Annotated in this window: 59 protein-coding genes; 34 read left to right on the forward strand and 25 right to left on the reverse strand. The window is 66.6% G+C overall.

Annotated features, from left to right (window positions below; all coding sequences use genetic code 11):
* Positions 1-73: 73 nt before the first annotated feature.
* Entirely contained in the window at positions 74-1381 is a 1308-nt protein-coding gene (locus AU193_RS20795; protein WP_064424284.1) for an MFS transporter, read from the reverse strand.
* Between the two features lie 638 nt (positions 1382-2019).
* Here AU193_RS20795 and AU193_RS20800 point away from each other — a divergent pair.
* The gene (locus AU193_RS20800; RefSeq protein ID WP_064424285.1) at positions 2020-2397 is read left to right on the forward strand and encodes an Ltp family lipoprotein; all 378 of its coding nucleotides are present in this window, start codon (positions 2020-2022) and stop codon (positions 2395-2397) included.
* On the opposite strand, the gene AU193_RS20805 is transcribed toward AU193_RS20800, so the two are convergent.
* Positions 2394-3185 (reverse strand): HNH endonuclease signature motif containing protein, encoded by a 792-nt coding sequence (locus tag AU193_RS20805; protein WP_172798379.1) that lies wholly within the window; start codon positions 3183-3185, stop codon positions 2394-2396. The genes AU193_RS20800 and AU193_RS20805 overlap by 4 nt on opposite strands.
* A complete protein-coding gene (locus AU193_RS20810) occupies positions 3182-3754 on the reverse strand; it encodes a DUF222 domain-containing protein (RefSeq protein ID WP_064424287.1) in 573 nt (190 codons plus the stop codon). The genes AU193_RS20805 and AU193_RS20810 overlap by 4 nt, the downstream gene beginning before the upstream one ends.
* A gap of 103 nt (positions 3755-3857) precedes the next feature.
* Here AU193_RS20810 and AU193_RS20815 point away from each other — a divergent pair, with 103 nt between their 5' ends.
* Positions 3858-5090 (forward strand): DDE-type integrase/transposase/recombinase, encoded by a 1233-nt coding sequence (locus AU193_RS20815; protein ID WP_064424288.1) that lies wholly within the window; start codon positions 3858-3860, stop codon positions 5088-5090.
* Between the two features lie 22 nt (positions 5091-5112).
* Here AU193_RS20815 and AU193_RS20820 read toward each other — a convergent pair whose 3' ends face one another.
* From AU193_RS20820 to AU193_RS20860, 9 genes are all read right to left on the reverse strand, one after another.
* Entirely contained in the window at positions 5113-5991 is an 879-nt protein-coding gene (locus AU193_RS20820) for an SDR family NAD(P)-dependent oxidoreductase (protein WP_064424289.1), read from the reverse strand.
* Entirely contained in the window at positions 5981-6427 is a 447-nt protein-coding gene (locus AU193_RS20825) for a nuclear transport factor 2 family protein (protein ID WP_064424290.1), read from the reverse strand. Before AU193_RS20825 ends, AU193_RS20820 begins: the two co-directional genes overlap by 11 nt.
* Positions 6428-6437: 10 nt before the next feature.
* Positions 6438-7565: an NDMA-dependent alcohol dehydrogenase gene (locus tag AU193_RS20830; RefSeq protein ID WP_064424291.1), complete on the reverse strand. Its 1128-nt coding sequence runs from the start codon at positions 7563-7565 to the stop codon at positions 6438-6440.
* Between the two features lie 91 nt (positions 7566-7656).
* Positions 7657-8202 carry a nuclear transport factor 2 family protein gene (locus tag AU193_RS20835; RefSeq protein WP_064424292.1) on the reverse strand — a complete coding sequence of 182 codons (546 nt, stop codon included), beginning with the start codon at positions 8200-8202 and terminating at the stop codon, positions 7657-7659.
* Positions 8203-8204: 2 nt separating this feature from the next.
* Positions 8205-8414 (reverse strand): ferredoxin, encoded by a 210-nt coding sequence (locus AU193_RS20840; protein WP_064424293.1) that lies wholly within the window; start codon positions 8412-8414, stop codon positions 8205-8207.
* A 7-nt stretch (positions 8415-8421) separates the two neighbouring features.
* Positions 8422-9774 (reverse strand): cytochrome P450, encoded by a 1353-nt coding sequence (locus AU193_RS20845; protein ID WP_064424294.1) that lies wholly within the window; start codon positions 9772-9774, stop codon positions 8422-8424.
* The gene (locus AU193_RS20850) at positions 9771-10598 is read right to left on the reverse strand and encodes an SDR family oxidoreductase (protein WP_064424295.1); all 828 of its coding nucleotides are present in this window, start codon (positions 10596-10598) and stop codon (positions 9771-9773) included. The genes AU193_RS20845 and AU193_RS20850 overlap by 4 nt, the downstream gene beginning before the upstream one ends.
* Entirely contained in the window at positions 10598-11806 is a 1209-nt protein-coding gene (locus AU193_RS20855) for a cytochrome P450 (RefSeq protein ID WP_064424296.1), read from the reverse strand. The genes AU193_RS20850 and AU193_RS20855 overlap by 1 nt, the downstream gene beginning before the upstream one ends.
* Complete coding sequence (locus AU193_RS20860; protein WP_064424297.1) at positions 11803-12411, reverse strand: TetR/AcrR family transcriptional regulator; 609 nt, start codon at positions 12409-12411, stop codon at positions 11803-11805. Before AU193_RS20860 ends, AU193_RS20855 begins: the two co-directional genes overlap by 4 nt.
* A 139-nt stretch (positions 12412-12550) precedes the next feature.
* Here AU193_RS20860 and AU193_RS20865 point away from each other — a divergent pair, with 139 nt between their 5' ends.
* Genes AU193_RS20865 through AU193_RS20885 form a run of 5 tightly spaced genes read left to right on the forward strand, consistent with a single transcriptional unit; the run spans position 12551 to position 17347 of the window.
* On the forward strand, positions 12551-14017 hold the full coding sequence (locus AU193_RS20865) for an aldehyde dehydrogenase (protein WP_064424422.1): 1467 nt from the start codon (positions 12551-12553) through the stop codon (positions 14015-14017).
* 55 nt (positions 14018-14072) lie between these two features.
* Positions 14073-14837 (forward strand): SDR family oxidoreductase, encoded by a 765-nt coding sequence (locus AU193_RS20870; protein WP_064424298.1) that lies wholly within the window; start codon positions 14073-14075, stop codon positions 14835-14837.
* A complete protein-coding gene (locus AU193_RS20875) occupies positions 14834-15685 on the forward strand; it encodes an NAD(P)-dependent oxidoreductase (RefSeq protein ID WP_064424299.1) in 852 nt (283 codons plus the stop codon). The genes AU193_RS20870 and AU193_RS20875 overlap by 4 nt, the downstream gene beginning before the upstream one ends.
* Positions 15686-15687: 2 nt before the next feature.
* On the forward strand, positions 15688-16131 hold the full coding sequence (locus AU193_RS20880; RefSeq protein ID WP_064424300.1) for a carboxymuconolactone decarboxylase family protein: 444 nt from the start codon (positions 15688-15690) through the stop codon (positions 16129-16131).
* Positions 16121-17347, forward strand: coding sequence for a hypothetical protein (locus tag AU193_RS20885; RefSeq protein WP_064424301.1), 1227 nt, complete (start codon positions 16121-16123; stop codon positions 17345-17347). The genes AU193_RS20880 and AU193_RS20885 overlap by 11 nt, the downstream gene beginning before the upstream one ends.
* A gap of 6 nt (positions 17348-17353) precedes the next feature.
* On the opposite strand, the gene AU193_RS20890 is transcribed toward AU193_RS20885, so the two are convergent.
* Genes AU193_RS20890 through AU193_RS20900 form a run of 3 tightly spaced genes read right to left on the reverse strand, consistent with a single transcriptional unit; the run spans position 17354 to position 19819 of the window.
* Positions 17354-17854, reverse strand: coding sequence for an EspA/EspE family type VII secretion system effector (locus AU193_RS20890; protein ID WP_064424302.1), 501 nt, complete (start codon positions 17852-17854; stop codon positions 17354-17356).
* Positions 17855-17906: 52 nt separating this feature from the next.
* Entirely contained in the window at positions 17907-18515 is a 609-nt protein-coding gene (locus AU193_RS20895; RefSeq protein ID WP_064424303.1) for a TetR/AcrR family transcriptional regulator, read from the reverse strand.
* Between the two features lie 26 nt (positions 18516-18541).
* On the reverse strand, positions 18542-19819 hold the full coding sequence (locus tag AU193_RS20900; RefSeq protein ID WP_064424304.1) for a cytochrome P450: 1278 nt from the start codon (positions 19817-19819) through the stop codon (positions 18542-18544).
* Positions 19820-19906: 87 nt separating this feature from the next.
* On the opposite strand from AU193_RS20900, the gene purD reads away from it, so the two are divergent.
* Positions 19907-21175 (forward strand): phosphoribosylamine--glycine ligase, encoded by a 1269-nt coding sequence (purD, locus tag AU193_RS20905; protein WP_064424305.1) that lies wholly within the window; start codon positions 19907-19909, stop codon positions 21173-21175.
* Here purD and AU193_RS20910 read toward each other — a convergent pair.
* A complete protein-coding gene (locus AU193_RS20910) occupies positions 21172-21993 on the reverse strand; it encodes an alpha/beta hydrolase family protein (protein WP_064424306.1) in 822 nt (273 codons plus the stop codon). The genes purD and AU193_RS20910 overlap by 4 nt on opposite strands.
* A gap of 129 nt (positions 21994-22122) precedes the next feature.
* On the opposite strand from AU193_RS20910, the gene AU193_RS20915 reads away from it, so the two are divergent.
* Together AU193_RS20915 and AU193_RS20920 are read left to right on the forward strand one after the other, a co-directional pair.
* Positions 22123-22752, forward strand: coding sequence for a TetR/AcrR family transcriptional regulator (locus AU193_RS20915; protein ID WP_064424307.1), 630 nt, complete (start codon positions 22123-22125; stop codon positions 22750-22752).
* Positions 22753-22865: 113 nt separating this feature from the next.
* The gene (locus tag AU193_RS20920; protein ID WP_064424423.1) at positions 22866-24284 is read left to right on the forward strand and encodes an APC family permease; all 1419 of its coding nucleotides are present in this window, start codon (positions 22866-22868) and stop codon (positions 24282-24284) included.
* Here AU193_RS20920 and AU193_RS20925 read toward each other — a convergent pair.
* On the reverse strand, positions 24247-25041 hold the full coding sequence (locus AU193_RS20925) for a DUF429 domain-containing protein (protein WP_305728654.1): 795 nt from the start codon (positions 25039-25041) through the stop codon (positions 24247-24249). The two genes, AU193_RS20920 and AU193_RS20925, sit on opposite strands and share 38 nt — an antisense overlap.
* Before the next feature lie 25 nt (positions 25042-25066).
* Here AU193_RS20925 and purB point away from each other — a divergent pair, with 25 nt between their 5' ends.
* Positions 25067-26485: an adenylosuccinate lyase gene (gene purB, locus AU193_RS20930; protein ID WP_064424308.1), complete on the forward strand. Its 1419-nt coding sequence runs from the start codon at positions 25067-25069 to the stop codon at positions 26483-26485.
* A complete protein-coding gene (locus AU193_RS20935; RefSeq protein WP_064424309.1) occupies positions 26482-27711 on the forward strand; it encodes a cytochrome P450 in 1230 nt (409 codons plus the stop codon). The genes purB and AU193_RS20935 overlap by 4 nt, the downstream gene beginning before the upstream one ends.
* A gap of 5 nt (positions 27712-27716) precedes the next feature.
* Here AU193_RS20935 and AU193_RS20940 read toward each other — a convergent pair whose 3' ends face one another.
* Both AU193_RS20940 and AU193_RS20945 read right to left on the reverse strand, forming a co-directional pair.
* Positions 27717-28595: a type IV toxin-antitoxin system AbiEi family antitoxin domain-containing protein gene (locus AU193_RS20940; protein ID WP_064424310.1), complete on the reverse strand. Its 879-nt coding sequence runs from the start codon at positions 28593-28595 to the stop codon at positions 27717-27719.
* A gap of 99 nt (positions 28596-28694) precedes the next feature.
* A complete protein-coding gene (locus tag AU193_RS20945) occupies positions 28695-29312 on the reverse strand; it encodes a hypothetical protein (RefSeq protein WP_064424311.1) in 618 nt (205 codons plus the stop codon).
* 31 nt (positions 29313-29343) lie between these two features.
* Here AU193_RS20945 and AU193_RS20950 point away from each other — a divergent pair, with 31 nt between their 5' ends.
* From AU193_RS20950 to AU193_RS20975, 6 genes are all read left to right on the forward strand, one after another.
* Positions 29344-30243, forward strand: coding sequence for a phosphoribosylaminoimidazolesuccinocarboxamide synthase (locus tag AU193_RS20950; RefSeq protein WP_064424312.1), 900 nt, complete (start codon positions 29344-29346; stop codon positions 30241-30243).
* Entirely contained in the window at positions 30240-32345 is a 2106-nt protein-coding gene (locus AU193_RS20955; protein WP_064424313.1) for a S9 family peptidase, read from the forward strand. The genes AU193_RS20950 and AU193_RS20955 overlap by 4 nt, the downstream gene beginning before the upstream one ends.
* Before the next feature lie 44 nt (positions 32346-32389).
* The gene (locus AU193_RS20960) at positions 32390-32947 is read left to right on the forward strand and encodes a TetR/AcrR family transcriptional regulator (protein ID WP_064424314.1); all 558 of its coding nucleotides are present in this window, start codon (positions 32390-32392) and stop codon (positions 32945-32947) included.
* Positions 32948-32956: 9 nt separating this feature from the next.
* Complete coding sequence (locus AU193_RS20965; protein ID WP_064424315.1) at positions 32957-33454, forward strand: glutathione peroxidase; 498 nt, start codon at positions 32957-32959, stop codon at positions 33452-33454.
* A gap of 69 nt (positions 33455-33523) precedes the next feature.
* A complete protein-coding gene (locus AU193_RS20970) occupies positions 33524-34228 on the forward strand; it encodes a DUF2334 domain-containing protein (RefSeq protein WP_064424316.1) in 705 nt (234 codons plus the stop codon).
* A 24-nt stretch (positions 34229-34252) separates the two neighbouring features.
* Positions 34253-35890, forward strand: coding sequence for an FAD-binding dehydrogenase (locus tag AU193_RS20975; protein ID WP_064424317.1), 1638 nt, complete (start codon positions 34253-34255; stop codon positions 35888-35890).
* Between the two features lie 28 nt (positions 35891-35918).
* Here the strand turns inward: AU193_RS20975 and AU193_RS20980 are convergent, their stop codons facing one another.
* Entirely contained in the window at positions 35919-36572 is a 654-nt protein-coding gene (locus AU193_RS20980) for an MBL fold metallo-hydrolase (RefSeq protein WP_064424318.1), read from the reverse strand.
* 46 nt (positions 36573-36618) lie between these two features.
* On the opposite strand from AU193_RS20980, the gene AU193_RS20985 reads away from it, so the two are divergent.
* The 12 genes from AU193_RS20985 to AU193_RS21040 all read left to right on the forward strand — a co-directional run bounded on the left by AU193_RS20985 (position 36619) and on the right by AU193_RS21040 (position 47924).
* The gene (locus AU193_RS20985; protein ID WP_064424319.1) at positions 36619-37296 is read left to right on the forward strand and encodes a hypothetical protein; all 678 of its coding nucleotides are present in this window, start codon (positions 36619-36621) and stop codon (positions 37294-37296) included.
* 35 nt (positions 37297-37331) lie between these two features.
* Positions 37332-37571 (forward strand): phosphoribosylformylglycinamidine synthase subunit PurS, encoded by a 240-nt coding sequence (gene purS, locus AU193_RS20990; RefSeq protein WP_064424320.1) that lies wholly within the window; start codon positions 37332-37334, stop codon positions 37569-37571.
* A complete protein-coding gene (gene purQ / locus AU193_RS20995) occupies positions 37568-38242 on the forward strand; it encodes a phosphoribosylformylglycinamidine synthase subunit PurQ (RefSeq protein WP_064424321.1) in 675 nt (224 codons plus the stop codon). The genes purS and purQ overlap by 4 nt, the downstream gene beginning before the upstream one ends.
* Before the next feature lie 137 nt (positions 38243-38379).
* Positions 38380-38664 carry a type VII secretion target gene (locus AU193_RS21000; RefSeq protein ID WP_064424322.1) on the forward strand — a complete coding sequence of 95 codons (285 nt, stop codon included), beginning with the start codon at positions 38380-38382 and terminating at the stop codon, positions 38662-38664.
* Positions 38665-38666: 2 nt separating this feature from the next.
* A complete protein-coding gene (locus AU193_RS21005) occupies positions 38667-40007 on the forward strand; it encodes a hypothetical protein (RefSeq protein WP_064424323.1) in 1341 nt (446 codons plus the stop codon).
* On the forward strand, positions 40004-40741 hold the full coding sequence (locus tag AU193_RS21010; protein WP_156425317.1) for a hypothetical protein: 738 nt from the start codon (positions 40004-40006) through the stop codon (positions 40739-40741). Before AU193_RS21005 ends, AU193_RS21010 begins: the two co-directional genes overlap by 4 nt.
* A gap of 100 nt (positions 40742-40841) precedes the next feature.
* The gene (locus tag AU193_RS21015; protein ID WP_064424325.1) at positions 40842-42101 is read left to right on the forward strand and encodes a M18 family aminopeptidase; all 1260 of its coding nucleotides are present in this window, start codon (positions 40842-40844) and stop codon (positions 42099-42101) included.
* 15 nt (positions 42102-42116) lie between these two features.
* Positions 42117-42473, forward strand: coding sequence for a VOC family protein (locus AU193_RS21020; protein WP_064424425.1), 357 nt, complete (start codon positions 42117-42119; stop codon positions 42471-42473).
* A gap of 9 nt (positions 42474-42482) precedes the next feature.
* Positions 42483-44801 carry a phosphoribosylformylglycinamidine synthase subunit PurL gene (gene purL, locus AU193_RS21025; RefSeq protein ID WP_064424326.1) on the forward strand — a complete coding sequence of 773 codons (2319 nt, stop codon included), beginning with the start codon at positions 42483-42485 and terminating at the stop codon, positions 44799-44801.
* Entirely contained in the window at positions 44798-46522 is a 1725-nt protein-coding gene (locus AU193_RS21030) for an alpha/beta-hydrolase family protein (protein ID WP_156425318.1), read from the forward strand. Before purL ends, AU193_RS21030 begins: the two co-directional genes overlap by 4 nt.
* Positions 46522-47145, forward strand: a complete 624-nt coding sequence (locus AU193_RS21035; protein ID WP_064424327.1) for a CPBP family intramembrane glutamic endopeptidase — start codon at positions 46522-46524, stop codon at positions 47143-47145. Before AU193_RS21030 ends, AU193_RS21035 begins: the two co-directional genes overlap by 1 nt.
* Positions 47142-47924: an SDR family NAD(P)-dependent oxidoreductase gene (locus AU193_RS21040; protein ID WP_064424328.1), complete on the forward strand. Its 783-nt coding sequence runs from the start codon at positions 47142-47144 to the stop codon at positions 47922-47924. The genes AU193_RS21035 and AU193_RS21040 overlap by 4 nt, the downstream gene beginning before the upstream one ends.
* A gap of 3 nt (positions 47925-47927) precedes the next feature.
* Here AU193_RS21040 and AU193_RS21045 read toward each other — a convergent pair whose 3' ends face one another.
* Positions 47928-49136: an MCE family protein gene (locus AU193_RS21045; RefSeq protein WP_064424427.1), complete on the reverse strand. Its 1209-nt coding sequence runs from the start codon at positions 49134-49136 to the stop codon at positions 47928-47930.
* Between the two features lie 16 nt (positions 49137-49152).
* On the opposite strand from AU193_RS21045, the gene AU193_RS21050 reads away from it, so the two are divergent.
* Together AU193_RS21050 and purF are read left to right on the forward strand one after the other, a co-directional pair.
* Positions 49153-49554: a sterol carrier family protein gene (locus tag AU193_RS21050; protein ID WP_064424329.1), complete on the forward strand. Its 402-nt coding sequence runs from the start codon at positions 49153-49155 to the stop codon at positions 49552-49554.
* Positions 49555-49764: 210 nt separating this feature from the next.
* Positions 49765-51288 carry an amidophosphoribosyltransferase gene (gene purF, locus AU193_RS21055; protein WP_064424330.1) on the forward strand — a complete coding sequence of 508 codons (1524 nt, stop codon included), beginning with the start codon at positions 49765-49767 and terminating at the stop codon, positions 51286-51288.
* A 13-nt stretch (positions 51289-51301) separates the two neighbouring features.
* On the opposite strand, the gene AU193_RS21060 is transcribed toward purF, so the two are convergent.
* The gene (locus AU193_RS21060) at positions 51302-52258 is read right to left on the reverse strand and encodes an NAD(P)H-binding protein (protein WP_064424331.1); all 957 of its coding nucleotides are present in this window, start codon (positions 52256-52258) and stop codon (positions 51302-51304) included.
* Positions 52259-52283: 25 nt separating this feature from the next.
* Complete coding sequence (locus tag AU193_RS21065) at positions 52284-52727, reverse strand: hypothetical protein (protein ID WP_064424332.1); 444 nt, start codon at positions 52725-52727, stop codon at positions 52284-52286.
* A gap of 108 nt (positions 52728-52835) precedes the next feature.
* On the opposite strand from AU193_RS21065, the gene purM reads away from it, so the two are divergent.
* Positions 52836-53909: a phosphoribosylformylglycinamidine cyclo-ligase gene (gene purM, locus AU193_RS21070; protein ID WP_064424333.1), complete on the forward strand. Its 1074-nt coding sequence runs from the start codon at positions 52836-52838 to the stop codon at positions 53907-53909.
* A 2-nt stretch (positions 53910-53911) separates the two neighbouring features.
* On the opposite strand, the gene AU193_RS21075 is transcribed toward purM, so the two are convergent.
* Both AU193_RS21075 and AU193_RS21080 read right to left on the reverse strand, forming a co-directional pair.
* A complete protein-coding gene (locus tag AU193_RS21075) occupies positions 53912-54091 on the reverse strand; it encodes a DUF3073 domain-containing protein (RefSeq protein ID WP_064395225.1) in 180 nt (59 codons plus the stop codon).
* Positions 54092-54213: 122 nt separating this feature from the next.
* On the reverse strand, positions 54214-55293 hold the full coding sequence (locus tag AU193_RS21080; protein WP_064424334.1) for a folate-binding protein YgfZ: 1080 nt from the start codon (positions 55291-55293) through the stop codon (positions 54214-54216).
* A gap of 52 nt (positions 55294-55345) precedes the next feature.
* Here AU193_RS21080 and AU193_RS21085 point away from each other — a divergent pair, with 52 nt between their 5' ends.
* Complete coding sequence (locus AU193_RS21085; RefSeq protein WP_064424335.1) at positions 55346-56233, forward strand: aminodeoxychorismate lyase; 888 nt, start codon at positions 55346-55348, stop codon at positions 56231-56233.
* Positions 56234-56419: the final 186 nt, after the last annotated feature.

The following is a 56419-nucleotide window of genomic DNA, read 5'->3' on the forward strand; positions in this document are numbered from 1 at the left end:
ACACAATGTCAGCAGCTCGCGGTGACGGCATCACCTACTCTAACAAGAGCGGACGAATTAATGACTCAGGACACTAGTCGATCTCGACCCTAGCCGCGGGCAGGCGTTCCGCAGTCTGGGCGAGCGGTCGTCGCGCGGACTCGCGCAGCGTGATGATCGTCGCGAGCGAGACGACCGCGGCCACAATCAGGTACCACGCAGGTGCCACGTTGTTGCCGGTCTCGGCGGTCAACCAGGTGACGACGTACGGGGTGGTACCCCCGAACCCGGCTACGCAGATGTTGTAGCCGATCGAGAACCCGCTGTAGCGCACGGTGGTGGCGAACAGTTCGACGCCCGCCGACACCGCGGCCGAGACGTAGATCGATTCGATGACCGCCAGGCCGCAGTGGGCGGCGATCGCTGCGACCAGCGACCCGGAATTCAGCAGCAGGAAGAGCGGATAGCCCAGAACCGCGAAGGCCACCGAACCGGCGACGAGCATCGGACGGCGGCCGATCCGGTCCGACAGCGCGGCCAGCGGAAGGATGAGGATGAGCGCGATGAGGCTGGCCAGCGTGATCGACAGAAACGCGTCGGTCTTGGAGAACTCGAGCGTCTTGATGAAGTAGGTCGGCAGGAACGTGAACACCACGTAGTAGCCGACGTTGAAGACGATGAACATGCCGATGACTTGCAGGATCGGCCGCCACGACGTCGTGAACGCCTCGCGCAGCGGCGATTCGGCGACCCGGTCGGTCGCACTGAGTTCGGCGAAGTGCGGTGTGTCGTCGAGGCGTAGTCGGATGTAGAGACCGACGAGGCCGAGCGGCCCGGCGATCAGGAACGGGATGCGCCAGCCGTAGCTCTCCATCGCCTCTGTGGGCTGCAGCGCCTGAAGCAGGGTCACCGTGATGGAGCCGAGCAGGAAGCCGAGCACGCCGGACCACACCATGAACGTGATGGTCAGTCCTCGGCGGCGTTCGGATGCGAACTCCGCGAGATAGACCGCGCCCCCGCCGTATTCACCGCCTGCCGAGAATCCCTGCAGGCAACGCAGGAGCAGAAGGAGCAGAGGCGCGGCCACGCCGATCGACGCATAGGTGGGCAACACGCCGATGAGGACGGTCGCACCCGACATCAGCAGGATCACCAACGCCAAAACCCGTTGCCTGCCGAGCTTGTCGCCCAGTGGGCCGAAGACGAATCCACCGAGCGGACGCACGAAGAAGGCGGCCGCGAAAATCGCGAACGTGTTCAGCAGCGCCGCCGTGTCGTTGCCCGCCGGGAAGAAGTTGGCCGCGATGAACGTCGCCAGGAAGCCGTAGATCGCGAAGTCGAACCACTCGACGGCGTTTCCGATCGATGCGCCCGTGACCGCCTTCCGCACATCGCTTGGCATCCGACCTCCCGAAAGTAAGCGTCGCGCTGAGCATTTCGCTTACCGGCTGGGTAAGCGACCCCAAGAAGATATCGGGCTGTGCGCCGAGAGTATCCGCCTTCGGCTCTTGACCGAGTTGACGCGCTGTCAGAACGATGCGGGGTCGGGGTCGGCGCCTTCGGTGCCGACGGTGGTGTTCCACGGGTCGGGGTCAGGTGGTGGGGGTGGGGCCTGCTGGGTGGTGTGGTTGCCGATGCGGCCCATCTGGTGCGCTCGGCGGCGTTGAGGGCGCGTTCGCGGTGGATTCGGTGGAGCCGCTCGTGGGCGCGGGTTCGTCGTCGACGCGGCATCATCGCGCTTTTGTCGGGGTGGGCGGCGGGGTCGGTGACGGCCGGCAGGGTCGCGGTGGTGGTGTCCCAACCGGGATTAAACAACCGGCTACCGGGATGGGTGAGATAGGTTCGCCCCGACGGTGCGGTCCACAGGACGGTGCCGTCGGGCATCTTTGTGAGATACAGGATTGCTGCCCTTCAGCGCTTCCGCACGCCGGTTTGCCGAGCACGGGCTTTCACCTGGCTTAAACAGCGAAATCTCCCACTCTTTCCTGTGCTCAGCAAACGAGCGTACCCTTTGATACGGGTCGGGATGTCGGGAAATTCATGGGGGAATTGATCATGCTTCGTGGGCTACTGGTCTGCACCACCCCTGCGGTCGCCGCCGTGCTCCTCGCAATCAGCGGTGTCGTTCCGGGCGCGGCGCAAGCCGCCAGCAATACCGAAATCGATGCGCCTGCTCCATCGGCAGCGTCAACCAACGTAATCGACAGCACCCCGAAGGCGAGCGAACCGGCGGTTGGCCTCGATTACGGACCCGAGCAACCCCTCAGTCCGGTAAGCCAACAGCAGGCCGTCCGCAAAGCAAATGAGTACCTCGCCGTGATGGCCTTCTCCCGTAGCGGACTCATCAACCAACTCGTCCAGTTTGAAGGGTTCACCCCAGCGCAGGCGGCGTATGGAGTAACCACCACCGGGCTTTAGTCAGACCGTAGGTCCGTACCATCGGGGTGTTGCTGATCGCCCCACCCGCCGAACGTCTTAACCAAATGGTGAAGTCGGCACAGACACTTGATGTTCGACGGATGCGTGACCCCGGGCCGATACGGGGTGGTGTGGTCCAGATCGCAGAACTGGGCCGGGCGGGCGCAGCCGGGAAACCGGCACGTCATATCGCGCATCCGGACAAACCGTGCCATCGCAGGTGAGGGCCGATAACCGGTCTGGGGTGCGGGCGCGGGTTTGTCCACCCAGGCAACCTTGGCCCCATTGCGGATCAACTCCGCCAACAACGGCGTCGGGATCACCCCACCGCCGACGATCAACGCCGCCGCCGGCTTGGGCTTGGGCTTGGGCTGCGCCGACGGCGCCGATACGGCCGCCGATTCGCCCGACGCCGCCGCGGACTCGGGCCTCTCGGCAGACTCTGCTTCTGGTGCCGACGCCGCCGACGCCGCCGCCGCAGACTCTGATTGTGCTGCCGGCGCTGCCGCGGATTGGGCTGGCGCTACTGCCGCGGATTCCGGTGGGGTGGTGAGGGCGGCGGCTTCGGCGATGACGTTGATGACGAAGTGGGCTGCGCGCGCATCGTCGACTCCAGCCGACGGGCAATCGGGCCTGCCGCACCGGCAGCTCAGCGCCTCGGCGTTGGCGGCGATGGCGCCCAACGCCTCCGAGCGGCGCTGCCCGGCGCTGCGCGGATCGTCGTGGCACAACCGACTCGACACCTGCGCGATGCGACGTTCGAGCAGTTCCCCATCGGTGATGCTCACCCGGCCCACAACGACCTGGTGCCGGTCACATCGTCACGCTTGCCCAACCGCACATCACGGTTGTGGGTGGCCTGGCGGATGCGCCGGCGCGCGTCGGGATCGTATTGATCGACCAGCGCATCGATCGCGGATTCCAGCCGCGCCGCCGACAACCCACCCCAGGTCGCGGCCCGTTCGGCGATCGCGGTGTCGATGCGCGCGAGGACCTGCCCGTCGACGATCAACTGCGTGCGCCAGGTGATCGTGGACACCAACGCCGCACTGACCTGCCCCTGGGCAAACAGCGCCCCCACCTGGGGCAGCCGTTCCCGCAACGCCATCGCGATGCACATCTGCCCCGAGGCGGCCCGGTCTGCGACCCGCATCGCCGCCGAGATCTCCGCTGAGGCCATCCGCCACCCGTCCACGGCGAAATGCTCGCGCTGCTCGTCGGGTTCGGTGTACCGCGCGGTCAACGCCGCAGTGGCCGCCAACCGGCGCGCCGCCCACACCGCCTCCGCGCGCGTGCACTCCTCGATCACCGCCACCACAGCTTTGTCGTCAACCGCGGCGAACTCCGACCCGAACATGTGTGCGACTATGCCACCACCCCCCGACCGCGTTGACTCATCAGAAATGCGCGCGAATGGGTGATTCGTTGCCTCATTGAAAATGCGCGCGTAGGCCCAGTGGATGGGGTTGAGGTTGTCAGAGCGCAGAGCAATCACCGCGGCGGCTGCGTCGCGCTATCAGCGGGCCAGCAAGGGCGCTAAGAGTCGGATCCTTGATGAGTTGTGCGCCATCACTGGGTGGCACCGCAGTCATGCCCGCAAGGCGCTCACAGGTGCGTTAGAGCCCAAGGTGTGCACTGCACGATGCCCGTGGCCGGTCAAGTATGGGCCGGAGGTCATCGCGGCACTGACGGTGTGCTGGACAGTGTTGGGCATGCCGGCGGGCAAACGGCTTGCACCGATGCTCGGTGAACTGGTGGCGGTGCTGCGCCATTTCGGGGAACTGCTCATCGATGAGGACACTGCAGCCCTGCTGGTGTCGATGTCGGCGGCCACCATCGATCGCCGCCTGAGCGGTGAGCGAGCCAAACATCGGCTCAAAGGACACGTGGACACCAAACCGGGATCGCTGCTGAAAAGCCAGATCCCGGTGCGCACCTGGGCTGAGTGGGATGATGCTCGGCCCGGGTTCGTCGAGATCGACCTGGTCTGGCACGACGGGGGAATCCGGGGTGGGACTCATGCGTTCACCCTGACCGTCACCGATATCGCCACCGGTTGGACAGAGAACCGCTGCGTGCCCGACAAGACCGGCAAATGCGTGCTGGCAGCACTCAATGACATCGCGGCCAAGATGCCCTTTCCGATCCTGGGGGTGGACTGCGACAACGGTTCAGAATTCATCAACGAGCACCTCTTGCGGTGGTGCACCAAGCACCAGATCACCTTGACTCGCTCACGACCGGGCAACAAGAACGATGGGTGTCACGTCGAGCAGAAAAACTGGGCGGTCGTGCGCACCGTGGTTGGCTACCACCGTTACGACACCGCCGCAGAACTGTTGTTACTCAACGAGATCTGGGTGCTGCAATCCAAGCTGACCAACTACTTCTATCCCCAGCAGAAACTCGTTTCCAAAGTCCGCAAAGGCGCCAAAGTCTCCAAGAAACACGACCAGGCCACAACCCCGTTTCATCGCGTGATCGATCACCCCGGCATCGCTGTTGAACGCATCGTCGCGATGACTCGGACCTACTCGCTGATCAATCCCGCCGCCACCCAACGCCAGATCCGAGCCCTGACCGCCCAACTGTTCACCCTCACCACCAGCAAAGCCCCACCCGGAGCCAACCCGCCAATCAACAAGCGCGCACGCTTACGTGAGGCAACGAATCCACCTACGCGCGCATCTTGACATGAGGCAACTTGCCGACAAGTCAGCGCGGTCGCTCACCCCCACCGATCAACTCGCCGAGTTCCGTGATGGACCACGGCGGGCTGTCGTGGTGATCCCGGTAGGCGAGGATCGTTGGCGTCGGCCTGTCGAAGCGCCCGACGAATCCACCGGCGGCGATGAAGATCTGTCCCGTCACGTCCGCGGCCAGGTCGCTGGCCAGATACGCATACGTCGGCGCGACATACCCCGGCGGTGCGGCATCGAGAGCGCCTTGCATGCTCACCTCGTCCAGCAGACCGCGACGGTTGAGGTCGGCGATGTGCGCCTCGTAATCCGGTCCGGTCGAAAGCCGCGTCTTGGCGCCCGGGCAAACGACATTCGCGCGCACGCCGTGCTCCTTCAGTTCGGCCGCGAGCGCCAGCGTCAGCCCGTTGACGCCGCCCTTGCCTGCCGGGTAGCCCGTGCCGCCGTAGTCGCCGAGGAACGCGAACGAGCTCGTGTTCACGATCGCGCCTCCGCCTTGGGCCACCATCCTGGGCGCAGCTGCGCGGCAGGTCTCGAAAGCCGTATGGAGATGTGCGTCGATCAGCTCCCGGAACTGGCCGGACGTGATCGTGAGGATCGACGACCCGACGGGTTCGGCTGTGCCCGCACAGTTGATCAGGATGTCGATCCGCCCGAACTCCTCAACGCATGCGTCGATCAGGGCGTCCGCGATCTGCGGGTCGGCGGGCGAGCCGGGCACGCCGCGCGCATTCGGAATCCGTTGTGTCACTTGCGATACGACGTCCGGATCACGGCCGTTGACGACGACTCCCGCGCCGTGGGCGGCGAGCAGTTCGGCCACCGCCAGTCCGACGCCGCGCGAACCGCCGACGACGACCGCGCCCCGCCCGCTCAGAGACGGGCTACTTGCCATCCGACGACTGGTCGCCCGCCTGGCCGAACTGCATCATGTCCATGTTCCAGTAGCCCCGGAGGTTGGTGAGCAGTCCGGTGTCGTTGACCTTGTAGGTGAACACTCCGCGCACCGTGCTGGTCATTCCGTTGTCGAACATGCTGCGTAACACCAGGATATGAGCCACCTCGTGCGGCGAGCTGGATGGGAACGTCTCTTCGCAGGTGATGCGCAGGTCGTTGGAGGCGATGACGGCGTCGTAGAAGCCGGACACCGCTTCCTTCCCGCGGATTCCCGTCCCGTCGGGGTTGGTGAAGGACTTGCCGATCGGATCCTCGATAACGACGTCGTCGGCCATCAGGGCCAACCAGCCCTCCTTGTCGTGGGAGTGCACGCATCTCCACGAATTGTGGGACGCCGCCAAAGCCGGCGTCTTCTCGACGGTTTCCTGCGACACGAGCTGAGCTCTACCGGTCGTCGTCGGTATAGCGGATGACGCCGCGGATGTTCCTGCCCTCAAGCATGTCCTTGTAACCGTCGTTGATCTGCTCGAGCTTGTACTGCCGGGTGACCATGTCGTCGAGGTTGAGCCGGCCCGCCTTGTACATCGACAGCAACTGGGGGATGTCGAAATGCGGGTTGCCGCCACCGAAGATGGTGCCCTGCAGGTTCTTCTGGAGCAGCGTGAGCATCGCGAGGTTGAGGTTGACCTCGGTGTCGAGCAGGCTGCCGATGGCGGTGACCACGCAGGTGCCACCCTTGGCGGTGAGGTTGAGGTAGTTGTCGATGTCCTTGCCGTGCAGTTCGCCGACGGTGACGATCACCTTGTGGGCCATCAGCCCCCACGTGACCTCTCCGATACCGGCCATCGCGGATTCCCAGTCCGGATAAGCGTGCGTGGCACCGAATTTCAGCGCCTGGTCCCGCTTCCACTCCACCGGGTCGATGGCGAAGATTCGACGCGCGCCCGCGGCGACGGCACCCTGCAGGGCGCCCATGCCCACCCCGCCGACGCCGACGATCGCGACGTCCTCACCGGGCCGGATGTTGCCGCTGCGGACGGCCGAACCGAAGCCGGTGGTGATGCCACAACCGACCAGGCACGCGACCTCGAACGGGATCGACTCGTCGATCTTCACCACCGAACTCTTGTGCACGACCATGTAGGGGGAGAAGGTGCCCAGCAGCGTCATCGGGTAGACGGGCTGGCCCTTGGCGTGGATGCGGTGGGTGCCGTCGGAGACCGCGGTGCCGCCGAGCAGTCCGGCGCCGAGATCGCAGAGGTTGCGCATACCCGCCTGACACGACGGACAGTTGCCGCAGGAGGGGATGAACGACATCACGACGTGGTCGCCGGGCTTGATGTCCTCGACGCCCGGTCCGACCTCGGTCACGATGCCCGCGCCCTCGTGGCCACCGAGCACCGGGAAGCCGGCCATCGGGATGCCGCCGGTCACCAGGTGGTGGTCGGAGTGGCACATCCCCGACGCTTCCATCTGAACCTTGACCTCGTCCTTGACGGGATCCCCGATCTCGATCTCCTCGATCGACCACGGCTGGTTGAACTCCCAGATGAGAGCACCTTTTGTCTTCATTCGAACGTGCCTTCCGCTAGTACCGGTGACCTCAGAGTAGAGGGAGCAGTTAGGTAGGTCACATCCACCCCCAAGCAACTGCTTGGCCGGGTCACCAGATCGGTACCGGGGCCTGCCCGAGGGGGTAGTAGCCGGGCAGCTTCTCGCCGGCCAGGGCGCGCTCGATGCGCTTCTGCATCCCGGGCGACAGGTCGCCGGACTCGATCAGCTTCGCGTACCCCTTGGCGACGTGGCCGAAGTCGAAGAAGTCGCGCTGCCACTCGATCTTCAGCTCGGCGTTCAGCCGAAACCAGCTGCCCCCGATCCCGTAGATCTCGTCGGTGGTGCCGTCGGCCTTGTTCGCGATCTGCTTCCAGAACCCGACGATCTCGCCCTGCTTGTCGTCGACGAGCACCTTCTGATACTCGTAAACCCAGTTCTCCAGGCCCTCCATCTCCAAACCCAGTGCAACATCGCGGATCTCGTCTTTGCCGACACACATGACGTCTTCCTTGGGGCCGATGTTCCAACCGTACGTCGCGTCATCGGTGTAGAACTCGGCCAACGGCTTCCAGTCGCCGTTGCGTTCGGCTTCGCGGTTGGCCTCCAGCCATTGTTGGACCCAGTCGTCGAGTGCTTCGCGGGGTAGTGACGGCATTGTCATTCTCCTGTTTCTCTGATGGACAGTGCTTGGGTCGGGCACATGTCGACCGCGTTCTGGATTTCGTCGCGGGCTTCGTCGGGTGGTTCAGGGTCGAGGATCTCGACCTTGCCGCGTTTGGGCACCGTGAAGTAGTCGGGTGCCTCGAGTTCGCACATCGCATGTCCCTGGCACAGATCCAGATCCACTTCGATTCGGTAGCAACCCATTCGAAACCTACTTGGTTCGCCTGCGGTATCGGGCCTTCGCGGGCCGCTGCAGCTGCACCACCATCTTCGAGTGGTCATTGCGGTAGCTGTCGGCGGGCTGGGCCATCTCGAACTCATACTCGCGCAGGAGGACCGAGAAGATCGCCTTGATCTGCATCTGGGCGAACGCAGCGCCGACACAGCGGTGCCTGCCCGCGCCGAACGGGATCCACGTCCAGCGGTTCGCGATGTCGGCCTGCTCCGGTTTGTTGTAGCGGTCCGGATTGAAGCCGTCGGGGTCCGGGAAGTCCTCGGGAATCCGGTTGCTGATCGCCGGCGAGGCGGCCACGAAATCGCCCTTGTGGATGGGGAATCCGGCCACCTCGAACTCGCCCTGGGCCACCCGCATGAGGATGATCAGCGGTGGGTGCAGCCGAAGTGTCTCCTTGACGACGTTGTCCAGCAAGGGGATTTGGCGAAGGGCGTGGAAGCTGACCTCTTGGCCGTCGGCGTAGAGCTCGTCGAGCTCGGCCTGAACCTTGGCGTAGATGTCGGGGTGACGGATCAACTCGATCAGCGTCCATGCCGAGGTCCCCGAACTGGTGTGGTGACCGGCGAACATCAGCGAGATGAACATGCCGGTGACCTCGTCGGCCGAGAACCGCGGGTTGCCGTCCTCGTCACGGATCGACACCAGCACGTCGAGCATGTCGCGGTCGGACTTGTCCTTCGGCGGATTGGCTACGCGCTGGTCCATGATCTCCTGCACCAGCTCAACGAGTTTCACCCTTGCTTCGTCACGGCGCCGGAAACTCTCGATCGGCAGGTACGGGTCGACGTAGCACAGCGGATCGGTGCCGCGCTCGAGATCGTGGTAGTACTCGGCGAACCGGTGGTCGAGCTGATTGCGGAACTTCAACCCGATCAGGCACGCCGTCGACGTGTAGATCGTCAACTCGGCGAAGAAGTCGAGCAGCTCGATCTCGCCCTCGGGTCCCCAGTCGTCGATCATCTTCTTGACTTCGCTTTCGATGGTCGTCGCGTGGCCCTTCATGTGCTCACCGCGCAGCGCCGAATTGTGCAGCATCTCCTTGCGCCGCTCGGGGCTCGCGTCGAAGACGACGCCCTTGCCGAAGATCGGTGTCATGAAGGGATAGGCCTCGGCCTGGTCGAGATCTTCATCGGCCGAACGGAAGAAGAACTCGTTGGCCTCGGCACCGGACAGCAGGATGACGTGCTTGTCGACCAACTGGAACCAGCCGACGTCACCGCATTCCTCTCGGACCCGCTTCATCAGACCGATCGGGTCGGTGCGGAACTCCTCGAGGTGTCCGTGTTCTTCTTCGCCGCCGGATACCCGGGGCACGATCGCCGTCGTCATGACTTCAAATTCTCCTCGTTCAGCTTGAGCTGCTGGCGTTCTGCGGGTGCGTTGGTCAACGGGGCTTCAGGCTGAAGCTCCATGTTCGCGATGAACCCGCCGCGCGGCGTCTCCGCCACGAACGTGATGGCGCGAGCGAGATCGGAGGCCCGCAAGAAGTAGTCATGCCGGGCCTGGCCCCACTTCGCCCAATCCTCCAGGGCCGGGCCGATTTTCTCGGCGGGCAGGCTCCAGCCCATGCTGGTCTTGGTGGGACCGGGGTGCACGATCGAGGCGCGCACGCCGGTGCCCTCCAGTTCCATCTGGAAGTTGTTGACCATGGCGACCAGCGCGGCCTTCGCCGCTCCGTACGCGCCCATGTGCGGCCGCTGGCGTAGCGCCACATCGGATCCGACGAAGATCAGGTCACCGCGCTGGCGTTCGAGCATGCCGGGCAACACCGCCGTCGCGAGCCGGTTGGCGCCGACGAGGTGGATCTGCAACTGCGACTCGAACTCGTCGGTGGTGATCTCGGCCAGCTTGCCGAAATAGGTGTCACCGGCGCCCGCTACCAACACCTCGATCTCGCCGAGCGCCTCGACCGATTGCGCGACGAACGTTTTCACCGAATTGGGGTCGGTGACGTCGAGATGCAACCCGACGGCCTCGCCGCCGTCGGCGTTGATCTTGCCGACGATGTCTTCGAGTTTCTCCACACGCCGGGCACCGAGCGCGACCGGGAAGCCGCGTGCGGCCATCTCGATCGCCGTCGCCTCTCCGATCCCGGACGAGGCACCGGCGACGATCACGGGTCGCCGTTCGGGCAGGGGTTCAAAGCGGGGCATCAGACGGTCTCCACAGTGATGGGCAGGTGAGCGAAACCGCGCACATTGCTCGAGTGCACGCGGACGGCGTTGGCCTCGTCGACCTCGTATCGGCGAATCCGCTTGAACAACTCGGTAAGCGCCACCCTGGCCTCCATCCGCGCCAGATGCGCGCCGAGGCAGAAGTGGGCGCCGCTACCGAAACTCAACAACTTTGACCCGATGTCGCGGCCGATGACGAACCGGTCCGGGTCGTCGAACACACGCTCGTCGCGATGTGCCGAGCCCGGTAGCAACAGCACGACGTCACCGTCGGGAATCCTGGTGTCGTACAACGTCAGTTCGCCGACGACGGTGCGCGCGAGAATCTGGCTCGAAGTGTCGTAGCGCAGCGTCTCCTCGACCCAGAGCGGTATCCGGTCCAGGTCGGCGTAGACGGGGGTGAGCTGGTCGGGATTGCGGTGTCCCCAGAACGCCGCGTTCGCAAGCAGTTTCGTCGTCGTCTCGTTACCGGCGATCACCATCAGGAACATGAAGCCGAGGATCTCGTCGTCGGTGAGTCGGTCGCCCTTGATCTCGGCCTCGAGCAGCGCCGTGGTGAGGTCGTCTGTCGGGTGCTTGCGGCGTTCGGCCACCATGCCCTGGTAGTAGACGATCAGGTTGATCGACGCCTCCACGGCGGCGGGCGGCACGTCGGTCACGCCCTCGTCGCGATGCATCACCCCGTCTGCCCACGCCCGCACCTGCGCACGGTCGGGTTCCGGGACGCCCATCAGTTCGGAGATCACGTCCATCGGCAGCTTGCCCGCGAACTCGTCGACGTAGTCGACGGCTTCGTCGGCGCGGGCCTTCTCCAGCATGACGTCGAGGTGCTGCACCGCGATCTCGGTGACGCGCGGTTCCAACTCACGGATTCGCCGAGGAGTGAAACCCTTGGACACCAACGTGCGAAGCCTCAAGTGGTCGGGATCGTCCATGGCGAGGAAGGACATGGTCTTCGAGGCATGCGGGCCGCGGGAGGCCGGATCAAGCGATACGCCGAACTTGTTCGACAGCGTGGTGCTGTTGCGAAAACCCTCCCAGACATCCTGATGTCGCGACAACGCCCAGAAGCCGAGTTCGTCGTTGCGGTACAGCGGCGCCTCGTCACGCAGCCGCTTGTAGTACGGGTACGGGTCCTCGTGGAAGTCGTAATCGTATGGGTCGAGGACGATTTCGCTGATGGTCACTGGTCCTCCCCTAAGACGAGCCCGACCACGTAGCTGAGCCGGTCGGCGATCTGGTGGTAGGTGAAAACGCCGCTGCCCGCGTTGACCAGCGCGCCGAAGAACGTCATCTCCAGTGCGGCCAGGGCGCGCGGGTCGGCGTCCGGGCCCATGGCCGACCGGATGCGGCGATGGATCTCGGCGCCGATGCGGTCACGCACCACGCGCACCGCGGGGTCGGCCCCGCTCAGCAGCGCGGTCGTGCACGCGGCTGCGACTTCCGGTTCGTCGGCGACCGTCAACGCCATCGCGCGCAACGCCTTCTCGACGCGGGTCACCCTGCTGTCGTTGACATCGGTGAAGTACGGCACCCGGCGGATCAGGTCGAGGTACACCTCGGCGATCAGATGGTTCTTCGAGGAGAAGTAGGTGTACGCGGTGGCCGGTGCGACCTTGGCTCGAGCGGCGACGGCGCGCACGGTCAGATCGGCGTAGGACGACTCGCGCAGCATCTCGACACCGGCGGTGAGCACCTTGCGGAACGTCTCCTCCTGGCGGCGGTTCCGCGGTGCTTCCCCGGTGCTCACAGGTGCTGGGCCTGTGACCGCAACCACGGGTTCGCTGGACACTTGTCCAAGTTATCGGACCGCGGGTTGGCTCCGCAAGTGGCCAGCTAGAAAAGCCCACGCTTGCCAGCCGCGCCGCGAGAGGACTATCGTTCGTTCCATCATTTCGGACAGCTGTCCAGCAACGGTGAACGGAGACGGCATGGCAGTGCTGGCGAATCGGGAGAGTCTGCTGCTCATCGACGGCAAGCTCGTCGCGGGCAGCGGCGGGGCGTTCGAGACCGTCAACCCCGCGACCGAGGAAGTGCTTGGTGTCGCGGCGGACGCCACCGCCGACGACATGGGTCGCGCCATCGAGGCGGCCCGGCGCGCTTTCGACGAAACCGACTGGTCGACCGACACCGAGTTGCGGGTACGGTGCCTGCGCCAATTGCAGGCGGTTCTCAAAGAGCACATCGAGGAACTGCGGGAGATCACGATCGCCGAGGTGGGTGCGCCTCGGATGTTGACATCGGCGGCCCAGCTCGAGGGGCCGGTCGAGGATCTGAGCTTCTGCGCCGACACGGCGGAGTCCTACCACTGGGTCACCGATCTGGGGGAAGCGTCGCCGATGGGCATCAAGACCCGCCGCCGGATCGCCCGCGAGGCCGTCGGCGTCGTCGGGGCGATCACGCCGTGGAACTTCCCGCATCAGATCAACCTGGCCAAGATCGGTCCCGCGCTCGCCGCGGGCAACACCGTCGTGCTGAAGCCGGCCCCGGACACACCGTGGTGCGCGGCCGCGGTCGGGGAGCTCATCGCCGAGCACACCGACATTCCGCCGGGGGTCGTCAACATCATCACCTCCAGCGACCACGGGGTCGGGGCGTTGTTGTCCAAAGAACCACGGGTGGACATGGTTTCGTTCACCGGGTCGACGGCCACCGGCCGCAGCGTGATGGCCGACGGCGCCGCGACGATCAAGAAGGTGTTCCTGGAACTGGGCGGCAAGTCGGCGTTCCTAGTGCTCGACGACGCCGACCTCGCCGCCGCCTGCTCCATGTCGGCGTTCACCGCGTCGATGCACGCCGGGCAGGGCTGTGCCATCACCACGCGACTGGTGGTGCCCCGCGCTCGCTACGACGAGGCGGTCGAGGCAGCGGCGGCGACGATGGGAGGCCTCAAGCCGGGCGATCCCCAGGATGCCGGGACCATCTGCGGCCCACTGATTTCCGCTCGCCAGCGCGACCGGGTCCAAGGCTATCTCGACTCGGCGATCGACGAGGGCGGCACGTTCGCCGTCGGCGGTGGCCGGCCGGCCGACCGCGACACCGGATTCTTCATCGAACCGACCGTCATCGCCGGACTCGACAACAACGCCAAGGTCTCACGCGAGGAGATCTTCGGACCGGTGTTGACGGTCATCGCCCACGACGGCGACGACGACGCGGTCCGCATCGCCAACGATTCGGCCTATGGCCTTTCGGGAACCGTGTTCTCGGCCGACGAGGAACGCGCGAACCGGATCGCGGCGCGGATGCGGGTCGGTACGGTCAATATCAACGGCGGTGTCTGGTACTCGGCGGATATGCCGTTCGGTGGATACAAACAGTCGGGGCTCGGCCGGGAGATGGGGTTGGCCGGGTTCGAGGAATACCTGGAGATCAAGGCGATCGCCACGGCGGTGTGAACGCTCGCCGAGTGCCGGTGCGGACAAGGCATTCGGCAACGAGGAAAGGAACACGATGGGGCTCTACGGAGACCAGTTCAAGGACAAGGTGGCGATCGTCACCGGCGCCGGTGGCGGTATCGGCCAGACCTACGCCGAGGCGTTGGCCCGCGAGAGCGCCGCAGTCGTGGTTGCCGACATCAACACCGAGGGCGCGCAGAAGGTCGCCGACGGGATCAAGGGCGAGGGTGGCAGCGCGCTCGCCGTGCGTGTTGACGTCTCCGACCCGGAATCTGCGAAAGAGATGGCCGCGCAGACCCTTTCGGAGTTCGGCGGCATCGACTATCTGGTGAACAACGCCGCGATCTTCGGCGGTATGAAGTTGGACTTCCTGATCACCGTGGACTGGGACTACTACAAGAAGTTCATGAGCGTGAACATGGACGGCGCGTTGGTCTGCACCCGGGCGGTGTACAGGAAGATGGCCAAGCGCGGTGGCGGGGCGATCGTCAACCAGTCCTCGACCGCGGCGTGGCTGTACTCGAATTTCTACGGTCTGGCCAAGGTCGGGGTCAACGGACTCACACAGCAACTGGCAACGGAGTTGGGCGGCCAGAACATCAGGGTCAACGCCATCGCGCCGGGGCCGATCGACACCGAGGCGAACCGCACCACCACGCCGCAGGAGATGGTGGCAGACATCGTCAAGGGAATTCCGCTGTCTCGCATGGGTCAGCCGGAGGACCTGGTGGGCATGTGCCTGTTCCTGTTGTCCGATCAGGCGAAGTGGATCACCGGCCAGATCTTCAACGTCGACGGCGGACAGATCATTCGGTCATGAGCGAGGAACTGAAACTCGGCTATATCGGGCTTGGCAACCAGGGCGCACCGATGGCCAAGAGGCTGGTCGAGTGGCCCGGCGGGCTCATCGTGTTCGATGTGCGCACCGAGGCGATGACGCCGTTGGCTGAGGCGGGCGCGTCGCTGGCCGACAGCGTGGCCGATGTCGCCACTGCCGATGTCATCAGCGTCACCGTGCTGAACGACGAACAGGTGCGGCAAGTCGTCGGTGAACTGGCCGAGCATGCCAAGCCGGGGACGGTGATCGCGATCCACTCGACGATCAGCGACACCACCGCGCCCGAGCTCGCCGAAAGCCATGCTGCACAGGGGATTCACATTGTCGATGCGCCTGTCTCCGGAGGTGATCGCGCCGCGAAGAAGGGTGAGCTCGCGGTGATGGTGGGCGCGAGCAAGGAGGCCTTCACACTCGTGGAGAAGCCGTTCTCGCGATGGGCGTCGCTGATCGTGCATGCCGGCGAACCAGGCGCAGGCACGCGAATGAAGCTGGCGCGCAACATGTTGCACTTCATCTCTTTTACCGCTGCCTGTGAGGCGCTGAAGCTCGCTGATGCGGCCGGGGTCAATCTGCAAGACCTGGGCAACGTGGTTCGCCACAGCGACAAGCAAAGTGGTGGCGCCGGCATGGTTATGTTCCGCGACGATGCGAAACCGCTTCCCCCCGACCACTTCCTCTACCAGCCGTTCACGCATACGGCGGCGCTGGGCCAGAAGGACTTGAAGCTGGCGCTCGCGCTGGGCGAAGCTGTCGGCGTCGACCTTCCACTGGCGGAGTTGGCGTTGCAGAATCTGGCGGCCGGGCTGGGTGTGCCGCACGCAAAGGAGTGATGATGGACGAATTGCGCCGTAAGGGCCTCGAGAAGATGAACGAGGTCTACGGCTGGGAGATGCCCAACATCGAGGGCGATCCGTACTTCGACCTCACCGTCGACCATCTATTCGGCACCATCTGGACGCGCCCCGGGCTGTCGATGCGCGACAAACGGATCATGACGCTGACCGCCGTGACGGCCGTCGGGAACTCCGACCTCGCCGAGATCCAGGTCAACGCGGCGCTCGCCAACGGCGAGATGACTGAGGACGAGCTCAAGGAGATGGCCGTCTTTCTGACGCACTACCTCGGGTTCCCGCTGGGTTCGAAGTTGGACGGCGCGGTCAGCAAGGTCATCAAGAACCGTAGGAAGGCGTCGGAACGCGGCGAGGGTGAGAACAAGAAAGCCAATGTCAATGCCGCGGTGAAGATGCATTCCGGGAAGACGCTCGATGACCAGTAGGTATGCTTCGCTGTCGCGAGACGAGCTCGCGACGCTGGTGCCCGAGCTACTGCTGATCGGTCAGTTGATCGACCGATCCGGAATGGCCTGGGTCATCAGCAATTTCGGCCGTGAGGAGATGCTGCAGGTCGCGATCGAGGAGTGGATGGGTGCCAGCCCGATCTACACCAAGCGGATGCAGAAGGCGTTGAAGTACGAGGGCACCGACGTCATCACGATCTTCAAGGGTCTCCAGCTGGACATCGGGGCGCCGCCGCAGTTCATGGATTTCCGCTACACCGTCCACGACCGCTGGCACGGCGAGTTCCACCTCGACCACTGCGGCGCACTGCTGGACGTCGAGCCGATGGGCGAAGAGTACGTGCGGGGCATGTGCCACGACATCGAGGACCCGACGTTCGACGCGACGGCCGTCGCGACCAACCGTCGAGCACAGATCCGTCCGATCCACCGACCGCCGCGCACACCCGCTGACCGGCACCCGCATTGCGCGTGGACCGTGATCATCGACGAATCCCATCCCGAGGTCGAAGACCACCCCGTGCTCGAGGTCATCGCCCGAACACGCGCCGCCAGAACCGAACTCGACCCCATCGACACCGGCGACGAGGGACAATCGGACTACTCGGGTCCGCTGCTCTCGGACCTCGACTTCGGCGCATTCTCACATTCGGCGCTGGTGCGGATCGCCGACGAGGTCTGTCTGCAGATGCACCTGCTCAACCTGTCGTACGTGATCGCCGTCGGCAAGCGCGCCGGCACCAACACCGAACTGGCGACCGAGATCTGCACCAAGCAACTGATCGGCCTGGCGGGCATCGCCGCCGAACGCATTCACCGGGCACTGAAGCTTCCCGGCGGCATCGAAGGTGCCGTGCGCACACTGGAACTGCATCCGATGCTCAACCCGGCCGCATACGTCGACGCCGAATTCGGACCCGACAACGTCCAATTGCGACGCTCACCGGCCCACGAGGACGGTGCCTGGGTGTCGCTGGTGTCGCCCCACGAGCGGCGCCCGCTGCAGGCGATCGTCACGGCAGTGGACAAACACCTCGACGTCGAGGTCGCCGGCTCCGCACAGGAGTGGACTGCGCGCGTCGTCGAGACGGATACCGAGGCCGAGGAATTCTCCGAGGTGTCGGTTGTCAGGGTCAGTGGCGGTTCGGCATGGGAGTTCGAAGACCGCAAATCGCTGCCGCTGACCGTGCTCTGAACCCGCTCAGGGCCCGGGCCTACCCAGCTCCTCGTACTCCACCCCCAGTGCGCGCATCCTGGACGCGATGGCGGCCAGGTCGCTGTGTGAGCGTTGAATGATCTCAGCGACCTCGCCGGCGCCTTTGCTGACCACCGGCCACAGCATCTGTTCGCGGGCCGGGGTTTCGGGCACCGTCGCCGCAGCGTCTATCACCCACTGCCGAACCGCGTCCAGATCACGCCGGCCGGCCGCCACCACCGCCGCCGACCTGTCTACCTCCACCGCGAGTCGGCGGTCAAGATCGGCCAACGTCCCCAGAGTCCTTGCCTGCCTGGCGTTCCGGTCGCGATAGCCGTCGGCGCCCGCGCCCGTCCACTCCGAGCCGGGCGTCGCCGCCGCCACCTCGTCCCGTAGAGACTCCAGGCGGGCGCTGTAGTCCAGCCCGGCGCCGTCCTGCGGGATGCCCTCACCGAACGAGGCGCGCGCCCGCGACCACGTCGAAAGGAAGGCATCGACGACACTCACGATCGTGAGTTTACGGCCCGCCCGACGGCCGGTAGAGCACCAATTGTGGCGCCTAGCGGGTCACCGTCGGGGCGGCCACGGACGCGCCGACCCACCGGCGCAGGTAGTTCCGCAGCTCGGGGCCGCGGCGTGGGGGGCGCCCCGGATCGATGATGAACGACTGGATGATCCGGAGCAGATGTTCGGCCAGCTCGTCGAGGTCGTCGTCGTCGAACCCCAGCGCGGCCCAGTCCACGTCGAAGCGGCGCAACATCGAGTTGGCGAACTCCAACGCCACATCCGAGGTGATGGTCTGACTGAACGCGCTGGCCCGCGCGGGCGTCAGCAACAGCCCCGTGTGCTTGTCCTCAGGAAGCCATTCCAGTGCGGTGGCGATGCCCTCGGCGACCGCGTCCTGCGGGTCGGTCAATCCCTGCAGATGGTCGGCCAGCCGGTCCAGGAAGCCGGTCGCCGCGCGCTGCGCCGACGCCTGAAGCAGCGCGTCGGTGCTGGGGAAGTACCGGTAGACCGTCTGCCGCGTCACCCCGAGCGTGCGCGCGACGTCGGAGATCGAGAACTCCGCACCGCGCGCGTCGATCGCCTTGCCGGCAGCGTCGAGGATGCGGACGACCGCCTCCTCATCCGTCGACGGTGCCGAGCCGGACCAGCCGTGGGTGCGCACGGCGAAATCCTACTCAGCCTGCCCGATCAACCCGTGTAGGAGACCTGCAGGTCCTTGACGCCGTTGATCCAGCCCGACCGAAGGCGTTGAGGTTCACCGGCTTTGGCGATGCCGGGAATCTGGTCGGCGATCTCGTTGAAGATCAGCTTGATCTCCATGCGCGCCAGGTTCGCGCCGATGCAGTAGTGGGCGCCGTTGCCGCCGAACCCCAGGTGCGGGTTGGGATCGCGCAGGACGTCGAACCGGAAGGGCTGGTCGAACACCGCTTCGTCGAAGTTGGCCGAGCTGTAGAACAGACCCGCGCGCTGGCCTTCGCGGATGGTGACGCCGCCGAGTTCGGTATCGGCCAGGGCGGTCCGCTGGAAGCAGTGCACGGGGGTGGCCCACCGCACGATCTCGTCGGCGGCGGTCGTGGGTCGGTCGCGTTTGAACAACTCCCACTGATCGGGGTTCTCGAAAAACGCGTTCATGCCGTGCGTCATCGCGTTACGGGTGGTCTCGTTTCCGGCGACAGCGAGCAGGATCACGAAGAACGCGAACTCCACATCGCCAAGAGACTCCCCCGGCTCTCCTTCCACGTCGGCCTGTATCAGCCGGGTGACGATGTCGTCGGCCGGGCAACGACGGCGCTCCTCGGCCATCGCGTAGGCATACCCCATCAGCTCGGCGTTGGCGGCGGTCGGATCGGAGTCGAAGTCGGGGTCGTCGGTGTTCATGATCGCGTTGGTCCATCCGAACAACTTCTCGCGGTCGGCCTCGGGCACGCCGATCAGGTCGGCGATGGCCAGCAGCGGCAGGCGCATCGCGATGTCGTCGACGAAATTGCCGCTGCCCTTTTGCTTTGCCTCGGCGACGATTTCGCGCGCGGCGGTCGCCAACCGCTCCTCGAGCGTCGCGATCGCTCGCGGGGTGAACAGGCGCGACACCAGCTTGCGCAGCCTCGTGTGTTCGGGCGCGTCGTGGTTGATCAGTAGCGCCTTGGTGAGCTCGAGCTGATCGGAGGTGACGCCCTCGGGAAGTCGCATCACCGCGCCCTTGCGATTTGTCGACCACAGCTCGCCGTTGCGCGAGATGGCCTTGATGTCCTCGTGGCGGCTGATCACCCAGTAGCCGCCGTCGTCGAAGATCGACTCGGGTTGTTCGTTCCACCACACGGGCGCGGTCTTGCGCAGCTGGGCGAATTCGGCGACGGGGATACCGCGCAGCAGCACCTCGGGGTCGGTGAAGTCATATCCCTGGGGCAGGCGCATCGCGCCTTGGGGACCGGCACTGCCGGGTCCGAACGGGCATGTGGCCTGGGTCATACATTTGACCATACAATGTCTTGTCAAGTGTATGGCCAGCTGTCTGGCAACCGAGCCCGATCGGGTCTGCGGTTAGGGTGAGCAGTTGTGCGAGTCCTGGTAATCGGATCCGGTGCCCGTGAACATGCGTTGCTGGTGGCGCTGCGGCGGGACCCCCAGGTCGAAGGCTTGTCGATCGCGCCAGGTAATGCGGGCACCGCCGCGATCGCCGACCAGTACGACGTCGACATCACCTCGGGGGAGGCGGTCGCCAGGCTGGCGCAGCGGCTGGAGGTCGACCTCGTCGTCATCGGGCCGGAGGTACCGCTGGTCCTCGGCGTCGCCGATGCGGTGCGCAGCACCGGGATCGCCTGCTTCGGACCGAGCAGGGACGCGGCCCGCATCGAGGGTTCGAAGTCGTTCGGCAAAGAGCTAATGATGGCCGCCGGTGTGCGCACCGCCAGAAGCGAGGTCGTCGACAACCCCGCTCACCTCGATGCGGCGCTCGACCGCTTCGGCCCCAACAGCGGCGAGGCCGCCTGGGTGGTCAAGGACGACGGTCTGGCCGCCGGCAAGGGCGTGGTCGTCACCGCCGATCGCGCAGCCGCCCGGTCCCACGCCGCAGGCCTGCTCGATGCCGGACATCCGGTGCTGCTCGAGTCGTTCCTCGACGGACCTGAAGTGTCGCTGTTCTGCCTCGTCGACGGTGAGACCGTTGTGCCCATGCTCCCGGCGCAGGACTTCAAACGGGTCGGCGACAACGACACCGGCCCCAACACCGGCGGCATGGGGGCCTACGCGCCACTGCCGTGGCTGCCCGAGGGCGTCGTCACCCGGATCGTCGACGATGTGGTGAAACCCGTTGCCACCGAACTGGTCAAGCGCGGTAGTTCGTTCTCGGGGTTGCTGTACGCCGGGCTGGCCATCACCTCCCAGGGTCCGGCGGTGATCGAATTCAATTGCCGCTTCGGCGACCCCGAGACCCAGCCCGTGCTGGCCCTGCTGGAGACACCGTTGGGTCAACTGCTGTACGCGGCCGCAACAGGCAGCCTCGCCGACGAGCCCCCGCTGCAGTGGCGCGACGGCGCCGCCGTGACCGTGGTGCTGGCTGCGGAGAACTACCCGTCCCGCCCACGAGTCGGCGACGTGATCACCGGTTCTGAAGTCGAGGGTGTGCTGCACGCGGGCACGAGTCGTCGCGAGGACGGCGCCGTCGTGTCCTCGGGAGGCCGCGTGCTCTCCATCGTGGGTACCGGCGCGGACCTGTCCGCCGCACGTGAGGCCGCCTACCACGTGATCAAGTCGATTCGATTGGCGGGCAGTCACTTTCGCAGCGACATCGCGCTGGCCGCGGCCGAGGGGCGGATCGTCCTCTAGGCCGTCAGCAGCGGGGCCATCCAGGCCAGTTCGGCGGGCAGCTGCGAGCTCCAGAACCCGGCGTCGTGCCCACCCGGCGAGAAGCCCCCCGCGGGTGGATTCGGCAGCTGCGCGATGAACTCCTTGGTCGCCGAGGAGAACGGGTCGTCGGTCCCGCAGTCGATCCGGATCGGAATCGAGGCCAGCGCGGGCAGACCCCAGACACTGTTGGCGGCATAGTCTTCCGCGCTGTCGAACGCACCGGGCGCTGCGGCACCCGAGGAGGTCCACAACGCGGGGCTGACGGCGCAGATCGCGGCGGTGCGGGCGGGGCCGAGCCGCGCGCCGAGCAGCAGCGCCCCGTAACCGCCCATCGACCAGCCGAGGAAGCCGACACGCGAGGTGTCCAAACCCTGTGAGCCCAGCATCGGGATCAGCTCGTCGAGCACCATCGCCCCGGAGTCCTCGCCGGAGGCCCGCTTGTGCCAGTAACTTCCGCCGCCGTCGACGGCGACAACCGCGAAGGGCGGTAACCCCGCGGCGACCGCCTCGGCCAAACCGCGTTCCACACCCCCGGCCATCACGCCTGCTGCGTCCTGTCCCTTGCCGTGCAGCGCGATGACCGGACGCAGCGGCGCGGTCTGGCCGGGCGGCCGGGCGATCACCCAGTTGGTCTTCTGTCCGCCACGGGCAGCCGAGACGAAGGAGCCGTCGACGTAGGTGGGTGCGGCGGGCACGGCCGGGACCGCGGGGGCCATCCGCAGCGCCGCCAATCCGGCCGCCGTGCCGACCCCGAGACGCAGAAGCGATCGCCGGCTCAGTTCGGGCATGGCGGTCATGATGCCATCGCAGCCTCACTGCCCGATGAGCGGCGGCTGGTCCCTCGCATCAGAACACCGCCCCGGACTTCGGTGAGAAAGCCTGACGATTGGCCGAAAGCGCGATGGGAGGGCCGCCCGACTGGCAGCATGCTAAACGTGACGGCAGCGGTCACTCCCAAAGGAGAACGTCGACGGTTTGCGCTGGTCAGCGCCGCTGCCGATCTGCTGTGCGAGGGCGGATTCGACGCGGTGCGGCATCGCGCGGTGGCCCGTCGCGCAGGTCTGCCGCTGGCGTCGACGACCTATTACTTCTCGTCGCTGGACGACCTGATCGCCAAGGCCGTCGAATACATCGGCGAGCGCGAGGCCGAGCAGTTGCGCGCACGTGTGGCGATGCTGTCGCGGCGTAGACGAGGCGCGGAGTCGACCGCGGACATCCTGGTGGATCTGTTGGTCGACGACGTGGCGGGGCAACGGGTCAGCGAGCAGCTCATCTCGCGCTACGAGCGTTACATCGCGTGCGCGCGCCATCCCATGTTGCGTGACATTCAACGGCGGATCATGCGCCAGCGCACGGATGCCGTCATCGAGGTGATCGAGCGCTCGGGTCGCTCGGTGCGCGCCGAGTACCTCACCGCGCTCGTCAACGCGGTCGACGGTGCGGTGGTGGCAGCGCTCGTGGCCGAGGGCGACGGCCCTCGCGCAACAGCACGCGCGACGCTGATCGACGTGATAGACGTGTTGGCACCGATCGATGAGCGAGTGGCGCAGGTGTAGATGCCACGAGGAGGGCACCGATGAGCGCTTGCGCGAAGAGCAAAGGACACCGATGAGCGCTTGCGCGAAGAGCAAAGGACACCGATGAGCGCTTGCGCGAAGAGCAAACGATGATGAGCGCGCCGACCGACAAGCAACCTGAGCTTCGGCGGGTCATGGGTCCGGGGTTGTTGCTGCTGTTCATCGTCGGCGACATCCTCGGTACCGGTGTCTACGCGCTGACCGGTCAGGTTGCCGGTGAGGTGGGTGGGGCGGCATGGCTGCCGTTCCTGCTCGCGTTCGCCATCGCCACCGTCACGGCGTTCTCCTACCTCGAGCTCGTCACCAAGTACCCCCAAGCCGCGGGCGCAGCGCTGTACGCGCACAAGGCATTCGGGATTCAGTTCGTCACATTCCTGGTCGCGTTCGTGGTGATGTGTTCGGGCATCACGTCGGCCTCGACCGCATCACAGGCGTTCGCGGCCAACCTGATCAAGGGATTCGGCCTGGATTGGGGTAAGGCGGGTGTCGCGGTCATCGCGCTGAGCTTCATGGCCGTCCTCGCCGCGATCAACCTGCGCGGTGTCAGTGAGAGCGTCAAGCTCAACGTCGGCCTGACCATCATCGAGATCAGCGGTCTGCTGCTGGTGATCTTCGTCGGCCTGTGGGCGTTCACCCAAGTCGGCGATCACGACTTCTCACGTGTCGTGATGTTCGAAAGCAGTGAGGACCGAAACACATTCGTCGCGATCACCGCGGCGACATCGCTCGCCTTCTTCGCCATGGTCGGTTTCGAGGACTCGGTCAACATGGCCGAGGAGACCAAAGACCCCGTCCGAATCTTCCCGAAGGTCTTGTTGACCGGCTTGAGCATTGCGGGCGTCGTCTACATCCTGGTGTCGATCATCGCGGTGGCATTGGTGCCGATCGGCGAATTGCGGGAGAGCAGCACCCCACTGGTGAGTGTGGTCGAGGCCGCGGCGCCGGGCCTTCCGATCGACGAATTGTTCCCCTTCATCACGATGTTCGCGGTCTCGAACACCGCGCTGATCAACATGCTGATGGCCAGCCGACTGATCTACGGCATGGCGCGCCAGCGCGTTCTGCCGCCCGTTCTGGGTACGGTGCATCGGACCCGCCACACCCCTTGGGTGGCAATCATTTTCACGACCATCATCGCGTTCGGGTTGATCTTCTACGTGTCGGCGTTCGCGAGCAGCAAAGCGCTCGCGGTGCTGGGCGGCACCACGTCGCTGTTGTTGTTGGCGGTGTTCGCGACGGTCAATGTCGCGGTGTTGGTGCTGCGGCGCGATGTCGTCGAGGATGGCCCGCACTTCCGCACACCCACCGCACTGCCCGTCGTCGGATTCATCTCGTCGCTGTACCTGGTGACGCCCCTGTCGGGCCGCCCGGGCACGCAGTACCTGCTGGCCGGAATCCTGGTGGTGATCGGGATCGTGCTCTTCCTCATCACCATGGCGATCAACAAACAACTCGGCATCAAGGACGCCGGCATCACCGATCCGACTCAGTTGGCGCAGTCGCCGGATTGACCGCCCGGGGCGTCAGCCCCGGTGGTAGTGCCGGTGTGACGATGTAGCCGACTTCGCCGTCGCCGTAGATCGTGACGTCTTCGCGTCGCCGCTGGAAGTACAGCGCGACGTACGCGCAGAGCACCGCGTCCACGGGATCCTCACAAGCGTTCAGCTGGAAGGGTCGATCGCTCGCCTCGATCCTCTTGCGAAGTTCGAGCCAGGCGGGACTGCCGCGCACACCAAGCCGCGGCACCGCGTCGGCCAAACCCTCGATCAGGTCCACCATCCTCAGCAGCTCGTCCCTGCGCTTGGCGACGTCCTTGGTGCGCCGCTTGTACTTCAGCGTCCTGCCGAGTTCGAACAGCGAGATCGTTGCCGCATGCGGGTATACCTCGATCGCGCGACGGTCAGCGCGCGAGTGAGGGTCGGGGTTCAAGCCCAGTCGTTCGCAGAGCACTTCGGCGCGGGGCGGATCGAAAAGGGGGTTGCGCGAGTTCGCGGGCTGCGCGGTTGCCTCGAACGCTGCGAAGTCCCGGTTGTACAGCGTCTCGCCGAGCCGATATCCGCTCGGATTGTTGACGATGAGGGGCGCGTCGATACCCACGACACAGGGGCCCTCGACATACGGCGCGAGTGCCGTCGCTATCTCGTCGTCGCTGACCGCCGCACCCACCTGCACAAGCCGTCCGTCATCGTCGAGGACGGCCACCCCGGATTGGTTCCTGACCCCCCATGCGAGATCGAGCCCGACGAAGTACATGGCACCAGCCTGCACGACCCGGGTCGTAAGCTCAGTGTTTGTGACGATCCCCAACGTGCTGGCCAATCGGTACGCCAGCGAGGACATGGTGGCCATCTGGTCACCGGAAGCCAAGGTCGTCGCGGAGCGCCGGCTGTGGCTGGCGGTGCTGCGCGCCCAGGCCGAACTGGGCGTCGATGTGCCCTCCGGCGTGATCGACGACTACGAGCGGGTGCTCGAACAGGTCGACCTCGCATCGATAGCCGCGCGCGAACGCGTGCTGCGCCACGACGTCAAGGCGCGCATCGAGGAGTTCAATGCGCTGGCGGGCCACGAACACGTGCACAAGGGCATGACGAGTCGCGACCTGACCGAGAACGTCGAGCAGCTCCAGATCCGGCGTTCGTTGGAGCTGGTGCATTCCCATGGCGTCGCGGTGGTGGCCCGGCTGGCCGAGCGCGCCGTGCTGTACCGCGATCTGGTGATGGCCGGCCGCAGCCACAACGTCGCGGCACAGGCCACCACGCTGGGCAAGCGGTTCGCCTCAGCGGCCGAGGAGCTGCTGATCGCATTGGAGCGCCTGCGCGCGTTGACCGACCGCTATCCGTTGCGCGGTGTGAAGGGTCCGATGGGCACCGCCCAAGACATGCTGGATCTGTTCGACGGCGATACCTCCCGACTGGCCGACCTCGAGCGGCGGGTCGCCGAATTCCTCGGCTTCACAGAGATTTTCACCAGTGTCGGGCAGGTGTACCCGCGCTCGCTGGACCACGACGTCGTCTCTGCGCTGGTGCAGGTGGGTGCCGGACCGTCGTCGCTGGCGCACACCATTCGGTTGATGGCCGGCCACGAGTTGGTCACCGAAGGCTTCGCACCCGGGCAGGTGGGTTCGTCTGCGATGCCGCACAAGATGAACACGCGTTCGTGTGAACGGGTGAACGGGCTGCAGGTGGTGCTGCGCGGTTACGGTTCCATGGCGGCCGAACTCGCTGGCGCGCAATGGAACGAGGGCGACGTGTTCTGCTCGGTCGTGCGCCGCGTGGCCCTGCCGGATGCGTTCTTCGCCGTCGACGGACAGATCGAGACGTTCCTGACGGTGCTCGACGAATTCGGTGCCTACCCCGCGGTGATCCAGCGCGAACTGGACCGCTACCTGCCGTTCTTGGCGACGACGCGAATCCTCATCGCCGCTGTCCGGGCCGGCGTGGGCCGGGAAACCGCGCACGAGGTGATCAAGGAGCACGCCGTGGCGGTGGCGTTGGCCATGCGGGAGAAGGGCCAGGAACCCGATCTGCTGGATCGGTTGGCCGCCGACGCGCGGCTGCCGCTGGACCGACCGGCGCTGGATGCGGCGCTCGCCGACAAGCAGGCGTTCACCGGGGCGGCAGGTGATCAGGTCGACCGCGTCGTCACGGCGGTCGACGAGCTGGTGAGCCGCTATCCCCAAGCGGCCAAATACACTTCGGGTGCCATCTTGTGACGCTGGCCGGGATCGACTTCACCGATCTGGACAACTTCGCGAACGGATTTCCGCACGAGCTGTTCGCGGTGCATCGGCGTGAGGCGCCGGTGTACTGGCATGAGCCGACCGAACACACCCCCGACGGCGAGGGATTCTGGTCCGTCGCGACATACGCCGAAACGCTTGCGGTGTTTCGTGATCCGCAGACTTTCTCGTCGGTGACCGGTGGTTCCCGGCCCTACGGTGGCACGCTGCTGCAGGACTTGGCGATCGCCGGTCAGGTGCTCAACATGATGGACGACCCCCGGCATTCGCAGATCCGCCGGCTCGTCAGCTCGGGACTGACGCCGCGGATGATCCGCAGGGTGGAATACGATCTGCGTGCGCGTGCCCGGCGGCTGTTGGATGCGGTGAAGCCGGGGGAACCCTTTGATTTCCTGGTCGACGTGGCGGCCGAGCTACCGATGCAGATGATTTGCATTCTGCTGGGAGTGCCGGAGTCCGAACGGTATTGGTTGTTCGAGGCGATCGAGCCGCAGTTCGACTTCGGTGGCTCGCGCAGGGCGTCGGTCGGCCAGTTGACCGCCGAAGAGGCCGGCTCGCGGATGTACACCTACGGTCAGGAGTTGATCGCCGCCAAGCGCGCGTGCCCGACCGACGACATGTTGTCGGTGGTCGCGAACGCCTCCCTGGATGACACCGGAGACCACGGTGCGCTCTCGGATCTCGAGCTCTATCTGTTCTTCAGCCTGTTGTTCAGTGCCGGTGCCGAGACGACGCGCAACGCAGTGGCGGGTGGACTGCTGGCGTTGATCGAGAATCCGGATTCGCTGGCCGCGCTGCGCGACGATTTCGCGCTGCTGCCGTCGGCGGTCGAGGAGATGGTGCGCTGGTCGTCGCCGTCACCGTCGAAGCGGCGCACCGCAACCCGCGACGTGTCGTTGGGTGGATGCGAGATCGAAGCCGGTCAGAAGGTGCAGATCTGGGAGGGTTCGGCCAACCGAGACGAGGCGGTATTCACCGATGCCGACGTGTTCGACATCGCCCGTAAGCCGAATCCGCACCTGGGTTTCGGCCAGGGTGTGCACTACTGCCTCGGCGCGAACCTGGCGCGGCTCGAGCTGCGTGTGTTGTTCGAGGAGTTGCTGACACGCTTCTCCGAGGCCCGGCTGGTCAAGCCTGTCGAATGGACGCGCAGCAACCGGCACACCGGCATTCGGCATCTCGTGGTCGAGCTGCGGTGAGTGGGTCAGTGACGTTCGGTTGACGGAATCTGCCCGGTCGCGGCGGCGATCTCGGCGATCACCCGCTTTGGATACGCCGTCAGGTCAAGCCAGGTGAAGCGCAGCACCTTCCAGCTCAGCAGCGCGATCGCGTTCTGCCGATTGCGATCGACCTGGAACACCTCGCTGTCGGTGTGGAAGGCCCACCCGTCGACCTCGATCGCGACGTTCCCGCGCACGAATGCGACGTCGACCTTGTAGCCGCCGACGGGATGGTTCGTCTTCCAACCCGTGAAACCAGCCTCCCGCAGCAGCTTCACGAGAAGTCGTTCGGCCTCGGAACGCGCACCGTCTTCGGCGGCGCGTAGGAGACGCCGTGCGGCGGGTGAACCGTGTCGGCCCTTGTTGCGCAGATGCGCTCGCCACAGCTGGGCGAGTTCGACGTGTCGCTGCAGGGCGGCGTCCATCAGCTTCGGCCCGCCGCCGCGTCGGACCGCGGCTTCGATGACTGTCAGCGGCATAGCGGTGATCCGCAGGCCTTCCCGCTCGACGATGTCGCGGGGCGACAAGTCGCGCCTTCGCGCTTTCATCCCCGGCCTCGGTCGAAAATTGCTCACCCTCGGCACGGTGACCTCGACGATGTCGGGAGCGAATTTCGTGATCCCGTGCCACCACGCCGCCGCCAGTCCGCTGGCCGCCGCTCGTGGACCGAACGACCACACCGACGCCCTGATACGCGCGGCGTCGCTGAACGGACGATCGTTTGCGAAGAAAACCCCCAACGAGCATCGCAACCAATGGCCTGATCGCACACGTCGGTTCACCGCGTGTCTGCTGAGACCGCACTGCAGAGCTTGCGCCAGCGTGATCACACCGTCGTTTCGCCGGAGATGGTCGTCGAGCATGCTCTTTTTCGACGCATCAGCGTCTGCGAACGGTTCCTTCCGCGCGATTTGTGCACATCAGCGAGCGGTGAGCGCTCCCGAGTGTGCACAAATCGCTCGTTAGAGGCGGCGCGCCACCCCCGACGAGCGCAGCTCCAGCGCAGCCAGGCCGCGAATCGCGTCGGCGTCGTGCGTGCGCCACGCTTCGACGGGGTCGGCGTGCACGGCGACCAGCTTGGCCAGCGGCCGGTTGGCCAGCGCTCGCAGCGCCAGCAGTTGCTCGCCCGCGGGTGTGCGGGCGAGCGTGATCGCGGTCCACTTGCGGCGGAAGAACCGCAGCCGCAGGTACAGCCACGGCATCGCGACGAACAGGATCGGCGGCGCGGCCACCGCCAGCGCCAGTACCCACGCCAACCACGACGCCGTGCTGTCGAGGCTGTGACCGGCGTCGGCGATGTCGAGCGCCGCCTCGCTGGCGGCCCGCAGCGGCTTGCTGAGCGCGTCGCCGATGAGCGGGAAGTCGTCGGTGCGCTCGCCCGCCGCATCGAGGTTGTCGGCGACTCCGTTGGCGCCGGTCTCGACCTGGCGGCCCACCGCGGCGATCGTCGAGACCGCCGAGTGCACAGCCATGCCGACCAGCACCCAGACCGTGGTCCAGGCGACCACGACGAAATCACTCCCGAGCTGGGCCAAGATCCGCGAGGGTCTGGTGGCGTAGGGGATAAACCGCGAAGTCATGGCTGTAGATGCTGCCCGATAGGCTGGCCCGATGCGCCCCGCTCTGTCCGACTATGAACATCTGGCCAGTGGCAAGGTTCGCGAACTGTATCGCGTGGACGACGAGACGCTGCTCTTCGTGGCCAGCGACCGCATCTCCGCCTACGACTACGTCCTCGACTCGCTGATCCCCGACAAAGGTCGCATCCTGACGGCGATGAGCGTGTTCTTCTTCGACCTGTTGAGTCGGACCGCCGGCACGCCCAATCACCTGGCCGGTGCACCCGACGACGAGCGCATCCCCGCCGACGTGCTCGGTCGCGCGCTGGTCGTACAGGAACTCGAGATGTTGCCGGTGGAGGCGGTGGCCCGCGGTTACCTCACCGGTTCGGGACTCATCGACTATCAGAACACAGGCACGGTATGCGGTATCGCACTTCCCGCCGGGCTGGTCGAGGCCAGCAAGTTCGACGAACCACTGTTCACCCCGGCGACCAAAGCCGAACTGGGACAGCACGATCAGAACATCTCGTTCGACGACGTGGTCGAGCTGATCGGTGAGCAGCGGGCCGAACAACTGCGCGACCGGACATTGGAGACGTACCGCCGCGGGGCCGAGCATGCATTGACCACGGGAATCATCGTCGCCGACACCAAGTTCGAGTTCGGGGTTGACAAGAACGGTGACCTGCGGCTGGCCGACGAGGTGTTCACCCCCGATTCGAGTAGGTACTGGCGGGCTGACGACTGGAGGGAAGGCGTCGTGCAGGAGAGCTTCGACAAACAGTTCGTCCGCAACTGGCTCACATCCGAGGAGTCCGGGTGGGACCGCGCCGGCGACACGCCTCCGCCGCCGCTGCCACCGGACGTCGTCGAGTCCACCCGCGCTCGCTACATCGAGGCCTACGAACGCATTTCGGGACTGGACTTCGACGACTGGATCGGTGCATGAAGCCGCCGGTGGCCAAGCGCGTCGACACCCGGCGTGAGCATCACGGCGACGTCTTTCTCGATCCCTATGAGTGGCTGCGCGACAAGACCAACCCCGAGGTGATCGCACATCTGGAGGCGGAGAACGCCTACACAGAACACGTCACCGAACACCTTGCACCCCTGCGGCAGGCCATCTTCGACGAGATCAAGGCCCGCACCAAGGAAACCGACCTGTCGGTGCCGACCAGGCGCGACGCATGGTGGTATTACGGTCGCAGCTTCGAGGGCAAGCAGTACAGCGTGCATTGCCGTTGCCCCGTCGCCGATCCCGACGACTGGACGCCCCCGGTGCTCGACGAGAACACCGAGATCCCCGGCGAGCAGGTTCTGCTCGACGAGAACGCCGAGGCCGAAGGCCACGAGTTCTTCTCGCTGGGCGCCGCCTCGGTCAGCCTGGACGGCAACACCCTCGCCTATTCGGTCGACCTCAAGGGCGACGAGCGGTACACGCTGCGGTTCAAGGACTTACGCACAGGTGAGCTGTACGAGGACACGATCACCGGTATCGGCCCTGGTGCGACGTGGGCGGCCGATAACCGCACCCTCTACTACTCGACGCTCGACCAGGCCTGGCGCCCGGACACCATATGGCGGCACCGCCTCGGCTCGGGGTTGCCCGCGCAGAAGGTCTACCACGAACCAGACGAACGGTACTGGCTCGGCGTCGGCCGCACCCGCAGCGACAAGTACGTCATCATCGCCGCCGGCAGCGCCGTCACCTCCGAGGTGCGCTACGCCGACGCGACCGACCCGGACGCCGAATTCACGATCGTGTGGCCGCGTCGCGGCTTCGTCGAGTACTCCGTCGAGCACGCCGTCGTCGGCGGTGAGGACCGGTTTCTCATCCTGCACAACGACGGTGCGGAGAACTTCACCCTCGTCGAGGCGCCTGTCGGCAACCCCACCGCGGTTCGCACCCTGATCGAACACCGCGACGACGTCCGCCTGGACTCCGTGGACGCGTTCGACGGACACCTCGTGGTCAGCTACCGCAGTGAGGCGCTGCCGAAGATCCAACTCTGGCCCCTCCACCCGACCGGTGAGTACGGCCAGCCCGAAGACTTCACCTTCGAGTCCGAGCTGACGTCGGCGGGACTGAGCGCCAACCCGAACTGGAGCTCACCCAAACTGCGCATCGGTGCCACCTCCTACACCACCCCGGTGCGTATCTACGACGTCGACCTGGCCACCGGCGAGCGGACACTGTTGCGGGAACAGCCCGTGCTCGGCGACTACCGGCCCGAAGACTATGTCGAGCGGCGTGATTGGGCGACCGGGCTCGACGGGGTGCGGATACCGATCTCGATCGTGCACAAGATCGGCCTGCAGTATCCGGCGCCCACACTGCTGTACGGCTACGGCGCTTACGAAGCCTGCGAGGATCCGCGATTCTCCATCGCGCGGCTGTCGTTGCTCGACCGCGGGATGGTGTTCGCGGTGGCCCATGTACGGGGCGGCGGTGAACTCGGCCGGCCGTGGTACGAGCACGGCAAGATGCTCGGGAAGAAGAACAGCTTCGCCGATTTCATCGCTGTCGCACAGCATCTCGTGCAGACCGATGTCACCCGACCGGAGAACCTGGTGGCTTACGGGGGCAGCGCCGGAGGTCTGCTCGTCGGCGCCGTCGCCAACATGGCTCCGGAGTTGTTCGCGGGCGTCTTGGCGGTGGTGCCGTTCGTCGACCCGCTCACCACGATCCTCGACCCGTCGCTGCCGCTGACGGTCACCGAGTGGGACGAGTGGGGAAACCCGTTGGAGAACAAGGATGTCTACGAGTACATGAAGTCCTACTCGCCCTACGAGAACGTTGAGCCGAAGAACTATCCGCGAATCCTCGCCATGACGTCGCTGAACGACACTCGGGTGTACTACGTCGAGCCGGCGAAATGGGTTGCCGCACTTCGCCACGCCAAGACCGACAATCATCCCGTGCTGTTGAAGACGGAGATGAATGCCGGCCACGGCGGCATCAGTGGGCGATATGAACGCTGGAAGGAAACCGCCTTCCAGTACGCCTGGCTACTGGACGCCGCCCAGGCCGATCACGAGCGCCTCCCCTGAACCAGAAATCTAGTCACTGTCAAGATCTCCGCTATGATGGCCGCATGAGCAGGGCGTCCTACCACCACGGCGATCTGAAGGCCGTCATCCTCGCGGAGGCGGCGAGGCTGGTCGCCGAGCGCGGCGCCGACGGGATCTCGCTGCGAGAACTCGCACGGGTCGCGGGGGTGTCGCATGCCGCGCCCGCACACCACTTCACCGACCGGCGCGGCGTGTTCACCGCGCTGGCCGCGCAGGGCTGGCGCAAGCTGGCAGGAGCGCTCGCCGAGGCGAAGCCGGAATTCATCGATGCCGCACTGGCGTACGTGCGCTTCGCGCTCGACCATCCCGGGCACTACGCGGTCATGTTCGACCGCTCGCTCGTCGACCCGGACGACGCGGACCTGAGGGCGGCTCGGGAGGCGGCGGGCGCGGAACTGAGACAGGGTGTGGGCACCCTCGACGATCCGCGCGCCGCACAAGACCCTGCGGCGGCGGCGCTCGCGGCCTGGTCACTGGTGCACGGCTTTTCGTTGTTGTGGCTGAACAAGGCGATCGACGCAGACGGTGATCCGATCGCGACCGTGCACCGGGTTGCGGGCATGCTGTTCGAGACGGGGTAACGTGCGGGCATGACCGATACTCCGCTGACCGACATCGCTGTGACCACGCTCGACGGCCGCGACACCACGCTTGGCGAACTGGCCGACGGCGCCGCGCTGGTGGTCAACGTCGCCTCGAAATGCGGTCTCACGCCGCAGTACACCGCGCTCGAGCAGTTGGCAAAGGATTACCACGACCGCGGACTGACCGTGATCGGCGTGCCGTGCAACCAGTTCATGGGCCAGGAACCCGGCACGGCCGAGGAGATCGCCGAGTTCTGCTCGACGACGTACGGCGTGACGTTTCCACTGCTCGCCAAGACCGATGTCAACGGCGCCGACCGGCACCCGCTGTACGCCGAGTTGACCAAGACGCCTGACGACAGCGGCGAGGCCGGCGACATCCAGTGGAACTTCGAGAAGTTCCTGCTTGCGCCGGGCGGAAGAGTCGTCAAGCGGTTCCGGCCGCGCACGCAACCCGATGCCCCCGAGGTGATCGCGGCCATCGAGGACGTGCTGCCGCGATAGCAGCCGATGGTCACCTGCCGTCAGCGTGTTGTAAACCGTTGGGACACCTGACGTTGCCACACTGACGGCGTGGCTGGACAGCTGATCGTCTCCGTCTCCGGGATCACCGATCGCACGATGCCCGACGTCGCGGACTTCTGCGCGCAACTCGACGCCCGCGATGTGCCGGTCTCCTGGCTGGTGGCGCCGAGGATCAAGGGCGGCTACCGGCTCGAGGAGGACGCCGCCACGGTCGGTTGGCTTGCCGCCCGGCGAGATACCGGTGACGCGATCGTGTTGCACGGCTTCGACGAGGCCGCCACCAAGAAGCGACGTGGAGAATTCGCGACGCTGCCCGCACACGAGGCCGGCCTGCGGTTGATGGCCGCCGACCGCGTGATGGAGCACCTGGGTCTGCGCACACGGCTGTTTGCGGCCCCGGGATGGACCGTGTCTCGCGGCACCGCGCTGATGTTGCCGCGGAAGGGCTTTCGTCTTCTCGCCGGGTTGACCGAAATCGCCGATCTGGTTCGGGGGACGGCCGTGCGGTCGCGCGTGCTCGGTATCGGCGAGGGCTTTCTCAGCGAACCTTGGTGGTGCCGCACTCTGGTGCTGTCCGCCGAGCGAACGGCCCGGCGGGGCGGAATCGTGCGAGTCGCCGTAACCGCCCGGCACCTGCGTCGGCCGGGCACGCGACAGGCGATGCTGGATGCCGTCGACCTCGCACTCATGCATCGCTGCGTGCCGGATGTCTACAAATGGCATCCGGACCCGGCAATGACCGCCGCCGCTTGACTGCCGCCCGCTAACGTGGCGGCCATGGCAGATGCTGACGTCATCGTCGTCGGAGCCGGGCTCGCGGGCCTGGTGGCGGCCTGTGAACTCGTCGAACGCGGGCGCCGCGTGCTGATCGTCGACCAGGAGAACGCCGACAACATCGGCGGTCAGGCCTTCTGGTCGTTCGGCGGGTTGTTCTTCGTCGACAGCCCGGAGCAACGGCGGCTGGGCATCCGCGACAGCCACGAGTTGGCGCTTCAAGACTGGCTTGGCTCGGCTGGATTCGACCGTCCGGAGGATCACTGGCCGCGGCAATGGGCGTATGCCTATGTCGATTTCGCGGCGGGCGAGAAGCGCGGCTGGCTGCGGGAGCGCGGTCTGCAGACGTTCCCGATCGTCGGCTGGGCTGAGCGCGGTGGGTACGACGCACGCGGACACGGGAACTCGGTGCCGCGCTTTCACATCACCTGGGGCACCGGGCCCGCGATCGTCGACATCTTCGCTCGCCGCCTGACTGGGCGGGTCACGTATGCGCACCGGCACAGGGTCGACGAGCTCATCGTCGAGAACGGAGCTGTCGTCGGCGTGCGCGGAACAGTGCTCGAACCCTCCGACGCGCCCCGCGGCGTGGCCACCTCGCGAGAGTCGGTCGGACAGTTCGAGTTTCGGGCGCAGGCGGTGATCATCGCCAGTGGCGGCATCGGGGGCAACCACGACCTGGTGCGACAGAACTGGCCTAAGCGGATGGGTCGGGTACCCGAACAGCTGCTGTCCGGTGTGCCCGCACACGTCGACGGCCGCATGATCGGCATCACCGAGGCGGCCGGGGCGCGGGTGATCAACAGTGACCGCATGTGGCACTACACCGAGGGCATCACCAACTACGACCCGATCTGGCCGCTGCACGGGATCCGCATCCTGCCCGGACCGTCGTCGCTGTGGTTGGACGCCAACGGCAACCGACTGCCCTCGCCGCTGTATCCCGGATTCGACACGCTCGGCACGCTCGAACACATCGCCCAGACCGGGCAGGACTACACGTGGTTCGTTCTCAACGCCCGGATCATCGCCAAGGAGTTCGCGCTGTCGGGGCAGGAACAAAACCCCGACCTCACCGGTCGCAGCGTTCGCGACGTGTTGACGCGGGTCCGTGCCGGGGCGCCGGCGCCGGTGCAGGCGTTCGTCGACCGGGGTGTCGACTTCGTCAGCGCCGGTTCCCTGCGCGACCTGGTCTCGGCGATGAACGACGTCCCCGATGTGCTCCCACTCGATTACGCGACGGTCGCCGCTGAGGTCACCGCCCGCGACCGCGAGGTGGCCAACAAATTCACCAAGGACACCCAGATCGCCTCGATCCGGTTGGCGCGCAACTACTTCGGCGACCGCGTGAGCCGCGTCGTCGCCCCGCACCGGTTGACCGATCCCAAGGCAGGGCCGCTGATCGCGGTGAAGTTGCACATCTTGACGCGAAAATCCTTGGGCGGGTTGGAGACCGATCTCGATGCGCGCGTGCTCAAGAACGACGGCACCGCGTTCGACGGCCTGTTCGCCGCCGGGGAGGCGGCGGGCTTCGGCGGTGGCGGCGTACACGGCTATCGGTCGCTGGAGGGCACCTTCCTCGGTGGCTGCGTGTTCTCCGGACGGGCCGCCGGCCGCGCGGCGGCGCGCGACACGGCCTGAGCTCAGAACCCCGCGGCGGAGCCGCGAATCAGAATTGCGTGCCGTTCTCGGGTTCGAGCACCTGAAAATCGGTGTCGGTCATCTCCGTGAGCCGCCCGTAGAAGATCCCGCGAGCACTGGGATCGATGATCCCCTGGTGGATGGGCACCGCATGCGTCGGCGCCACCGCGCGCAGGTAATCGACCGCCTCGGAGATCTTCATCCATGGCGCGGCGGCGGGCGTGGCCAGCACGTCGACCGGTTCGCCCGGCGCGTACAGGGCGTCGCCGGGATGCATGAGGCGGGCGCGATGGGTGCCGTCGTCGACGAGGTAGGAGATGTTGTCGATGACCGGGATCTCCGGATGGATCACCGCGTGTTTGCCTCCGACGCCGCGCACGGTCAGATGGTCGATGGTCAGGACATCGCCCACGTTGACCGCGCGCCAAGGATCGCCGAGTTGCGCGGCGGTCTGCGGATCGGCGTACAGGGCGGCTTGCGGGTTGGCGTCGAGCAGGGCGGGCAGCCGCTCGGTGTCGGCATGGTCGGGATGCTGATGGGTGATCAGGATCGCCGACAGGCCGGTGATGCCTTCGAATCCGTGCGAAAAGACGCCCGGGTCGAACAGGATCGTCGCTTCATCACCGGATTCGCTCGTGAAATTGGCCAGTAAGCATGAATGTCCGAAATGGGTCAACTGCATGCCTATATTGTGGCGGCGCTGGCTGTGTTCAGGGGGTAGTTGAGTCGTGCGTTTGCTGCTGGCGGTGACCCTGGCCACGTTCGGCCTGGCGTTGACCGCCGGCCCTGTGCCCGGCCCTGGCGCGCGGGCGGTTCCCGGCGTGTGCCCCCCGATCTGCGACGCGATCCCCGATGCGGCATGGCCGTCATCCAGCGCGCTTCCGTTGTCCTCGGTGTACCGGTGGCCGGGACTGGCGGGGCTGGCCGTCAGCGCGCCCGCGCCGCGGTTTCTGTTCGAGGAACTCTGCGCCAGCCCGCCCGTGCCGGGCGACCCGCGCGACTACGTCGTGGCAGCCACGGCGCAGGTTCGCAATCCGGATGGTCAGTGGCAGTTGCGGGCGCAGGTGCTGCATTGGCGCGGGAGCGTCGCGCACAACGGACCCCTCACCCGCGCGGTGCTCGACTCGGCGCGGTCGCGGCTGCGCACCTGCCAGTTGACGGCGCCGCTGGTCTCGCCGTCGATCACGATGGCCGACCCCGAGCGGATGGTCGCGGTGATCAGCGTTTCCGGGCAGGAAGTGGTGCATCAGTACCTGTTGGCCCATCCCAGCAGCGGCAGCGTCGTCGAACTCGCACTGTGGTCGACGCTGCCCCTGCAGGTGCCGTGGCCTTCGGTACCCGACGCGCAGGTTCTCGACGCGCTGGCCGCCCCGCTGTGCGAGGCATACCTCGGTTCGTGCCGGTGAGTCGCACGCGACGCAACCGCCGGTACAGTTGACGCGTGGCAAGGGTGGTGGTGCACGTGATGCCCAAGGCCGAGATCCTCGACCCGCAGGGGCAGGCGATCGTCGGCGCGTTGGGCCGCCTCGGCTTCGACGGTATCTCAGATGTGCGGCAGGGCAAGCGTTTTGAGCTCGAGGTCGATGACAGCATCGACGACGCCACCCTGGCCGAGATCGCGGAATCGCTGCTGGCGAACACCGTGATCGAGGACTGGTCGGTGAGCAGGGAGCAATCATGACCGCGCGTGTGGGCGTCATCACATTCCCGGGCACCCTCGACGACGTCGACGCTGCGCGGGCGGTTCGGTTGGCCGGTGCCGAGGCGGTTCCGCTGTGGCATGCCGATGCCGATCTGCGAAACGTCGACGCCGTGGTGGTACCCGGCGGCTTCTCCTACGGGGACTATCTGCGCGCGGGCGCGATCGCGAAGTTCGCACCCGTGATGGGTGAGGTCATCCGGGCGGCGGAGGGGGGCATGCCGGTTCTGGGGATCTGCAACGGATTTCAGGTGCTGTGCGAGGCCGGTCTACTGCCCGGCGCGTTGACCCGCAACGCCGGGCTGCACTTCGTCTGCCGCGACATCTGGTTGGAGGTGGCGTCGAACTCCTCGGCGTGGACATCGCGATACGAGGCCGGCGCCGACGTGCTGATTCCGCTGAAGTCCGGCGAGGGACGTTACGTGGCCAGCGACAGGGTGCTCGACGAGCTCGAGGGCGAAGGCCGCGTGGTGTTCCGCTACCGCGAGAACCCGAACGGCTCGCAGCGCAACATCGCCGGCATCAGCTCGGCCAACGGCCGCGTCGTCGGCCTCATGCCGCATCCCGAACACGCCACCGAGGCGCTGACCGGACCGTCCGACGACGGCCTCGGCCTGTTCTACAGCGCGCTCGACGGCGTCCTCAGCGCCTGAGCGCCCTCCTTCACCTGCCATCTGCGCCTGCCATCTCCGCGAGCGTGCAGATTTGCTGCGCGGAGTGCCTCTGCGGCGGTGTTAGGTTCACATCGGAGGAGGTGTGCCGAATGCCACCGCCGAGACCAGGGGGCACAGTGTTAGTCGATCCAGATGTGTTGCGGGCCTTCGCCGCACAAGTAGATACCGCCGCGGCGACGATCGTCGGGTTCGACGTCGCCGCCCGAGGTGTCTCGGCGACGGACGGACTGCCGGGCTCGGCGACGCAGTGGGCCGCTCGTCAAGTCGGCCGCCATCTGGGGCTGGCCGCGAGCGATGTGGTCGATGACATTGTCTTTCTGGGTACCGCGGTGCGTGGCGCCGGCGACCGTTACGAAGTGGACGACGCGTCCCTTGCGGTTACGTTCGAGCAGTTGTTCTGACCATGCTTCCGTCACGTTCCAGGTTGCAGGGCTGGGCCCCGGAGTCGCTGTTCTCGTCCGCGTCGGCGATCAGGGACGCCGGCAAATCGATCTACGAAGCGGTTCTCGGCCTCGACGATCGCATCGACAGGATGCCCGAGGCGCGAGGATGGGCCGGCGAGGCACACGACGCCGCCGCGGACATGTTCGGCCGGGCCACCGCGCGGGCGTCCGTGGTCAAGAACTACGCCGAAGCGTTCGCCGACGCGCTGGAAGGGGGTAGCGCGGCGATCGGGCAAGCCAGGACGGCCCTCCTGGGCACGGCCGACGAGATCGACAGCGGGCCGCTCCACGTCACCGACCAGTGGGTCGTGATGATCGACCCCGCCGCGATGTCCGCGCAGCAATCGGCCGAACTTCAGAAGCAGGCGCAGACGGCGCAAGCCACTATCAACGATCTGCTGCTCGCGGTCGGTGAGGCCGACGACAGGACCGCGCGGCAACTGCTGTTGGCGAGGATCGAGGGCGAAGTCTTCGAGAATCTCGAATACGGACCGCCGGGCCCGATTCCGGCGCTTCCGGGCGACGATGTCTTCTCCCCCTCGACCGAGGAGGGCAAGCAGTTTCAGGAGATCGCCCGAGCGCAGGACTTGGCGACGACCGTCCGTGAGGTCACCGAGACGGTCGACGACCACGGAAACCGGCTCACCACATACACAATGCTCGACGGCAGCGAACAAGTCGCAACCGAATATGTCGGCCAAGGTTCGCCCAGCGAGCAGCTTTACCCGGTGGGCACCGTCACCGTTTCCCACACCGACAAGAACGGCAAGGCGGTGTCGCTCACCTCGACCATCCCGCGAGAAGAGGGAGGCAAGCTCACCGAGGTGTGGTACGCGAACGGAACGCACGTGGCCATCTCGGAGACCGCCGAGGGAGTTCTCACCGGCAGCTGCACGACACCCGATGGTCGGACCGGGATATTGCCGGATTCCTTCTTCAACGATCCGGTCCCCACCTTGGCCGGCGGCATGCTGTCCGGACTGGAAAAGCTACCCGCAAAGGGGATTCCGGTATTGAGTGCCGATGTGCTTGACGGGCTCAGGGCGGGTGGGAAGTTCGGCGGGCCAGCCGTCGGCGTCGCATCGATGATCTACAACATGGTGTCGGCAGAGACGCTGCATGACCGCTGTGTCGCTGCGTGGTCCGGTGGCGTCGGACTGGTCGGCGGGCTGGCGACTTCGGTTGGCGTGGGAGCGATTCCCGGGGTGGGGCCGGCCGCCGCGATGGGCATCAGCACCCCGGCCGGCTTCATTTGGGGATACGTCGGGGAATTGGTCGGCAATATAGTGTGTCCGCCGTGAAATCGTCGACAGCCGCCGTGTTCATGGGCGTCTTCTGCGTGCCGTTCGGGCTGTTCTGCTTGATTTGGACAGTCATCTTCACGGTTCGCGCCCAGTACCTGTCGGCGATCGTTTCCCTGGGAACTGCCGTCTTTCTCCTCGGGTACATCGCGATGTTGGCCCTGGTCGCGAATCGTGAAGTAATACCGCGGGTCAGCCGCGACGACTCTGGGACGACGTTTCGGCCCGACCGGAGGGTCGACCGTCTTCTCATGGTCGCCAGCTTCGCCGCGTTCGTCGCGATGGTCGTCTACGCCATCTTCGCGCCGCTCGAGATGCTCAACATCCGTCCACCGCGCGGATACGAACGCTACCTCGTAATCGCCTGCGCGAGCGGTGCTTTCGTCAGCGTATTCAGCTTGCGGCAGATCGTCCGTCGCCGTGGGACGAGTTATCTCCGAATGACTGTGCACGGCATCGAGACGGGAACCACGATGACGTCTGAAGAAAGCCCCTGGGACGACGTCACGGACGTCGCGGACCGAAAGCCCAATGCGCGCCATGCCAACGGAGCCACATACATCATCGATTCCGACGGACGTCCCCGAGAACTGCCGACCCACTGGTACACACCTGATGGTCATGCCCTACGCGAATTGATGCGCTTCTACTGGCAACATCCCGACGACCGTGAGGAACTCGCTGACGGGCGCGCGATCCGCCGGCTCGAGGCAGTGTCTCGCGGCGCGTCGTGAGCTGGGCCCACCGCGCAGCGAGGGGAACCACGCGCTCGCGGAAACAAAGAAAGCCGGGCCCTGGTGTCAACGATCTTGATTCACCCGTAATGATGGACGAATGGCAGCCAGCCCCCAGAGCCTGTGCGAATTCATCGACGCGTCGCCGTCGCCGTATCACGTCTGCGAGACGGCGGCGGCGCGCCTGCGCGAGGCGGGTTTCCGGGAACTGTCCGAAGCCGACCCGTGGCCCGGCCGCGGTGAGTTCTTCGTCCTGCGAGCCGGATCGCTGGTCGCCTGGCGGGCCGACGAGGGTAGCCGCGACTCCTCGTTTCGGATCGTCGGCGCCCACACCGACAGCCCGAACCTGCGCGTCAAACAGCACCCCGACCGGTTCGTCTCGGGTTGGCGCGTGGTCGCGCTGCAGCCTTACGGCGGCGCGTGGCTGAACTCGTGGCTCGACCGCGATCTCGGGATCAGCGGCCGGCTCTCGGTGCGCAGCGGCAGCGGACTGGAGCACCGGCTGATCCGGATCGACGAGCCGATCCTGCGGGTGCCGCAGCTGGCCATCCACCTCGCCGAGGACCGCAAGGCCGTCGAGCTGAACCCGCAGCGTCACGTCAACGCGGTATGGGGCGTGGGTGGGGGGCCCCGGTCGTTCCTCGACCACGTGGCCGAGGAAGCCGATGTGGCCGCCGACGATGTGCTGGGCGCCGACCTGATGACCCACGACCTCACCCCGTCGCGGCTCGTCGGCGCCGACCGCGACTTGGTGAGCGCACCGCGGCTGGACAACCAGGCGACCTGCTATGCCGGGCTGGAAGCGTTCCTGGCGGCCGAACCGAGCCGATATTCGCCGGTGCTGGTGCTCTTCGACCACGAGGAGGTCGGATCGCAGTCCGACCACGGCGCCCAGTCCGACCTGCTGTTGACGGTGCTCGAGCGCATCACGCTCAGCGAGGGCGGCGGGCGCGAGGACTTCCTGCGGCGCCTCCCCGGCTCGATGGTGGCGTCCGGCGACATGGCGCACGCCACACACCCGAACTACCCGGAGCGCCATGAACCCGGACACCTGATCGAGGTCAATGCGGGACCGGTGCTCAAGGTGCAGCCCAACCTGCGGTACGCGACCGACGGACGCACCGCCGCCGCGTTCGCGCTGGCATGCGCCCAGGCCGGAGTGCCCCTGCAGCGCTACGAACACCGAGCCGACCTGCCGTGCGGGTCCACGGTCGGGCCGATGACCGCGGCGCGCACCGGCATCCCGACCGTCGACGTCGGCGCTCCGCAGCTGGCCATGCATTCCGCTCGGGAGGTGATGGGGGCCGGTGACGTCACCGCCTATGCCGCGGCGTTGACGGCGTTTCTGTCACCGCGGTGATCTATGGTCGGCGCCATGACTCTCTCCATGGTGAACGTCTCCTTCGACAGCACCGATCCCGACCGGCTCGCCGAATGGTGGGCCCGCGCCCTGGGCGGCCAGGTAAACCCTTTGGCGCCAGGCTTTTTCGTGACGGTCTCGCAACCAGGCACCGGCGCCGGCCTGGGCTTCCAGAAGGTCGACGATCCCACGCCGGGCAAAAATCGCCTCCATCTCGACCTCGGCGCCGATGACATCGAGGCGGAGGTCGATCGGCTGGTCCAACTGGGCGCCACCGAAACGGGTCGCCACAGCATTGGTGACTTCGGGTGGGTGGTGCTGGCCGACCCGGACGGCAACGCGTTCTGCGTCGGTTCGGCCGACCACCCTTAGAATGGCTTCGTGACGCCGGAGCTAACCCACACCATCGACACCGTCGACAGAGCCGCCGCCACTCCCGATCATCCCCAGCCGTTCCGCGAACTCGGCCTCAAGGACGACGAGTATCAGCGGATCCGCGACATCCTGGGCCGCAGGCCGACCGACGCCGAACTGGCGATGTACTCGGTCATGTGGAGCGAGCACTGTTCGTACAAGTCGTCGAAGGTGCACCTGCGCTACTTCGGCGAGACCACCACCGACGAAATGCGCAAGACGATGCTGGCCGGCATCGGTGAGAACGCCGGCGTCGTCGACATCGGTGACGGCTGGGCCGCCACCTTCAAGGTCGAGTCGCACAACCACCCGTCCTACATCGAGCCCTACCAGGGCGCGGCCACCGGTGTCGGCGGCATCGTCCGCGACATCATGGCCATGGGCGCGCGTCCAGTCGCGGTGATGGACCAGTTGCGGTTCGGTGCGGCCGACGCACCCGACACCCGTCGCATCGTCGACGGGGTGGTACGCGGTATCGGCGGCTACGGCAATTCGTTGGGACTACCCAACATCGGTGGCGAGACTGTGTTCGACGCGTCCTACGGCGGTAACCCGTTGGTGAACGCGTTGTGTGTGGGCGTTCTGCGCAAGGAGGACCTGCACCTGGCGTTCGCGTCGGGCACCGGCAACAAGATCATCCTGTTCGGCGCCCGTACCGGCCTCGACGGCATCGGCGGGGTCAGCGTGCTGGCCAGTGACACCTTCTCCGGCGACGAATCCGGCTCGGGCCGCAAGAAGCTGCCCTCAGTTCAGGTGGGCGACCCGTTCATGGAGAAGGTGCTCATCGAGTGCTGCCTGGAGCTGTACGCCAACGATCTGGTGGTCGGCATCCAGGACCTCGGCGGAGCCGGATTGTCCTGCGCCACATCTGAACTCGCGTCGGCCGGTGACGGCGGCATGCGCATCGAGCTGGATGCGGTGCCGTTACGGGCGGCGAACATGACGCCCGCCGAGATCCTGTCGAGCGAGTCACAGGAACGCATGTGCGCCGTCGTCACGCCCGAGAACGTCGACAAGTTCATGGCGGTGTGCCGCAAGTGGGAGGTGCTGGCCACGGTCATCGGCGAGGTCACCGACGGCGACCGCCTCCAGATCACCTGGCACGGTGAAACCGTCGTCGACGTGCCCCCGCGCACCGTTGCCCATGAGGGCCCGGTCTACAAGCGACCGGTGCAGCGGCCCGACACGCAGGATGCGCTCAACGCCGACACCACCGCCAAGCTGCCGCGGCCGTCGACGGGCGACGAGCTCAAGGCGACTCTGCTTGCGCTGCTTGGCAGTCCGCACCTGTGCAGCCGCGCGTTCATCACCGAGCAGTACGACCGATATGTGCGCGGCAACACCGTGCTGGCCGAAGACGCCGACGGCGGCTTGTTGCGCGTGGATGAGGCCACCGGCCGCGGCATCGCGATCTCGACCGACGCGTCGGGCCGCTACACCGCGCTCGACCCGTACACCGGGGCGCAGTTGGCGCTGGCCGAGGCCTACCGCAACGTCGCGGTCACCGGCGCGACACCGGTCGCGGTGACCAACTGCCTGAACTTCGGCTCACCGGAGGATCCCGGTGTCATGTGGCAGTTCAGCCAGGCCGTGCGCGGTCTGGCCGAAGGCGCTGCGGCGCTGGGCATTCCGGTCACCGGCGGCAACGTCAGCTTCTACAACCAGACCGGGACCACCGCGATCCTGCCCACACCGGTGGTCGGTGTGCTCGGTGTGATCGACGATGTCCGCCGACGCATTCCGACCGGGTTCGGTGACGAGCCCGGCGAGACGTTGATGCTGCTGGGGGAGACCCGCGACGAGTTCGACGGATCGATCTGGGCTCAGGTCACCGCGGATCACCTGGGTGGGCTGCCGCCGCGGGTGGACCTTGCGCGCGAGAAATTGCTCGCCGAGGTGCTCACGGCCGCCTCGCGCGACGGCCTGGTCTCCGCGGCGCACGACCTGTCCGAGGGCGGCTTGATCCAGGCGGTGGTCGAGGCCGCGCTGCGTGGCGAATCCGGCTGCCGCATCGTGATTCCCGAGGATTGGCAGGACGGCACGGGTCCCTTCACGTTCTTGTTCTCCGAATCGGCGGGACGGGTTCTCGTCGCGGTGCCGCGCACGGAGGAGAGCCGCTTTCGCTCGATGTGCGAGGCTCGCGGACTGCCCGCCACCCGCATCGGCGTGGTGGACCGGGCCGGCCAGGACGAAGAGGCCGCGATCGAAATCCAAGGCCTGTTCACCGTCACTTTGGAGGACCTGCGCAACACGTCGGAGAGCGTGCTGCCCAGGTTGTTCGGGTGAGTGAGCGCACCCGACGACAACACCCCATATACGTCTGGGCGTGGCGCCTGCTCCGCCTCGATTTCGTCGGAATCGCGTTCGGCGCGCTGTTCTTCTGCCTGTCGCTGACTCCCTCGCTGCTACCCCGGGACTGGTTGTTCGCCGGGTTGATCGGCGGTATCAACGCCGCCATCGGCTACGGTATCGGCGTCTTTCTCGCAAAGATGGTGCGCCGCTTCGTCTTACGGCGTGTCAGCTGGTGGCCACCTGCGAGGTGGGTGCTGTGGGCCGCCAAGAGTTTGACCGTGGTGCTGGCGATCGCGGCCAGCGTGCTCATGGTGATTCCTGCCGCCGCATGGCAGCGGGAGGTGTCGGCGGTGATGGGCATGGAAGGCCCCGCCACGTTCGGATATCTGCGTACGCTGGTGCTCGCGTTGTTCGTCGGCGCGGTTTGTGTGGCCACCGCCCGCGTGCTGCTCGACATCATCAAGACGATGGCCCGGTTTTTCATCCGCCGGTGGCATCTGCACGACGAGGTGGCACTGTTCATCGGCACCGCGATCGTCGTGGTGCTGGCCATCACGCTCATCAACGGCGTCCTGGTCCGCGGTTTCCTGGCCGGCGCCAACCGCGTGTTCCAGCCGCAGAACACCACGACCAGGGCGGGCGTTGTCCAGCCGCTCGAGTCTGAAAAGTCGGGCAGCCCAGAGTCATTCGTCGCCTGGGACACCCTGGGCTATCAGGGTCGTAACTTCGTGGCGACCGGACCGCACGCCGATGAGCTCACCGAACTCAACGGCGCCCCCGCCGAGGAACCCATCCGCGTGTATGTCGGCCTGCAGACCGCCGACACCGACGAGCAGCGGATGGCGGTGTTGCTCAGCGAACTCGAGCGCACCGGCGCGTTCGACCGCGAGCTGCTCGTGATCATCCCCACCACCGGCACCGGCTGGATCAATCCCGTGGCGGCCCGATCGCTGGAGATGATGTACAACGGCGACACCGCCCTGGTGGGTTCGCAGTACTCCTTCCTGCCGAGCTGGATCTCCTTCCTCGGCGACCAGCAGAAGTCGATGGAATCCGGCCGCATGATGATCGACGCTATTCATCGACGGTGGCAACAACTTCCGGAGGACCGCCGACCCAAACTCGTGCTCTACGGAGAGAGTCTTGGTTCGATGGCCGGCCAAGGCGCGTTCGACTGGCTCCCCGACATCTCGCGGATGGGTTTCTCGTCGGTGTTGTGGGTCGGCCCGCCGAACGCCAGTCCTCTGTGGAAGGCGATCACCGAGCGGCGCGATCCCCGCACCCGCGAAGTCGAACCCCGCTACGACAACGGCCGCACCGTGCGCTTCTCCCAGGCCACCGATCCCGCGGAGATCGCCAAGGTGACCGCCACACCCTGGGAGGGCACGCGCGTGTTGTTCCTGCAGCATCCCTCCGATCCGATCGTGTGGTGGTCGCCCGACCTGCTGTTCACCCGGCCCGACTGGTTGCGCGAACCGCCGGGCATCGACCGCACCGCGTCGATGCGGTGGTATCCGATCGTCACCTTCGGACAGGTCGCCGCCGATATGACGAACGCGAGTTCGGTGCCCGGCGGCCACGGCCACAACTACGGCGATCTCGTGCTCGACGGGTGGGCCGCCGTCGCGCCTCCGGACGGATGGACTCCCGAGGACACCGAACGGATCCGTACCGCACTCACCAAGACCGAGGCCAACGGCGGACCCGAGTACTGATGCGAGCGTTGAAGTTCCGGGCTGTCGCCGTCGCCGTCGCCCTGGTGGTTTGGAGTTTCATCGCGCCCCGGGTGCGGTTTCACCCGGTGTGGAACGCCGCGCTGGGCGCAGGTGTCTACGCCCTCGCGCGGCCTCCGCTGGGGCTGCGCCCGCCGGCCCTGTGGTCCGGCCTGCGTTACGGCCTCGCCGCCGCCGCGCCGATCGCGCTGGGCGTTGCCGTCGCCACTGCGATCCCCTCGGTGCGACGCGGAATGGCCGCCCGAGAACTGCCCGATCATCCGGTGCGGTGGATGGCGCTGGACATTCCCATGGGGACCGTCTGGCCCGAGGAGGTGGCCTACCGCGCGACGCTGGGCAACGCCGCCGAGAACGCGTTCCGGCCGGCCGGCGGGCGCCTGTTGCAATCGGTGGCATTCGGACTCTGGCACATCATGGACGCCCGCATCACACGCAACCCGGTGTTGGGCACCGTCCTGTTCACCGGCGTCGCTGGCTGGATGTTCGGGTGGCTGCACGCGCGGTCGGGCAGCGTCGTGGCGCCGATGCTGGCCCACCTGGCCGCCAACGAAGCCGCGGCGTTGGCGGCGCTGACCGTCCAGCGGCGCATAGAGTCCCGGTCATGAGCACACCCCGTTCACGCACCTTCGTCGTGACCGGCGCGGCGTCAGGCATCGGCTTGGCCACCGCCAGGCGCCTGCTCGCCGACGGCGGCCGGGTGATCGGTGCCGATGTGGTCGAGCCACGTGAGAACCCGGGTGGCGGTTTCGAGTTCGTCAGCGCCGACATCACCGACGAGGCCGCGGTGGCCAAGGTCTTCGCCGCGGTGAGCGGCCGTCTCGACGGTGTCGTGCACGCCGCGGGGGTCGCCGGCGGTGGGCCGGTTCATTTGCTCGACCGCGCCGAGTGGGACCGCGTCATCGCGGTCAACCTCACGGGGACGTTCCTGGTGGCCAAGGCCGCGTTGGCGAAGATGATCGAACAACCCCGGGTGGACGGTGAGCGCGGGTCGATCGTCACCCTGGCCAGCGTCGAAGGGCTGGAGGGTACCGCAGGCGGCAGTAGCTACAACGCGGCCAAGGGAGGCGTCGTGATCCTGACCAAGAACATCGCGCTCGACTACGGCCCCAGCGGTATCCGCGCGAACGCCATCTGCCCCGGTTTCATCGACACTCCAATGCTGGAAAACGTGATGGGCCTGGAAGGCATGGAGGGCCCGCTGCGGTCCATCACCGAAGAACATGCGCTGCAGAGGCGCGGCAGACCCGACGAGATCGCCTCGGTCGCAGCGTTTCTCGTATCACGGGAGGCGTCGTTCGTCACCGGTCAGGCGATCGCGGTCGACGGCGGTTACACCGCCGGACGCGACCACGGCGTGGTGAAACTGTTCGGACTCCCCGACTGAGGTTCACGGGTTGATCGTCAACTCGCCGATCTGGCGGCCCCATACGTACTCGATGAACATCGGTTGGCCGAGTTCGACGTGGTTGTAGGGGGCGATGCCGGCACCGGTGTCCATCACCAGGTAGGGCATCGGATACAGGTCGCGGGTGACGTCCTGCCAGCAGCCCGGGCGGCCTTCCGGCCCGCCTGTGGCGTTGACCCGCGGCAGGTTGTCCGGATAGATGTACGGGTTACCAGCGCCGGCCAGGATGCCGCCACCGCCGGTCAACGAATATCCGTTGCCTCCCAACGTCCTCGCGACCCTGGGCTGGACTTCGGCGTACTTGCGGATTGAGCAGAAGATCGCGGGGCTGTGGTAGTCCAACAGCTCCGAAGTCGGCACCAGATCCACCGCGCCCCGCACGAGATACGGTCCGCCGCGTTCGAAAGAGTCGGCCGCTACGTCGGCGAAGCCGAGCGCGGCCATGAGTGCGGCGTCGATGTCGGCGCGGTGCTCGTTGACGGCGCGCGCGGACGTTGCGGCGTCCCGCAGTGCGTCCCACAGGTCTGCCGACGCGTCGGCGTAGACATCGGCGAGACCGGCCAACAGGCGAATGTCGGTGCGGATAGCCGGAATCCGTGCGTTGAGGTCGTCGAGGATCCGGTCGCCGTTCACCAGCGATTCACCGAAACCGTTGCCTCCGAGGCCGCTGAGCGCCTCCGCCGTCGCGGCCAACGTTTGGTTCAACTTGATCGGGTCGACCATCTCGGCGATCGCCAGGACCGTCTCGAACACGGTGTTGAATTCGGTGGTCACCGCGGATGCCGCGATCACCGCCCCGGCGGAGATGTGTTGCGCCGAAGGATGATTCGGAGACTCGAGCGAGACGTACTTGTTGCCGAACACCGTGGTGGCCAGAATCTCGGCCGTCACGTTCGCCGGAATGCGCTCCAGGTAGCGCGGATCGACCTCCAACGACAACTCCGCCCGCTGCCCTACGGCGCTGTCGGCGTGGGAGATCCCGCTGACTCGACCGATCTCGACACCGTTGTAGGTCACCTTGGCTCCCCGTTCGACCACCAGGCCCGCGCGCGGCGCCAGCAGGGTCAGCTGCGCCTGACGGCGCAGGTCGCCGCGAAACTGGAGGTACAGCAGGCCCGCCGCGACGGTGACGACGATCAGCAGCACCGCACCGGCCACCTTGTACGGCGGCTTGTGACGGTCGACGAACACTTTGAGACAGTAGGTTATGGCCACTCCCCGAAGGGCCCGTACGGCCGATCCGGTGAAGACCCGGGCCGCGGTCGCGGGGGTGGCCGACTGGTTGCGCGACGACTCTCACGCCGAACCGTCGCGCACCGAACTCGGCGAGGCGGTCCGATTGACGGCGCGCATGCTCGCGGCGGTGGCGCCCGGCTCCAGCGTGGAGGTTCGCGTGCCGCCGTTCGTCGCGGTGCAGTGCATCGAGGGTCCGGCTCACCGGCGCGGCAACCCGCCCAACGTCGTCGAGACCGATCCGCGGACCTGGCTGCTCCTGGCCACCGGCCTGACCACCGTGCCCGACGCGGCCGCGGGCGGAACGCTGAGCATGTCGGGTTCACGCGCCGGCGAGATCGCCCAATGGCTGCCGCTGGTCGACCCCGCCGGTTAACTTGACCACACTGGCCGTGTGGTGAGTTGGGGACTCCACAGCTCGTTCACCGACCGGACGTACACCGAAATCGCAGGTCCGGTAGGGGTTGAAGCCCCGCCGAATCCCGTTTGCGTGGAAACGGCGACACCCCCGCCGCATTCCGTGATTGACCCGTGATGTACGTAGACTGAGGCGGTCTACCCACACCGCCCTGGGAGCAGCCCTATCGTGACCGGCCCGCAGACCGACCCTGAACCCCGCGAAGAGTGCGGCGTATTCGGCGTATGGGCGCCGGGTGAAGAGGTCGCCAAGCTCACCTACTACGGCCTGTATGCCTTGCAGCACCGTGGTCAGGAGGCGGCCGGCATCGCCGTCGCCGACGGCTCACAGGTGTTGGTCTTCAAGGATCTGGGCCTGGTGAGCCAGGTGTTCGACGAGCAGACGCTGGCCGCGATGGAAGGGCACGTCGCGATCGGGCACTGCCGCTACTCCACCACCGGTTCGACGACGTGGGAGAACGCCCAGCCGGTGTTCCGCAACACGTCGGCCGGTACCGGTGTCGCGCTGGGCCACAACGGCAACCTCGTCAACGCGGCCGAGTTGGCCGCCCGTGCCCGCGAGGCCGGGTTGCTCGGCACCAGGGGCGCCCCGGCGGCGACCACCGACTCCGCCATCCTCGGCGCCTTGCTCGCCCACGGCGCGGCCGATTCGACGCTCGAGCAGGCCGCGCTGGAACTGCTGCCGACCGTGCGCGGCGCGTTCTGCCTGACGTGGATGGACGAGAACACCCTGTACGCGGCGCGCGATCCCTATGGGGTCCGACCGCTGGCGCTGGGGCGGTTGGACCGCGGCTGGGTGGTCGCGTCGGAGACCGCGGCGCTCGACATCGTCGGCGCCTCCTTCGTCCGTGACATCGAGCCGGGCGAGCTGCTGGCGATCGACGCGGACGGGGTGCGCTCCACCCGCTTCGCAAGCCCGGAGCCCAAGGGCTGCGTCTTCGAATACGTCTATCTCGCGCGGCCCGACAGCACGTTGGCCGGCCGATCGGTGCACGCCACGCGCGTCGACATCGGACGACGGCTGGCCAGGGAGATGCCGGTCGAGGCCGACCTCGTGATCGGCGTGCCCGAGTCGGGCACACCCGCCGCGGTGGGTTATGCGCAGGAGTCCGGAATCCCCTACGGCCAAGGCCTGATGAAGAACGCCTATGTCGGGCGCACGTTCATTCAACCGTCGCAGACCATCCGCCAACTCGGTATCAGGCTCAAGCTCAATCCGCTCAAAGAAGTGATCCGCGGTCGGCGCCTGATCGTCGTCGACGACTCGATCGTGCGTGGCAACACTCAGCGTGCCCTGGTCCGGATGCTGCGGGAGGCGGGAGCGGTCGAGGTGCACGTGCGCATCGCATCCCCGCCTGTGAAGTGGCCCTGCTTCTACGGCATCGACTTCGCCACCCCGGCGGAGCTCATCGCCAATGCCGTCGACGACGAGAACGAGATGCTCGAGGCGGTGCGCCACGCCATCGGCGCCGACACGCTGGGCTACATCTCCAAGCAGGGCATGATCGCGGCCACCGAGCAGCCCGCGTCGCGGTTGTGCAGTGCGTGTTTCGACGGCAAGTACCCGATCGAGCTGCCGGGCGAATCGGCGTTGGGCAAGAACGTGATCGAGCACATGCTTTCGACCGCCGCCAAGAGCGGTATCCCGCTGCAGTCCGGCAACGACAACGTCTCGGCGCTTCGCCGTCCCTGACTGCCGCCCGTAACTACCGCCCGACGTGCGCCCAGTGCGGATCGGTCGGTAACGGCCCCCGCTGCAGGGCCCCGGCCACCGCGTCGCGGTAACCGGTGAGGCCGCCGTCCGGGCGTGCGATCACGTCGTCGATGTCGTGGTCGGCCATCACCGCGTCGCACTCCAACGATTCGATCAGCGGTCGGGCCAGGCCGCCGGGAAGCGGGGTCACCAAACCGATCCACCAGCTCGCGATTGTCGGTGTGAGCCAAGGTATTACGATCATCACGCGGCGTCGCCGTCCGGACACCTCCGCGTACACCTGCATCGCCTCGCCGTACTCGAACACGTCGGGCCCGCCGATGTCCCACGTGCGCGAAGAGGGCACCGGAGCAGTGGCGGCCTCCGCCAGATAGTGCAACGCGTCGTCGACGGCGATGGGCTGGATCTTGTTGTGCACCCACTTCGGCGTTGTCATCACCGGCAGGCGGTTGGTCAGGTGGCGGATCATCTCGAAAGACGCCGAACCGGCGCCGATCACGATGCCGGCCTGCAGGACGACGGTTTCGATGCCCGACTCGATCAGGATGTCGCCGACGTCCGTCCGGGACTGCAGGTGCGGGGAGAGGTCGGTCCCCGTCGGGTGCAGTCCGCCCAGGTACACCAGTCGCTTGACGCCGGCATCGCGGGCGGCCGCCACGACGTTGCGGGCCGAGCGCGCCTCTTCTTCGACGAAATTCGGTGAGGTGCCCATCGAGTGCACCAGGTAGTAGACGACATCGATGCCCGCGAAACCGTTTCGCAGCGAGTCCGCGTCACCGAGGTCGCCGCGCGCCACCTCGACGCGGTCGCGCCACGGCACGCCGTCGAGTTTGTCGGGGTTGCGAGCCAGCGCACGCACCGCGTGGCCGCGGTCGAGCAACGCGGGCACCAACCGGCCACCGATGTATCCGGTCGCGCCCGTCACCAAGCAACGGATGTCGTCAGTCACCCCGCGGGAATCGCCGGTTTGGCCGTCAGGCAAACCCGCAACCGGGATCGGGTACGTCAACCGACAGCGGCGTGCCCGTCGGATTGATGTAGAGCACCCACATCACCAACGGCGTCGGACCCAGGTTGCGACCGATGTGCACGTTGCCTGGGCCGCTGGCCTCGGTGATGGGCGCGCCCGGCGGATAGACGCCGTCGGGCGCGCAGTTCGCCGCGGCGTCGTGGGTGAGCGTGCCCGCGCGGATCACCCCAAACACCCGTCCGTCGTGATAGTGCCACCCGGTGCTGCCGCCGGGCGCGACGGTGATCTCGCGGGTGACGTAGTCGATTCCGTCGACCGTCGCCTCCGAAAGCGTCCTGGCTTCCACGCCCGACGCCGGTGTCGCATACGCGTCGGCCGGCCCGAAAAACGCCAACGCGACCGCCGTCGACGCGCATACGGCAGAGGCGGACCAGCGAACTGTTGTCATGAGCGGTCAGACTGGCACACCGCCGGGCATTCCGTGACATAACCGCATGCGTGACAGCGGCCGAAGGCGGTTACCGCAGCGCGGCGAACACCGGTAGCCTTTACCGCGATGACCGAACGCGCCGAACCTGCCGGCATCTCCTACGCCTCGGCAGGGGTCGACATCGAAGCCGGTGACCGCGCCGTCGAACTCCTCAAACCGCTCGCCGAAAAGGCGACCAGACCTGAGGTGCGCGGCGGTATCGGCGGGTTCGCGGGACTGTTCGCGCTGCGCGGCGGCTACCGGGAACCGGTGCTGGCATCCTCCACCGATGGGGTCGGTACCAAGCTCGCGGTGGCCCAGGCGATGGACAAGCACGACACGGTCGGCATCGACCTGGTCGCGATGGTCGTTGACGACCTGGTGGTCTGCGGGGCCGAACCGCTGTTCCTACAGGACTACATCGCGGTCGGCCGCACGGTGCCCGAGCGGATCAGCGAACTGGTGGCGGGTATCGCGAACGGCTGCCTGCAGGCCGGTTGTGCGCTGCTCGGCGGTGAGACGGCCGAACATCCCGGCCTGATGGCGCCCGACCACTACGACATCTCGGCCACCGGCGTGGGCATCGCCGAAGCCGATGACGTGCTGGGCCCGGATCGGGTCAAACCCGGCGACGTGCTGATCGCGATGGCCTCGACCGGTTTGCACTCGAATGGTTATTCGCTGGCGCGCAAGGTGTTGTTGGAGATCGACCGGATGAACCTGGCCGGCCATGTCGAGGAGTTCGGCCGCACGCTCGGCGAGGAACTTCTCGAGCCGACCCGGATCTACGCCAAGGACTGCCTGGCGCTGGCGGCCGAGACCCAGGTTCGTACGTTCTGCCACGTCACCGGCGGCGGGTTGGCCGGCAACCTCGAACGCGTGATCCCGCACGGCCTGCTTGCCGAAATCGACCGCGGGACGTGGACTCCCGCACCCGTGTTCGCGATGGTCGGGCAACGCGGGCGGGTCGAGCGTGTCGAGATGGAGCGGACCTTCAACATGGGCGTCGGCATGGTCGCGATCGTCGCGCCCGAAGACACCGACCGTGCCCTGGCGATCCTGACCGCGCGCCACCTGAACTGCTGGACGCTGGGAACGGTCAAAAAGGGCGGTAAAGACGGCCCCCGAGCCGAACTCGTGGGTCGGCACCCGCGCTTCTAGGGTCAGCGGCGCCAGTCGTCCTCATCGACCCACTCGTCGGCCACCGGGTCGGTGCCGTTCAGGTCGTTTTCGGAAGCGCCCGACAGCTCTTGCTGAAGCCGCTTTAAGTCGGTCTGCGGTGAGCTGTATTTGAGCTCACGAGCAACCTTGGTCTGCTTTGCCTTCGCCCGGCCGCGGCCCATGGGGGGACCCCCTCGCGCAATAACGGAGCGGCCCAATTGGTAGGCGGCTCCGATCTGATCTGTCTTTTATCGTCCTGCCGACACTTTACCGTGCCCGGCCCCGCGGCGCTGGCAGGCCCTCGTCACGGTCGTGCCCCGCCTCGCAGCTGTTCGACCGCTCGCCGCCCGGCACCCGCGACGTCGGGTGGGGGCAGCGAGTCCGCGTCGATGACGGCGGGCACCCCGTCGACGGTCAACTCGGTGTCCGCGGGCAGGCCGCGCTTGAGCAGTGCCAGCGCCACCGGCCCCTCGTCGACGTGGTCGACGACCGTGCCGAGACGGCCTACGACCCGGCTGCCGGCCAGCACCTGGTCACCGGTGGCCGGTCGGTCGCTGGAACCGTCGAGGTGCAGAAGGACCAGCATTCGGGGCGGTTTCCCGAGGTTGTGCACCCGCGCTACCGTCTCCTGCCCGCGGTAGCAGCCCTTGTCCAGATGCACGGCGCGGCCGATCCAGCCGACCTCGTGCGGGATCGTCCGCTCGTCGGTGTCGACTCCCAATCGTGGCCGCAGGCCCGCCACGCGGTGCGCCTCGTAGGTCCACATCCCGGCCGGGCGGACCCCGGCATCGGTGAGCCGCCGCCACCGCGGTTGCACCTCGGACCGTGGGATGACGAGGTCCACTTCGAGTTCACCGTCCGCGAGACCGTCGAGACGACGCAGGAAGCCACCGTCGGCGAGCGCGACAGCCGTCCGTTCGGCCGGTAGCGAACCGACACCGAGCGCATCGAGCACCTCGCGGTCACCCAGCCGCGGCCCGAGCAGGGACAACACCGCAAGATCGGCAGCTTCCACCGCGACGTCGGACCAGAACACCATCTTGCGCAGGTAGCCCAGCAGCGGCTCGCGTCGCGACGGTTCGGTGTCGAGATAGGTGATGTCGCCGAGTTCTGTTTGCACCCAGTGATCTTCGACACGGCCCTGCCCGTCGAGGCTGAGATTCTCGGTGACGGCGCCGTCGGGTAACTCGCTGACGTGCTGCGTGGTGAGGTTGTGCAGCCACGTCTTGCGGTCGGCGCCCGTGATCGTGAGTACGGCCCGATGCGAGCGGTCCACGACGACGGCGCTTTCGGCCGCGGCACGCTGTTCGCCGAGCGGGTCGCCGTAATGCCATACGGCGCCGGCGTCGGGTCCGGTGTCGGGAGCAGGGACGGCAGCTGACATAGGTCAACTCTACGTTCGGGCGCGCGGCGCGCCGGGGCTACGCTGTGGGCCCATGGCTGGCGAACCCGGGGTTGTGGTGACGCTCGACGGGAGACTGCACGAACCGGCGGCGCCACTGCTGCATGCCGACGACCTGGCGGCGGTCCGCGGCGACGGCGTCTTCGAGACGCTGCTGATCCGCGACGGACGGCCGTGCCTGCTCGAAGCACACCTGTCCCGGCTCACGCAGTCGGCGCGGATGGTCGACCTCCCCGACCCCGACTTGCCGCGCTGGCGGTCGGCGGTGTCCGCAGCAGTGGCGCAATGGACCTCGCGAACCGGCGAGGAGGGCGTGCTGCGGTTGGTGTACAGCAGGGGGCGGGAAAGCGGTTCACCTCCGACGGCGTTCGCCACGATCGGATCGTTACCCGCGCGGGTAACCGAGGTGCGTCGTAACGGCCTTGCCGCGCTGACCCTGGCGCGCGGACTCTCGTCCGACGGCACGGGCGACATGCCGTGGCTGCTTGCCGGTGCGAAAACGCTGTCCTATGCGGTCAACATGGCTGCGCTGCGACATGCCGAACGGCACGGCGCGGGCGACGTGATCTTCGTGGGCACCGACGGGTTCATTCTCGAGGGGCCGCGATCGACTGTCGTGATCGCCGCCGAATCCGAGCCCGGTGCCGGCGATATCGCGTTCTTCACGCCACCGCCGTGGTTCCCGATTCTCCGCGGCACCACGCAGCAGGCGTTGTTCGAGGTCGCCCGCGACAAGGGATACGACTGCGACTACCGTTCGCTGCGGCCAGCGGATCTGCTTACGGCACAAGGCGTTTGGTTGGTGTCGAGCATCACGCTGGCGGCGCGGGTGCACACCCTCGACGGGACACCTCTCACGCCGAGCCCGCTGGCGGCCGAATTCGCCGAACTCGTCGACGCCGCGATCGTGCGCGATCGCTGAACGCTGAATCGCCCGAAATCCGGTTGTCGCCTCTTTCGTGCGCGGGTAGCGTCGCTCGTACACAGGAGAGGAGGTGGTCCGAGATTTTGAGTGACTTATGGACTTGTGAGGTGGCTGCGAGCTAGCAGCGCCAGGGGAATGAGCGCACAGCTCTTCGCGTCCTGCGCGCGCTGGCGAATTCCCCGC

The organism is Mycobacterium sp. GA-1285, from assembly GCF_001499905.1.
Lineage (GTDB): Bacteria > Actinomycetota > Actinomycetes > Mycobacteriales > Mycobacteriaceae > Mycobacterium.

Excerpts from the sequence above, each read along its gene's own strand:
- AU193_RS20940 (WP_064424310.1), bottom strand. The coding sequence starts at position 28,595 with ATGCTCGACGACCATCTCCGGCGAAACGACGGTGTGATCACGCTGGCG.
- AU193_RS20915 (WP_064424307.1), top strand. The coding sequence starts at position 22,123 with ATGCTAAACGTGACGGCAGCGGTCACTCCCAAAGGAGAACGTCGACGG.
- AU193_RS21065 (WP_064424332.1), bottom strand. The coding sequence starts at position 52,727 with ATGACAACAGTTCGCTGGTCCGCCTCTGCCGTATGCGCGTCGACGGCG.
- AU193_RS20845 (WP_064424294.1), bottom strand. The coding sequence starts at position 9,774 with ATGACGACGGCGATCGTGCCCCGGGTATCCGGCGGCGAAGAAGAACAC.
- AU193_RS21020 (WP_064424425.1), top strand. The coding sequence starts at position 42,117 with ATGACTCTCTCCATGGTGAACGTCTCCTTCGACAGCACCGATCCCGAC.
- AU193_RS20880 (WP_064424300.1), top strand. The coding sequence starts at position 15,688 with ATGGACGAATTGCGCCGTAAGGGCCTCGAGAAGATGAACGAGGTCTAC.
- AU193_RS21050 (WP_064424329.1), top strand. The coding sequence starts at position 49,153 with ATGGCCACTCCCCGAAGGGCCCGTACGGCCGATCCGGTGAAGACCCGG.
- AU193_RS20955 (WP_064424313.1), top strand. The coding sequence starts at position 30,240 with ATGAAGCCGCCGGTGGCCAAGCGCGTCGACACCCGGCGTGAGCATCAC.
- AU193_RS20815 (WP_064424288.1), top strand. The coding sequence starts at position 3,858 with ATGGGGTTGAGGTTGTCAGAGCGCAGAGCAATCACCGCGGCGGCTGCG.
- AU193_RS20800 (WP_064424285.1), top strand. The coding sequence starts at position 2,020 with ATGGGGGAATTGATCATGCTTCGTGGGCTACTGGTCTGCACCACCCCT.
- AU193_RS20950 (WP_064424312.1), top strand. The coding sequence starts at position 29,344 with ATGCGCCCCGCTCTGTCCGACTATGAACATCTGGCCAGTGGCAAGGTT.
- AU193_RS20960 (WP_064424314.1), top strand. The coding sequence starts at position 32,390 with ATGAGCAGGGCGTCCTACCACCACGGCGATCTGAAGGCCGTCATCCTC.
- AU193_RS20840 (WP_064424293.1), bottom strand. The coding sequence starts at position 8,414 with ATGGGTTGCTACCGAATCGAAGTGGATCTGGATCTGTGCCAGGGACAT.
- AU193_RS21085 (WP_064424335.1), top strand. The coding sequence starts at position 55,346 with ATGGCTGGCGAACCCGGGGTTGTGGTGACGCTCGACGGGAGACTGCAC.
- AU193_RS20830 (WP_064424291.1), bottom strand. The coding sequence starts at position 7,565 with ATGAAGACAAAAGGTGCTCTCATCTGGGAGTTCAACCAGCCGTGGTCG.
- AU193_RS21075 (WP_064395225.1), bottom strand. The coding sequence starts at position 54,091 with ATGGGCCGCGGCCGGGCGAAGGCAAAGCAGACCAAGGTTGCTCGTGAG.
- AU193_RS20945 (WP_064424311.1), bottom strand. The coding sequence starts at position 29,312 with ATGACTTCGCGGTTTATCCCCTACGCCACCAGACCCTCGCGGATCTTG.
- AU193_RS20795 (WP_064424284.1), bottom strand. The coding sequence starts at position 1,381 with ATGCCAAGCGATGTGCGGAAGGCGGTCACGGGCGCATCGATCGGAAAC.
- AU193_RS20975 (WP_064424317.1), top strand. The coding sequence starts at position 34,253 with ATGGCAGATGCTGACGTCATCGTCGTCGGAGCCGGGCTCGCGGGCCTG.
- purQ (WP_064424321.1), top strand. The coding sequence starts at position 37,568 with ATGACCGCGCGTGTGGGCGTCATCACATTCCCGGGCACCCTCGACGAC.
- AU193_RS21040 (WP_064424328.1), top strand. The coding sequence starts at position 47,142 with ATGAGCACACCCCGTTCACGCACCTTCGTCGTGACCGGCGCGGCGTCA.
- AU193_RS20870 (WP_064424298.1), top strand. The coding sequence starts at position 14,073 with ATGGGGCTCTACGGAGACCAGTTCAAGGACAAGGTGGCGATCGTCACC.
- AU193_RS20910 (WP_064424306.1), bottom strand. The coding sequence starts at position 21,993 with ATGACCGCCATGCCCGAACTGAGCCGGCGATCGCTTCTGCGTCTCGGG.
- AU193_RS20865 (WP_064424422.1), top strand. The coding sequence starts at position 12,551 with ATGGCAGTGCTGGCGAATCGGGAGAGTCTGCTGCTCATCGACGGCAAG.
- AU193_RS21015 (WP_064424325.1), top strand. The coding sequence starts at position 40,842 with ATGGCAGCCAGCCCCCAGAGCCTGTGCGAATTCATCGACGCGTCGCCG.
- AU193_RS20965 (WP_064424315.1), top strand. The coding sequence starts at position 32,957 with ATGACCGATACTCCGCTGACCGACATCGCTGTGACCACGCTCGACGGC.
- AU193_RS20900 (WP_064424304.1), bottom strand. The coding sequence starts at position 19,819 with ATGACCCAGGCCACATGCCCGTTCGGACCCGGCAGTGCCGGTCCCCAA.
- AU193_RS20810 (WP_064424287.1), bottom strand. The coding sequence starts at position 3,754 with ATGTTCGGGTCGGAGTTCGCCGCGGTTGACGACAAAGCTGTGGTGGCG.
- AU193_RS20850 (WP_064424295.1), bottom strand. The coding sequence starts at position 10,598 with ATGCCCCGCTTTGAACCCCTGCCCGAACGGCGACCCGTGATCGTCGCC.
- AU193_RS20980 (WP_064424318.1), bottom strand. The coding sequence starts at position 36,572 with ATGCAGTTGACCCATTTCGGACATTCATGCTTACTGGCCAATTTCACG.
- AU193_RS21080 (WP_064424334.1), bottom strand. The coding sequence starts at position 55,293 with ATGTCAGCTGCCGTCCCTGCTCCCGACACCGGACCCGACGCCGGCGCC.
- AU193_RS21005 (WP_064424323.1), top strand. The coding sequence starts at position 38,667 with ATGCTTCCGTCACGTTCCAGGTTGCAGGGCTGGGCCCCGGAGTCGCTG.
- AU193_RS21035 (WP_064424327.1), top strand. The coding sequence starts at position 46,522 with ATGCGAGCGTTGAAGTTCCGGGCTGTCGCCGTCGCCGTCGCCCTGGTG.
- AU193_RS20835 (WP_064424292.1), bottom strand. The coding sequence starts at position 8,202 with ATGCCGTCACTACCCCGCGAAGCACTCGACGACTGGGTCCAACAATGG.
- AU193_RS20885 (WP_064424301.1), top strand. The coding sequence starts at position 16,121 with ATGACCAGTAGGTATGCTTCGCTGTCGCGAGACGAGCTCGCGACGCTG.
- AU193_RS20875 (WP_064424299.1), top strand. The coding sequence starts at position 14,834 with ATGAGCGAGGAACTGAAACTCGGCTATATCGGGCTTGGCAACCAGGGC.
- AU193_RS20920 (WP_064424423.1), top strand. The coding sequence starts at position 22,866 with ATGAGCGCGCCGACCGACAAGCAACCTGAGCTTCGGCGGGTCATGGGT.
- purM (WP_064424333.1), top strand. The coding sequence starts at position 52,836 with ATGACCGAACGCGCCGAACCTGCCGGCATCTCCTACGCCTCGGCAGGG.
- AU193_RS20820 (WP_064424289.1), bottom strand. The coding sequence starts at position 5,991 with ATGGCAAGTAGCCCGTCTCTGAGCGGGCGGGGCGCGGTCGTCGTCGGC.